The organism is Streptomyces sp. NPDC007875 (assembly GCF_042868035.1).
GTDB classification, from domain to species: domain Bacteria; phylum Actinomycetota; class Actinomycetes; order Streptomycetales; family Streptomycetaceae; genus Streptomyces; species Streptomyces antimycoticus.
Map to the genome: position 1 here is coordinate 449269 of NZ_JBIADZ010000003.1, position 57671 is coordinate 506939.

39 protein-coding genes and 1 pseudogene (2 of these 40 only partly in view) are annotated in these 57671 nt (G+C 71.3%); 29 read left to right on the top strand and 11 right to left on the bottom strand.

What is annotated here, in order from left to right:
• A protein-coding gene (locus tag ACFYOY_RS08820) for an aminotransferase class I/II-fold pyridoxal phosphate-dependent enzyme (RefSeq protein ID WP_388585697.1) crosses the window boundary here: on the top strand, positions 1 to 716 show its end. 2695 nt of this gene lie to the left of the window's left edge; 716 of the gene's 3411 nt are visible here — the last part of the coding sequence; its start codon lies off the left edge, out of view; it ends in the stop codon at positions 714 to 716.
• Positions 717 to 738: 22 nt separating this feature from the next.
• Here the strand turns inward: ACFYOY_RS08820 and ACFYOY_RS08825 are convergent, their stop codons facing one another.
• From ACFYOY_RS08825 to ACFYOY_RS08840, 4 genes are all read right to left on the bottom strand, one after another.
• Positions 739 to 1308 carry a toxin gene (locus tag ACFYOY_RS08825; RefSeq protein WP_351897286.1) on the bottom strand — a complete coding sequence of 190 codons (570 nt, stop codon included), beginning with the start codon at positions 1306 to 1308 and terminating at the stop codon, positions 739 to 741.
• A gap of 13 nt (positions 1309 to 1321) precedes the next feature.
• Positions 1322 to 1762 (bottom strand): helix-turn-helix domain-containing protein, encoded by a 441-nt coding sequence (locus ACFYOY_RS08830; RefSeq protein ID WP_014056442.1) that lies wholly within the window; start codon positions 1760 to 1762, stop codon positions 1322 to 1324.
• A 318-nt stretch (positions 1763 to 2080) separates the two neighbouring features.
• Positions 2081 to 3235 (bottom strand): MAB_1171c family putative transporter, encoded by a 1155-nt coding sequence (locus ACFYOY_RS08835; protein WP_351897293.1) that lies wholly within the window; start codon positions 3233 to 3235, stop codon positions 2081 to 2083.
• Between the two features lie 29 nt (positions 3236 to 3264).
• Positions 3265 to 3993: a TetR-like C-terminal domain-containing protein gene (locus ACFYOY_RS08840; protein WP_351897297.1), complete on the bottom strand. Its 729-nt coding sequence runs from the start codon at positions 3991 to 3993 to the stop codon at positions 3265 to 3267.
• Positions 3994 to 4139: 146 nt separating this feature from the next.
• On the opposite strand from ACFYOY_RS08840, the gene ACFYOY_RS08845 reads away from it, so the two are divergent.
• From ACFYOY_RS08845 to ACFYOY_RS08855, 3 genes are all read left to right on the top strand, one after another.
• Positions 4140 to 7358, top strand: coding sequence for an NACHT domain-containing protein (locus ACFYOY_RS08845; RefSeq protein WP_351897301.1), 3219 nt, complete (start codon positions 4140 to 4142; stop codon positions 7356 to 7358).
• A 195-nt stretch (positions 7359 to 7553) separates the two neighbouring features.
• On the top strand, positions 7554 to 9614 hold the full coding sequence (locus tag ACFYOY_RS08850; RefSeq protein ID WP_351897305.1) for an ATP-binding protein: 2061 nt from the start codon (positions 7554 to 7556) through the stop codon (positions 9612 to 9614).
• 6 nt (positions 9615 to 9620) lie between these two features.
• Positions 9621 to 11210 carry an ABC transporter substrate-binding protein gene (locus tag ACFYOY_RS08855; RefSeq protein ID WP_351897313.1) on the top strand — a complete coding sequence of 530 codons (1590 nt, stop codon included), beginning with the start codon at positions 9621 to 9623 and terminating at the stop codon, positions 11208 to 11210.
• Between the two features lie 15 nt (positions 11211 to 11225).
• On the opposite strand, the gene ACFYOY_RS08860 is transcribed toward ACFYOY_RS08855, so the two are convergent.
• Together ACFYOY_RS08860 and ACFYOY_RS08865 are read right to left on the bottom strand one after the other, a co-directional pair.
• Entirely contained in the window at positions 11226 to 12023 is a 798-nt protein-coding gene (locus ACFYOY_RS08860) for an SAM-dependent methyltransferase (RefSeq protein WP_351897318.1), read from the bottom strand.
• A 118-nt stretch (positions 12024 to 12141) separates the two neighbouring features.
• Positions 12142 to 13110, bottom strand: a complete 969-nt coding sequence (locus ACFYOY_RS08865) for a VC0807 family protein (protein WP_388585703.1) — start codon at positions 13108 to 13110, stop codon at positions 12142 to 12144.
• A gap of 419 nt (positions 13111 to 13529) precedes the next feature.
• On the opposite strand from ACFYOY_RS08865, the gene ACFYOY_RS08870 reads away from it, so the two are divergent.
• On the top strand, positions 13530 to 15770 hold the full coding sequence (locus ACFYOY_RS08870) for an MMPL family transporter (RefSeq protein ID WP_388585705.1): 2241 nt from the start codon (positions 13530 to 13532) through the stop codon (positions 15768 to 15770).
• Here the strand turns inward: ACFYOY_RS08870 and ACFYOY_RS08875 are convergent.
• A complete protein-coding gene (locus ACFYOY_RS08875) occupies positions 15747 to 16343 on the bottom strand; it encodes a hypothetical protein (protein ID WP_388585708.1) in 597 nt (198 codons plus the stop codon). The genes ACFYOY_RS08870 and ACFYOY_RS08875 overlap by 24 nt on opposite strands.
• Positions 16344 to 16593: 250 nt before the next feature.
• Between ACFYOY_RS08875 and ACFYOY_RS08880 the strand changes: the two genes are divergently transcribed.
• Positions 16594 to 17913, top strand: coding sequence for a WS/DGAT domain-containing protein (locus ACFYOY_RS08880; RefSeq protein WP_351897341.1), 1320 nt, complete (start codon positions 16594 to 16596; stop codon positions 17911 to 17913).
• Here ACFYOY_RS08880 and ACFYOY_RS08885 read toward each other — a convergent pair.
• Positions 17862 to 19019 carry an SDR family oxidoreductase gene (locus ACFYOY_RS08885; protein ID WP_388585711.1) on the bottom strand — a complete coding sequence of 386 codons (1158 nt, stop codon included), beginning with the start codon at positions 19017 to 19019 and terminating at the stop codon, positions 17862 to 17864. The genes ACFYOY_RS08880 and ACFYOY_RS08885 overlap by 52 nt on opposite strands.
• Before the next feature lie 427 nt (positions 19020 to 19446).
• Here ACFYOY_RS08885 and ACFYOY_RS08890 point away from each other — a divergent pair, with 427 nt between their 5' ends.
• From ACFYOY_RS08890 to ACFYOY_RS08915, 6 genes and pseudogenes are all read left to right on the top strand, one after another.
• Positions 19447 to 27255 (top strand): SDR family NAD(P)-dependent oxidoreductase, encoded by a 7809-nt coding sequence (locus ACFYOY_RS08890; RefSeq protein ID WP_388585714.1) that lies wholly within the window; start codon positions 19447 to 19449, stop codon positions 27253 to 27255.
• A 44-nt stretch (positions 27256 to 27299) separates the two neighbouring features.
• Positions 27300 to 28187: a diiron oxygenase gene (locus ACFYOY_RS08895; protein ID WP_351897363.1), complete on the top strand. Its 888-nt coding sequence runs from the start codon at positions 27300 to 27302 to the stop codon at positions 28185 to 28187.
• Between the two features lie 649 nt (positions 28188 to 28836).
• A pseudogene (gene istA / locus ACFYOY_RS08900) lies at positions 28837 to 30483 on the top strand (IS21 family transposase).
• The gene (gene istB, locus ACFYOY_RS08905; protein WP_351897375.1) at positions 30480 to 31277 is read left to right on the top strand and encodes an IS21-like element helper ATPase IstB; all 798 of its coding nucleotides are present in this window, start codon (positions 30480 to 30482) and stop codon (positions 31275 to 31277) included. The pseudogene istA and the gene istB overlap by 4 nt, the downstream one beginning before the upstream one ends.
• A gap of 79 nt (positions 31278 to 31356) precedes the next feature.
• Positions 31357 to 32076 carry a leucine-rich repeat domain-containing protein gene (locus ACFYOY_RS08910; protein WP_351897381.1) on the top strand — a complete coding sequence of 240 codons (720 nt, stop codon included), beginning with the start codon at positions 31357 to 31359 and terminating at the stop codon, positions 32074 to 32076.
• A 523-nt stretch (positions 32077 to 32599) separates the two neighbouring features.
• Complete coding sequence (locus ACFYOY_RS08915) at positions 32600 to 34849, top strand: hypothetical protein (protein ID WP_351897386.1); 2250 nt, start codon at positions 32600 to 32602, stop codon at positions 34847 to 34849.
• 44 nt (positions 34850 to 34893) lie between these two features.
• Here the strand turns inward: ACFYOY_RS08915 and ACFYOY_RS08920 are convergent, their stop codons facing one another.
• The gene (locus ACFYOY_RS08920; RefSeq protein ID WP_351897390.1) at positions 34894 to 35850 is read right to left on the bottom strand and encodes a hypothetical protein; all 957 of its coding nucleotides are present in this window, start codon (positions 35848 to 35850) and stop codon (positions 34894 to 34896) included.
• A 298-nt stretch (positions 35851 to 36148) separates the two neighbouring features.
• Here ACFYOY_RS08920 and ACFYOY_RS08925 point away from each other — a divergent pair, with 298 nt between their 5' ends.
• From ACFYOY_RS08925 to ACFYOY_RS08970, 10 genes are all read left to right on the top strand, one after another.
• Positions 36149 to 38320, top strand: a complete 2172-nt coding sequence (locus ACFYOY_RS08925; protein ID WP_388585804.1) for a HAMP domain-containing protein — start codon at positions 36149 to 36151, stop codon at positions 38318 to 38320.
• Between the two features lie 10 nt (positions 38321 to 38330).
• Complete coding sequence (gene pgsB / locus ACFYOY_RS08930) at positions 38331 to 39854, top strand: poly-gamma-glutamate synthase PgsB (protein ID WP_351897394.1); 1524 nt, start codon at positions 38331 to 38333, stop codon at positions 39852 to 39854.
• On the top strand, positions 39851 to 40333 hold the full coding sequence (locus tag ACFYOY_RS08935) for a poly-gamma-glutamate biosynthesis protein PgsC/CapC (RefSeq protein WP_014056460.1): 483 nt from the start codon (positions 39851 to 39853) through the stop codon (positions 40331 to 40333). The genes pgsB and ACFYOY_RS08935 overlap by 4 nt, the downstream gene beginning before the upstream one ends.
• 21 nt (positions 40334 to 40354) lie before the next feature.
• Entirely contained in the window at positions 40355 to 41416 is a 1062-nt protein-coding gene (locus tag ACFYOY_RS08940) for an NlpC/P60 family protein (RefSeq protein WP_351897402.1), read from the top strand.
• A 114-nt stretch (positions 41417 to 41530) separates the two neighbouring features.
• A complete protein-coding gene (locus ACFYOY_RS08945) occupies positions 41531 to 41968 on the top strand; it encodes a Fur family transcriptional regulator (protein ID WP_351897407.1) in 438 nt (145 codons plus the stop codon).
• Between the two features lie 33 nt (positions 41969 to 42001).
• Positions 42002 to 44230, top strand: a complete 2229-nt coding sequence (gene katG, locus ACFYOY_RS08950; RefSeq protein ID WP_351897413.1) for a catalase/peroxidase HPI — start codon at positions 42002 to 42004, stop codon at positions 44228 to 44230.
• Between the two features lie 221 nt (positions 44231 to 44451).
• Positions 44452 to 44862 (top strand): sortase-dependent protein, encoded by a 411-nt coding sequence (locus ACFYOY_RS08955; protein ID WP_351897418.1) that lies wholly within the window; start codon positions 44452 to 44454, stop codon positions 44860 to 44862.
• Positions 44859 to 45473, top strand: a complete 615-nt coding sequence (locus ACFYOY_RS08960) for a class F sortase (protein WP_388585724.1) — start codon at positions 44859 to 44861, stop codon at positions 45471 to 45473. Before ACFYOY_RS08955 ends, ACFYOY_RS08960 begins: the two co-directional genes overlap by 4 nt.
• An 85-nt stretch (positions 45474 to 45558) precedes the next feature.
• Positions 45559 to 46050 (top strand): RNA polymerase sigma factor, encoded by a 492-nt coding sequence (locus ACFYOY_RS08965; protein WP_014056466.1) that lies wholly within the window; start codon positions 45559 to 45561, stop codon positions 46048 to 46050.
• The gene (locus ACFYOY_RS08970) at positions 46034 to 46552 is read left to right on the top strand and encodes a hypothetical protein (protein WP_351897426.1); all 519 of its coding nucleotides are present in this window, start codon (positions 46034 to 46036) and stop codon (positions 46550 to 46552) included. Before ACFYOY_RS08965 ends, ACFYOY_RS08970 begins: the two co-directional genes overlap by 17 nt.
• A 39-nt stretch (positions 46553 to 46591) precedes the next feature.
• Here ACFYOY_RS08970 and ACFYOY_RS08975 read toward each other — a convergent pair whose 3' ends face one another.
• A complete protein-coding gene (locus ACFYOY_RS08975) occupies positions 46592 to 48187 on the bottom strand; it encodes a cation acetate symporter (RefSeq protein WP_351897431.1) in 1596 nt (531 codons plus the stop codon).
• The gene (locus ACFYOY_RS08980) at positions 48184 to 48579 is read right to left on the bottom strand and encodes a DUF485 domain-containing protein (protein ID WP_351897436.1); all 396 of its coding nucleotides are present in this window, start codon (positions 48577 to 48579) and stop codon (positions 48184 to 48186) included. Before ACFYOY_RS08980 ends, ACFYOY_RS08975 begins: the two co-directional genes overlap by 4 nt.
• A gap of 538 nt (positions 48580 to 49117) precedes the next feature.
• Here ACFYOY_RS08980 and ACFYOY_RS08985 point away from each other — a divergent pair.
• The 7 genes from ACFYOY_RS08985 to ACFYOY_RS09015 all read left to right on the top strand — a co-directional run.
• Positions 49118 to 50506 (top strand): OFA family MFS transporter, encoded by a 1389-nt coding sequence (locus tag ACFYOY_RS08985; RefSeq protein WP_388585728.1) that lies wholly within the window; start codon positions 49118 to 49120, stop codon positions 50504 to 50506.
• A gap of 292 nt (positions 50507 to 50798) precedes the next feature.
• Positions 50799 to 53639, top strand: coding sequence for a nitrate- and nitrite sensing domain-containing protein (locus ACFYOY_RS08990; RefSeq protein WP_351897442.1), 2841 nt, complete (start codon positions 50799 to 50801; stop codon positions 53637 to 53639).
• Between the two features lie 30 nt (positions 53640 to 53669).
• Complete coding sequence (locus ACFYOY_RS08995; RefSeq protein ID WP_059143295.1) at positions 53670 to 54119, top strand: roadblock/LC7 domain-containing protein; 450 nt, start codon at positions 53670 to 53672, stop codon at positions 54117 to 54119.
• A gap of 16 nt (positions 54120 to 54135) precedes the next feature.
• Positions 54136 to 54747 (top strand): DUF742 domain-containing protein, encoded by a 612-nt coding sequence (locus tag ACFYOY_RS09000; protein ID WP_351897452.1) that lies wholly within the window; start codon positions 54136 to 54138, stop codon positions 54745 to 54747.
• A gap of 305 nt (positions 54748 to 55052) precedes the next feature.
• Positions 55053 to 55892 (top strand): endo alpha-1,4 polygalactosaminidase, encoded by an 840-nt coding sequence (locus tag ACFYOY_RS09005; RefSeq protein ID WP_351897458.1) that lies wholly within the window; start codon positions 55053 to 55055, stop codon positions 55890 to 55892.
• Between the two features lie 71 nt (positions 55893 to 55963).
• Positions 55964 to 57292 (top strand): ABC transporter substrate-binding protein, encoded by a 1329-nt coding sequence (locus ACFYOY_RS09010; RefSeq protein WP_351897585.1) that lies wholly within the window; start codon positions 55964 to 55966, stop codon positions 57290 to 57292.
• 10 nt (positions 57293 to 57302) lie between these two features.
• On the top strand, positions 57303 to 57671 hold the 5' end (the start) of the coding sequence (locus ACFYOY_RS09015; RefSeq protein WP_351897462.1) for a sugar ABC transporter permease. It continues 582 nt past the right edge of the window; 369 of the gene's 951 nt are visible here — the first part of the coding sequence; it begins with the start codon at positions 57303 to 57305; the stop codon falls past the right edge of the window.

Sequence of the window (57671 nt, forward strand, 5' to 3'; positions counted from 1 at the left end):
ACGGGCTGGAGGACGCGCTGCGGCGCAACCGGTCCCGGTTCAGACGGGTGCTGATCGCCGTCGAGGGCGCCTACAGCATGGACGGCGACCTGGTCGACCTGCCCGCCGTGATCGAGCTGAAGCGGCGCTACGGCGCCCTGCTGATGGTCGATGAGGCGCACAGCATCGGCACGGTGGGCGAACGCGGCCGTGGCGTGGGCGAGTTCTTCGGCGTCGACCGGTCCGGTGTGGATCTGTGGATGGGCACCCTCTCCAAGACGTTCGCCAGCTGTGGCGGCTATCTCGGCGGCTCGGCCCGGATGGTGCGGTGGCTGCGGCATACGCTGCCCGGCTTCGTCTACAGCGTCGGCCTGACCCCCGCCAACGCGGCCGCGGCGCTCGCCGCCACCGAGCTGATCCTCGCGGAGCCGCACCGGGTGGCCGCCCTGCGGCGCAACGCGGAGCTCTTCCTGGGTCTGGCCGCCGCGGCCGGTCTGGCGACCGGCTCCAGCGCCCATACGCCGATCGTGCCGTGTGTGCTCGGCGACTCGGCGCGGACCCTGCGCGTCGCGGACCGGCTGTTCGACCGCGGTGTCATCGCCGATCCGATCTTCCATCCGGCCGTCGAGGAGGGGCTCGCCAGGCTGCGGTTCTTCGTCACCAGCGAGCACCGCGAGGACGATATCCGGCGCACCGTGGCGATCCTGGCCGAGGAGGTGGCAGCCGCCGGGGGATGAGGGGGACACGGTCGGATCCACGTCAGATCAGGGTGCGTTCGATCCGGCTGAGCATGGCGCCCTGCCCGGATTCCCCGGAGTCCTCGGCCGGGGCGGCGCCATGCCGCTCCTCGGTGCCGCCCACCCGCTGGGAGAGCAGATAGGCGATGATCTCCGCCTCCTGCTCCTGGACGTCGTCGTAGGTCGCGCGCAGGAGCATGTCACGCACGAGGTCGGGGTCGAGGTTGGGGAAGAGGAGGCGGGCGCTCGCCTCGTCCAGCCAACCCGCCCCGCGATGGCAGCAGATGATGTGGCCCAGCTCATGCAAGATGATGTGCTCCTGATGCGCGCTGGTCGTGTTGGCGTCGTAGAAGATGAGGTCCTCGTCGCGGGCGGCGACCCACATGCCGCACGGGTGCGTCGCAGGCATCTGCATCGGGACCAGCGTGATGGGGCGGCCGCGGACCTCGCCGAGGTAGTGGCAGAGCTCGGCCACATCGGCCATCTCCGGCAGGTCGAGGTCGGCGATCCGCCGCGCACCGGCCTTCCGGAGCTTCTTCAGCTGACTGCGCCGGTCGTGGTCGGCCGACCGTCCCTTGTTGGCGCCCCTCACCCAGCCGCACCCCTCATTCCTGGTCCGAGGTGTCGGTGACGGGCGGAAGGCCTTGCAGCTGGCGGTACTGGTCCATGATGGTCGTGATGGCCTCGAGGTTCTCCTTCTTCATCCCGGCCGCCCGCATCGCCACGGCGCGGACCCCGGCCTGCCGGAGCGCCTCAATGGCGGCGACCTCGCTGAGCACGGACTCGGCGACCTGGTCGTCGAAGAAGTAGGCCACCGACACGCCGAAGAAGCGCGCCAGGGCGGCCAGCAGGTCCGGTGAGGGATTGGAGCGCTTGCCCGTCCGCAACTGCGACAGATACACACCCCCGACCTTGAGTTCGGGGTTGGCCCGCTTCAGCTCCTCCGCCACCTCGGCGTTGGTCCAGTGCTTGCCCTTGGGACGAACCGTCTTGAAGAGGTTGTCCAGACGCACTGCCAGCGTGGGCCGGTCGTCAGTCTCGGACATGCGAATCTCCCTCCCTCACCTCCTCGGCTTTGCCCCCGGCTAATCGTCAGTTTCGCAGATTAGCGGTCAGTTGACAATCTGACGTAACTCCGCCAACGTGGACCTCGCCGATAGCTGCCAGCTAACTCCGCTCACGGGGGTGGCCGAGTAGGTTGTCAGTCCTATCGGCCCGGCTCGGCCCGGTCTTCCAGGGCTGCGCCGAGCTGGGCCGGGCGGGGGCCACCCGCTCGGCCCGGAAGAGGAAAACGGGGGAACCACGGGGGAAATCCCGCTCGGCCTGACGGGGGCAGACCGGGCGGGATCCCTCCCATCCCTCTCTCAGCGCGCTTTGGACAGCCGTCGGTAGGCGGATGCCACCTTGGTGAGCCAGACGACCTCGGCGGTGAAGTTGTCCGTGTCGCGGTCCTCGAAGTCGCCGGTGTCCGCGTTGTCATCGGGAATGGTGCCGGTGCGCTTGGCGTGCAGGGCCTGCCTGATCTGCGCCGCCTCGGCGAACGCCTGCCGGGACTCCTCGCTCCCCTTGGGACTTGCCTTCCCGTCGCCGCCCGTGGTGCGGTCGATGTAGGGGCGCAACTCCCGCCAGCCGTCCCGTATTTCGATGACCCGCCGGTGGAGCCGGTAGTTGAGGTCGGAGACCGCGGCCCCCGGCGGCTCGAGGACGATGTCCGGGGAGGACTCGTACAGATCCCGCCACAGCGGATACAGGGCCCGGTAGGACCGGTAACCGCGCGCCCACTCCAGCAGCTTGGTGGCCGAGGGCCCCCAGGAGGAGATCGTCAGGGCGAGCGAGAGGGTGACGATGCCCAGCGCGCTGAAGACGGAGGCGGCGAGGGTCCAGCCGCCGATGTCGAGCCCGCCCGCGGCCGTGAGGACGTTGACCACCCTGGCCAGGCAGTAGAGGAAGAGGATCACCGCGGCGACGGAGAGCATCCGCAGGGCCTGCCCCAGCGAGGTCTTGCCCGCCATCCGGGCGTAGGGCACGCACTGGCGCAGGATGGTGACGCAGGGAACCGCCTGGGAGACCATGAAGACCAGGAGGTAGGTGAGGATCAGCGGCTGGCCGCTGCCGGTGTTGAAGTCCTCGGCCGGCCGCCCGGGGCCGTCGGCGATGAAGAACAGCGCCGTCAGCAGCGCGTCGAGGGCGACGCCGATGACCAGCCAGTAGCGGGCCTTGCGCAACGACTCCTCGGTGGCGGACGCCCAGTGCAGCAGGATGATCTGCGCGCTGACGCAGAAGGCGACCGCCGACAGATGCATCACCAGGATCGCGAGGTTGCCGACGCCCAGGAAGCGCTCGCTCCCCATGGCGAAGGCACCCATCGTGAAGGTGAGGCACTGCAGCAGCAGGGTGATCACGAGCGTGCGGTAGGCGGTGTCCCGCCAGCTGCGCCTGATCTGGAACAGTCGGTAGATCAGCGCGGCATACGACGACAGTGCCGCGATGACGAAGCAGAGAGTCTTGATGGTGGTCACGGCCCTTTCCCCCACAGGTGCCGAACGGATCAGTCGGTGTGCTCGCCCAAGGGAACCACGAGTCCGATCCCCTCGGCCGCGACCGCGATGGCGTAGTCGAAGAACGCGGTCTCGTCCCGGACGCTGTCATGGGTACGGCTGAAGACCTGGAAGACCAGGAGCCCGACCAGACTGCTCCACAGCACGATGCCGCGCTCGATGATGTCCGAGAACGGAGCCTCGGGCACCCCGCCGAAGAGCGCCTCGGCCTCCGGCAGGAGCAGCGGCGGCCCCGGCACCTGACGCCGGGGCGCGGTGAGTTCACCGGCCTCCAGCGCCGAACGCACGATGCCGGCCAGCACCGCGGGGGTGCGTGAGGCGGGCGGGACCGTGTCCTGCGGGGCGTGGTAGTCCGGTACGGGCGAGCCGTAGACCAGCGTGAACTCGGCGGGGTTGGCGAAGGACCACCGGCGCAGTGCGCGGGTGGCCGCGAGGAGCCGCGCGCCCGCCGGCGCGCCGGCGTCCCTGGCGGCCTGATCGGCCTGCTCCATCGCGGCGCCGGAGTCGTTGTAGGCGTCGATGAGCAGCGCGGTCAGCAACTCGTCCCGATGCGGAAAGACGGCTTCCACATCGCTGAGGGCGAGTCCGCCCTCACGGGCAACGGCATCCAGGGTCAGCCCTCCGGCGCCCAGTTTCACCAGCAGTTGGCGCGCGGTGGTCTTGATAACCGCCTGCGGCCTGGTGTTTTCATCGGCGGAAGCTGTTCCGGAAACATCCATGGGCCAAACCGTACCGGTGCGACCGTGCTTCGCGCCCTGTGGACCCTCACCCTGGAGGGGTCTTCGCGGCTATGGTGAGCGGGAGGTGAGGGGTTGCACGGGGCTCGGCGGGGAACGCGCGCCGACGCCGCGAGGGAGGGGCTGCTGTGGACGGCGGCACGGTGGGGCTGCGGATCGCATCGGCAGTGGTCGTGCCGGTGGTCAAACGGCTGCTGCTGCCGCCCGCGAGCGCGCCGGGGGCGGAATACGGCGAGCGGCCCGTTCCGATCCGCCGGCTGGTGTCCTTCGCCCGGGAGCACCGCACCCTCACCGAGGACGATCTGCACAAGCTCGCCCGCGAGCTGGTCCGCCGCGCCGTGCGGGCCGCCGGGCCGCACGATCCGCCGATCGGCGCCGACGAGCACGACTCCGTCGGGCAGGCGCTGACCCGCACCCTGCACGCCCTCGGCGATCTCGACATGGACGACGTCCACGCCTTCGCGCTCGGCCCCGAGCGGCTGGCCGCGGAGCTGTCCCGGCGTGCGGGCCCCGACACGCGCAGGCTGCTGAGCGACGACGCCGCCCGCTTCCACGACCGGCTGCTGGAGACGGCCTGCCTCCATCTCATGCGCTTCTTCAGCCAGCGGCCCGGATTCGCGGCCCGAGCCCAGATCGAGCAGAGCCGCGAGATCCGGGAGCAGAGCGAGAAATTGGACGCAATCCTGCGGCGGCTGCCGGACATCAGCCACCAGGACATCCAGTTCGAGGAGGAGTACGCGCGCTACGTCGTCGAGTGCCACGGCAGGCTCACGATCTACGGCGTCGACCTCCGCGAACCGGACGGCCAGGACTGGCCGCTGGAGACCGCCTATCTGAGCCTGGAGGCCAGGCCGTACCGCGACGGCACCGACCGGGTGCCAGTGGTGAACGGCGAGCCAGGCGCCGACCGGGAAACCGAGGCCGAGCGGGCCGCGGGCCCGGCCGAGGCGGTCTTCGCCAGCCATGAGCGCGTCCTGCTGCGCGGCGTCGCCGGCACCGGCAAGACCACCCTCGTCCAGTGGCTGGCCCTCTCCACGGCGCAGCAGGATCGGGTGCCGGGCGGGCTCTCGCAGCTGTTCGGGCGCGTCCCCTTCGTCCTGCCGCTGCGCACCCTGGCGCGCAGGGACTCCGAGCTGCCCATGCCCGATGACTTCCTGCGCTGGATCGGCTGCCCGCTGGTGGGCACCGAGCCCGACGGCTGGGCCGCGCGGGTACTGCGGCACGGGCGCGGCGTGCTCCTGATCGACGGAGCCGACGAGATCCCGAAGGACGACCGGACCCGGGTGCGGGCCTGGCTGAAGAAGCTGCTGGCCGTCTTCCCCGGCAATCTGTGGCTGCTCACCTCCCGTCCCTCGGCCCTCGAACGGGGCTGGCTGGCCCGCGAGGGCTTCCAGGAGTTCGCGCTCGCCGCGATGCGGCCCGCCGACATGAAGCAGTTCATCCGGCGCTGGCACACCGCGGCGGGAGCCTCGCAGGAACTCGGCGAGTCGCTCTCGCTGTCGCTGCGCAGCAGCCCCGAGCTGAGCCGCCTGGCGACCAATCCGCTGATGTGCGGCCTGATCTGCGCCCTGCACCGGGAGCGGCGCGGCTTCCTGCCCCAGGGCCGCGCCTCCCTGTACGAGGCGGCGCTCTCCATGCTCCTGGAGCGGCGCGACCTGGAGCGCGAGGTCTACGGCCGCAGCCGTCCGGCACTGGACCAGAAGTCGGCCACCGAACCGCTCCAGAAGCTCGCGTACTGGCTGATCCGCAACGAGCGGACGCAACTGGACCGCCCCGACGCGGTGAACGTGGTGCGGCGGCTGCAGCCCTCCGTCCCCCGCCTCGCGGACGTCGGAACGGCGGAGGAGGCCCTGCAGCATCTGCTGGAGCGCTCCGGTCTGCTGCGCGAACCCGCCCCGGGCGCGGTCGACTTCATCCACCGCACCTTCCAGGACTTCCTGGGCGCCAGGGCCGTGCTGGAGGAGCGCGATATGGGCATGCTGGTGAACAACGCACACTTGGACCAGTGGGAGGACGTGGTGCAGATGGCCGTGGCACAGGCTCGTCACCAAGAGCGTGCCGACCTGCTGACCCGCCTGCGCGAGCGGGGCGACCGGGAGCAGGACGCCACGGTCCAGGCGCGGCTGCGGCTCCTCGCGCTCGCCTCCCTCGAACAGGCCACCCGCCTGGAGCCGACGGTGCGCGAGGCCATCGAGGACCGGGCCGCCCGGCTGCTGCCGCCGCGCAGCCTGCGGGAGGCCAGGTCACTGGCGCAGACGGGCCCGCTGCTCCTCGGCCTGCTGCCCGACGCCAAGGACCTGGAGGGCGACGAGGAGCTGGCCACCGTCCACGCGATCTGCCAGATCGGCGGGGACGCCGCCATCCCCAGGCTCCGGGAGTTCCTCGGTACCGGCCAGCCCGCGGTGCGCGCGCAACTCCTCGCCCACTGGGACCGGTTCGACACGAAGGTGTACGCGGAGGAGATCGTACGGCCGCTCCTCGACACCGCTCCCGAGGAGATCGTCACGGTGCGCTCACCCGCCGAGCTGGAGGCGCTGCGCACCATGTCCGGCTATCAGCGCGTGGGCCTGCACGGCGACTTCGCCCCGGAGGAGATCCGCGCCGCGCTCGACCCGCGCCACCTGCGCGAGCTGCGCCTGCGGGGCACCCTGCAGCTGGAGGACCTCGCCCTGCTCTCCGCCTACCCCGAGCTGGAGACGGTCGCCCTGCAGGGGTGCCGGAACGTCAAGGACCCCACACCGCTGACCCGGCTGCCCCGTCTGCGGAGGCTGGAGCTGCGGGATCTCCCCCAGTTCGAGCCCCTGCTGAAGCTGGCCGGCTGCCCCCGGCTGGAGGGGCTCCTCGTCGGGCCGGAGGTGCCCTGGCGCGGTCTGCCCGACCTCCCGCGCCCCGCCGAGCTGCGGCTGCTCTCCCTGCCGTCGTCGGCGGCGCAGCTCGCCGGGATCGTGGAGTGCCGGGAACTGGAGGAGCTGCGTCTGCAGGACGCCAGCGAGCGCCTGGCGCCGGACGAATGGGGCTCCCTCATCGCCGAGTTGCCTCAGCTGCGCAAGCTGACGCTCTCCCCGCAGCAGCTGAGCATGCTGCTGTTCGCCCCCCGCACCGAGATCCCCCAGGTCACCCACCTGGACGTGTGGGCCAGGGCCGGCTCCGCGGTGCCGCTGCGGCGGATCGCCCGGCGCCTTCCGGGGCTCGAGGAGATCCATCTGTCGCAGGTCGCGGAGCTCGATCTCGCCTCCCTGGCCGGACTGCCCCGGTTGCGCCGGGTGCGGCTGGTCTACCCGGGCGAGATACGCGGCGCGGACTCGCTCCCCGACAGCGTGGAACTCGACATCTACCCGCACCCCTGACCGGCACCACCTCACACCCGGCTCACACCCGGTGCCGCGATTACCTGGTGGGATGTTTACCCAACGGGTAAGTTCATGAATGTAGGCGTAGTTGGTACGGATGTCAGCGGCTGATGTCTCGGGGGAGCGGTGCCGCCCGTCTCCGAGGTCACGGCTGCCGGGCAGCACAGGACGACTGAGGCGGGACGCAGCAGGATGCGCGCATGGGAAGGGTCACCGCTCTATGGCCGGGACCCTCTGCTGCGCTCGCTCGTTCCCCGGCTGACGGGCCTGGCCTACGACGAGCGGTCCCGGGTGGGCCGGGAGCACCAGGGCGACCTGCCCGTGGTGCTGGTGACGGGATACCACGGCATGGGGCGCAGCGCGGTGCTCGAAGAGCTCGCCGCGCGCTACCGGGACCGGCTGCCGCTGGCCCACGTCCGCGCCGTGGCCACCGAATCCGAGACCTTCCCGCCCGCCCCGGCCGACGGCCGCGCCCCCACCGCCTCGACCCTCGTCGAGATCCTCGCGGAGCTGGTGTGCGGGCTCGCCCCCGATGTGCGCCGCCGCTTCCCCGTCCTGGTGCCCGGCCTGTTCGCCGTCTCCGGCTGGTACCGCGGCAACGGCGAGCAGCGGGACGTGGCGTGCCTGACGTTCGCCCGGCTGCTGCTCGCCTGCCGCCTCGCCGACGGGGACGAGAACGCGCTGAGGCACGCCTGGGCCACCGCCGTCGAAGGCCGTCTGGAGACGATCGGCGCGCAGGCCGACGCGGAGTGGGGCCGGGACGCGGTCACCGCCGCCGTGGTGGCGGAGTACACCGACCGGTATCAGCCGGCCGCCGCACAGGAGTGGTACCGGCGGCGCTTCCCACGGGGCGCGGACGGCCAGGATCCGCTGGTGCTGCTCGGCGAGTGGTTCCAGCGGGGCGGCGACTACCGGCACGCGGCCGAGCAGAGCCTGATGGCCGCCTTCCTCCACGATGTCGCCTCCTCCTACGGCAGGCTGCAGCGGTGGAACCGGGAGCCCTGGCCGCTCATCCTGCTCGACGACGCCCACTGCCCGCCGGGGCAGGACTTCCTCGATCTGCTCCTCGAACACCGCGCGATGCCCGAACGCCCCGACCACGAGGAGCTCGTCGTCGTGGCCACCCGCCTCGGCGGCTTACCGGAGAACGCGTCCGCCGCCATCCGCCGCGACCTGCCCGACCTGGTGAAGTCCTCCGGCTGGCAGCGCAAGGGGCTGGCCCCGTCCGCCGGGCTGCTCGCCGTTCCCCTCACCCCGCTGAGCCGGGACGACATCCTGCCCCTCCTGGTGCCGGACTGGCCCGCCCGGCCGCTCCACCCCTATCTGGCCTCCGCCGTGCACTCCCTGACCGGCGGGCATCCCGCGGTGACCACCGTCCTGTGCGCGGCGGTCCTGGACGCCACCAAGCGGGGTCGCGGCGTGGGCCCGCGCGACCTCCTCGAACTGCACGCGAAGGACGGCCGCGCCGTCACCGAAGCGCTTCTGGAGCGGCTGCTTCCCAACCGGCGCCAGCGCGACCGGCTGACCCTGCTCTCGCTCGCCCGCGACAGCACCGCGGCGGAGGCGCTGGCCGAGAATCTACGTCTCCAGGGCCCGGATCAGCTGCCCGCCAACTCCGCCACCGACTACCTCGAAGAGCAGCAGTGGCAGCAACTCACCCCACCCGACCAGCCGTTGGTCTCCGACGCGCTGCTGCGCACGCTGCTCGTACACGAGGCGCGCCGCACCTCGTCACGGGCCGAGGACGGCCGTAGCTGGCAGGACATCCACCGCTTCCTGCGGATGCACCACGCCCAGCGCGGGGAGAGCGGCGAGGCGGACGCCCTGCGGCACACCCTGGCGGCCGGAAACGCGGAGACGGTGGTGGCCATGCTGACGGAGGAGTTCCAGTCGGAGAAGGACGCCCACGCCGCCGCCCACTGGCTGCTGTGCCTGCGGTACGCCGCCACCGCGCCCACCCCACCGGCCGCGGAGTGGACCGACGAACGGATGCAGATCGCCCTCGGCGCGCACGACGGCCGGTACGCCGAACTGCATGAGATCGAGCGCTGTGTGAACCGGCTGCTGCACGCCCTGTGGCATGTGTCCGAGCCGCACGCCGAGCCGGACCCCGATATGTGCAAGGCGGTCGGCGAAGAGCTGGCCTACCTCTCCCCGCGCCACCCGTCCTGGCACGCCGTCCTGGGTCAGGCCGCCCGCAGCTGGCCTGCGGCGGCACGGAAGAAGCGCCCCTTCCCTATCTCCGGTCAGTGAGGAAGCATGCTGTTCCGTCTGTTCCGCCGCCACCCTCGCGAGTGGGGGCCGCTCGAATGGCTGGGCGTCTTCGGAGTCGGCGCCCTGGTCGCCGTCGCGATCACCGTCGTCGTCAACGTGGTGCAGGGCCCGGGCAGGTGCGGTGACGATCTGCGGGAGATCGACGGCGACTGCGTGGGCGTCACCGCGGAAGCCTTCGAGGCGGACCCGGGCATCGAAAGCCTCATCGGGGCGGTGGCGGACGAGAACGCGCGGGTGCGGCAGGACTGGGAGGATCCAGCGAGCGGGCCCAAGATCCCGTACGTGCGGATCGCGCTGATGATGCCCTTCACCGCGGACGACCACAGCGCCATGACGGTGGACATGATCCGGCGCGGACTCGCCGGTGCCCTGGCCGCCCAACGGGAGGCCAACCGCTTCGGCGGGCCGCACTACCAGCTGCTGCTCGCCCCCGACGGCCGGAACCTCGACCGCTGGCAGCCCGTCGTCGATCGCCTCGCCGAGCTGTCCAAGGACGCCCGGGCGCCGCTGGTCGGCGTGACCGGCATCCCGAGCAGCACCCCGGAGACCCGCAAGGCCATCGCCGCGCTCAGCAAGCACAGCATCCCCACCGTCGGCCCGGTCATCACCGCGGCCAACATGAACTCCCCGTACTTCTTCAAGACCTCGCCCAACAACGACCAGTTCGCCCGCGCCCTCAAGCTCTACCTGGACAGGAAGCCGGCGGGGCACCGGGGCTTCCTGGTCTGGGACAACCGCAGCGAGGACGTCTACTCCCAGAATCTGCGCAGCGTCTTCGACCGGCACTTCGGCACGGCGTACGACCTGACCAACCACAACTCGAACTTCACCGGCACCTCCGGAACCGACAAGGGCATCCCCCAGCGGTTCACCGACGCCGTGCAGAAGATCTGCAACGAGAAGTCCGACACCGTCTTCTTCGCCGGCCGCGACCAGGACCTGCCCGCGTTCATGGAGCGCATGGCGCAGGAGGGCAACTGCGGGCGCACCACGACGCTGCGCATTCTGAAGGTGGGCATCGGCCTGGAGCCCACTCTCACCGCGGACGCGCCCACACGGTGGCTGGACGAGGCACGGGCCACGATCGTCGACGCCTCCTCCGTCGACCCCGCCTGGTGGGCGGGGAAGAGCAACCCCAAGAAGGCGCTCGGCCGCTTCCTCGACCGCTTCGAGGAGATACGGAAGCAGCACAAGCTGGGCAACAAGCCGCTGGATGACGGCTACGCCGTGATGTACCACGACGCCTTCGCGCTGCTCGCGGGCGCCGTGGACCGCACCTTCGCCGAGATCAACGAGGGCGGCAAGAAGGCGCCGGAGGCGATGAGCATCCCGACCAAGGACGATGTGTACAACACCCTCATCATCCCGAGCATCGCCGGCAACTCGTGCACCTCCTGCCTGGTCGGCGCCGGAGGTACGTACGGTTTCGAGGGCCCGGGCAAGAACGACCAATGGGCCGTCTGCAAACCCGTACCCGTGGTCGAGTACCCGTCGAGCGCCCGCTCCGGCGCCCCGGGCGCGGCCGCCCTCTACCGCACCTACCGCAGCGGCTCCGAAAGCGCCTGCCCCTCCTGACGCGACAGCGGCGGCTCAGCCCGTCTTGCGCGCCACGCCCCCGTAGTAGCCGATATCGCCGGGCCTGGTCCGCGGCGGGGCGTCCGGGCGCCAGAACGGGACCTCGGCCAGACCGGGCTCGACCAGGGTGAAGCCGTCGAAGAGCCGCTCGACCTCGGCGCGGGACCGCAGATTCAGGGTGGCGGTGGCGCTGTCGTACACGGCCTGGGCCGCGCTGCGGTCGGCGAAGTCGCCCGTGGCGTGGGAGAGCACCAGGAAGCTCCCGGCCGGAAGCCCGTCGCGCAGGGTGGCGAGGACCCGCTCGGGCTCCTCCGCCCCGGTGAGGAAGTGGACGATGGCGACGAGAAGCAACGCCACCGGCTCGTCGAAGTCGATGACCTGGCGGACCTCGGGGTGGTCCAGGATGGCCCGCGGGTCGCGCAGGTCGGCCAGCGCGATGCTGGTCGCGGCGGAGCCGCGGAGAAGCACATTGGCGTAGGTGTTGACGATCGGGTCGTTGTCGACGTACGCGACGCGCACGTCCGGCTCCAACTCCCGGGCGATCTCATGCACGTTGGGGGAGCTGGGCAGCCCGGTGCCGATGTCGAGGATCTGCCGGATGCCGTTGCCGACCACGTAGCGCACGGCGCGCCGCAGGAAGTCGCGGTTGGCCCGTACGCCGCTCCACACCTCGGGCGCCGCGGCGGCGAGCCGGTCACCCGCCTCGCGGTCCACCTCGTAGTTGTTCTTGCCCCCCAGCAGGTAGTCGTAGATCCGGGCAGGGTGTGGCCTGCTGGTATCGATCTCCTCGGCGCGGAAGCCGTTCTCCGTCACGCTGTTGCTCCTCTCGACGGCCGTCACGGCCCCCGCATGCGTGTCCGGCTGTCGAACAGCTTCCCATATCGACGCCGCGCCCGGCCGCCGGACTTCACCCGCGGCCGGCTACGCGGTGTCAGGCGGGCTCGGCCGCCTTCGCCTCAGCGGCCCTCGCCTCAGCGGCCTTCGCCTCAGCGGCCTTCGCCTCAGCGGCCTTCGCCTCGGCGGGCGTTGCCTCGTCCGCTGCTGCCTCAGGCTCAGCCTCTGCCTCGGCCACCGCCTCTGCCTCGGCCTCCGTCCCAGCTTCAGCGTCGGCCACCTTCTCGGCCTTGGCCACCGCCTCAGGCTCAGCCTCTGCCTCGGCCGCGGCTGCCGCTGCCGCGGCGGCGCGCGCCTGGCCCTTGCGGCGCGACCGCTTGCCGTACACGCCCGTCCAGACGCCGAGGGAGGCGAGCACGGCGTAGATCAGGACCGGGCTCAGGACCACCATGGTGTCGGTTCTCAGCGTGTAGGACAGCACGATCCGGACCGCGGACTCCATGCAGTAGGCCACGCCCCACACGGTCGTCATCGTCAGCATGGCCTTGCGGAAGCCATCGACCTTCCACAGACCGTTCCACCAGGCGGTGCTCGCCTCGGTGCCGTCGGTGGCGAACTTGCGCCCCAAGTAGAACATCAACGGCCGCGGCGTCAGCAGCGTCGCCAGGCACAGCAGCCCGAACAGCCCGGTGACGGCCGAGTCCTTGATCAGTAGGGCGCGGGCCGAGTGCGCGCCGACGGTCGATACCACGGCGGTGATCACGATGAACACGAGGGTGACGATGGCGAGTTCATCGAGGCGGCGGCGCCAGACGATGTGAACGGCGCCGTCGACCACCGGCCAGGCGCTGCTGAGCAGCAGCGCGGCGAATTCGCTCCAGCCGTGGTCGCGCAGCACGTTGTAGGTGAGGATCGGGGCCGCGACGTTGAGGGTGAGAGTGACGACCCAGCCGAGAATGGCGGCGCGCCTGGACCGGGCGGGCGCGGCCGGTCGGTCGCTGATCGGTGGTGCTTGTGAATCCGGTGCGCTGGAAGCGCCTTGCGTGGTGGTGTCCTGAGTGAGCACGGTTCCCCTGTAAGTGTTCCTGGTAGTGCGGGAAAAGAGAAACGTAAAGCAGTCATGTCGTAAGAGGACAGTGCCGGGACATCAAATGTCGCCAAAATCTCGGCAGAAGGTTGTTTCAGGGGGCCGGTAACGGTCAAGTGGCTGCTCGGAGCGGTATTCCGTAGCCCTCTCCGGTGTTTTGGGGCGTCAAAGGCCATTGCGGTGAGAGGCCCTGAGAAAAGCCCTTTGCGAACCCGGTCCGGTAAACGACAGTTTCCGTTGTATACGGGTGCACCGGAAAATCCGGCCGCCACCCCTGATAGCGGGTCATTGCGGGGCTTCTCCGCACACCTGGGTGACCTGGAGGAGTGTCGTTCGTTGGGCGTCCTGTGCGGGCCGTCCCACCGTGGGCGCCGGCGCGGTGAGCCAGGGAGGGTGGCATGTTCGTCCGGCTGGGGCGTTTCGACGTCGCGCGCAGGGTCTGGGTGCTCGCGGGGGCGGTGCTGGTGCTGGTGGTCTCCTGCTGGGCGTGTTCCGGGCTGTCCGGGCGGCTCAGCTACGGCGGCTTCATGGCGCCGGCCGCCGAGGCGACCCGGGCGGCGGACGCGATCCGGACCGAGGTGGGGGAGGGTGGCGCGGACGTCCTGGTCACCTTCCGCAGCAAGGAGCTGACCGCCGTCCGCCCCGCCTTCCGGGAAGCGGTGGAGGACGCGCTGCGCCGGGCGCCCAAGGGCACGGTGGACCGGGTGACGACGGCCTGGTCCTCGGCCAATCCGCTCCTGGTCTCCCTCGACCAGCACGCGACCGTGGTGCCCATCCTGCTGCAGGGCGACGGGGAGACCGGCCGCACCCAGAGCTATCTGGCGCTGCGGGACACCCTGCGCGCACCGGGGTTCGAGGTCACCTGGACCGGGCCGAGCGCGATCATCTCGGAGATTGTCCAGCGCTCCCAACGCGACCTGGTGCGCACCGAGTTGATGGTGCTGCCGCTGATGATGCTGCTGATGGTGTTCGTCTTCCGGGGAGTCGTCGCGGCACTGCTGCCGGTGGTCACCGGAGTCCTGGCGACGGCCGCGGCCCTCGCCGCGCTGCGCGCCGTGGCCGATGTCATCGAGGTCCCGTATGTGACGGTCAACCTCGTGGTGGCCATCGGCCTTGCGGCGGGCGTCGACGCCGGTCTGCTCATCGTCAGCAGATTCCGGGAGGAGCTGCGGGCGGGACGCACTCCGGCGGAGGCCGTCGCCGTCACCGTCGACACCGCCGGGCGGACGGTGGCGCTGTCCGGCGTCGTCATGACCTTCATCGCCGTGGGCCTCGCCTTCTTCCCGCTCGGTTTCGTCCGTGCGCTGGGCATCGGCGCGGCGGCCGGGCTGCTGGTGGGGGCCCTGGTGACGGTGACGGTGCTGCCCGCGCTGCTGTTCTGCCTGGGCGAGCGCGTGGACGCGCTCTCACCGGCCTGGCTGCGACGCCAGGGCGGCCGCCGGGACGGGGCGCTGTGGGGTCGCGTGGCCCGTGCGGTGATGCAGAAGCCCATCGCCTACACCTGCGCCGTCTCCGCGCTGCTGCTCGCCCTCGCGGTGCCGTTCCTGCACACCGTCATCGGCTTCCCCGACCAGCGGATGCTGCCCGCCGGGGCGCCGGCCCGGGTGGCGGCCGAACGCATGGAACACGACTTCGCCGTCTCCGGCCTCGGCACCCTGCAGGCCATCGCCACCTTCGACCACCCCGTGGACCGCGGCCCGGGCCACGCCGACCTGCTGACCTGGACGCGGAACGTCTCCGAACTCCCCGGCGCCCGGGGAGTGCTGGTGGCCGGGACCACCGGGAACAAGGCCGTCATCTACGTCGGCCAGGACCAGCGGGTGGAGAGCGACTCGGCCAAGTCACTGGTGCGTGCCGTGCGCGCGCTGCCCGTACCCGGCGGCAGCGGTGTGCTGGTGGGCGGCGCGTCGGCCCTCGCCGTGGACACCATGGACACCTTCTACCGGCTGCTGCCCCGGGTGCTGGCCTTCATGGTGGTCACGAGCTTCGTGCTGCTCACCGTCGCCCTGCGCTCGCTGGTGCTTCCCCTCAAGGCGCTGGTGATGAACGGCTTGTCCATCGGCGCCTCCTTCGGCGCCCTCACCTGGATTTTCCAGGACGGACACGCCAGCAGGCTGCTCGGAGCCGAACCGACGGGTTACGTGGACGCGCTGGCACCCATCGTCATGCTGTTCCTCCTCATCGCGGTGTCCATGGACTACGAGCTGTTCCTGCTGCTGCGCATCCGTGAGCAGTACCGCCTGCTCGGGGACGACCGGGAGTCGGTGGCGGTGGGGATCGAGCGCTCGGGACGGGTGATCAGCGCCGCCGCGGCGGCCGTTCTGGTGGTGACGGCCTGCTTCGCGACCAGCAGCGTGGTCATGGTGAAGGAGATCTGCGTCGGTGTCTTCCTGGCGGTGCTGATCGACGCGGTGCTCGTACGAGCGGTCCTGGTGCCCGCCGTCATGCGGCTGCTCGGCGCGGCGAACTGGTGGTGGCCCCGCTTCTCCTGGAACTCCGGCATGGTCGGGAAGTCCCGCTCGGGCAAGGGCGGGCGGAAATGGCGTACCGGCAAGGGCGGGCGACCGGAGGCCGCCCCGGAACACGCGGCACGGCTTCCGGCCCCCGCCGAGGCGTCAGCCGAACGTCAGCCGCGCTGAGCCGCTGCCCGAGCCGCCGGCCAGCCTGCCCTGCGTCCAGCAGTCCCGGCCCACACCGCGGTCGTTCACCGTGATGTCGACGCCCACGGAGCCCGCGAAGAGGCCCCTGGCGATCTGCACGTTCTCGGCCCTGAAGGTGACGTTGCCGTCGGCGTCGTTGGTGAAGCGGAGCTTGCCGCCACCGGTGCTGGTGCCGACCAGCGCACCGCCCGGCCCGATCCACTCCGCCGTGCCCGTGCCGGTGCCGATGGCCGCGGCGCAGGTGCCCTCGGCCATGCCCTCCAGGGTGACCCGCACCTTGGAGACCACGGCGGAGCCGAAGCAGTTTCCGGTGATGGTGGCCCGGTAGCCCGCGACGCCGCTTTGGTCGCGCACGAGCACCAGGTCGGGGTTGGTGGGCTCCACTGTGGCCGTGCCCTTGCAGGTCAACGGCAGGGGAACGGCCGGAGCTTCGGCGGCCGCGCGGGCCGGGGGCTGCTGCCCCAGTAAGGCCACGGCGGTCGCCGAGGCCGCCAGCAGCCCCAGGGCCGCCGTATGGACGAGGGCGCGCCTGCGCCCGTTCGCTGAAGTCACGCACTTCTCCCAGGTCGGGCCACACGAAGAGGTGGCCGCTTCCGATGATTGATCCGTCCGATGATGGCGGCCGGAGGAGCCGTGGCCGTTGGTCCGTGCGGGTGATTCACCCGCACGGTCACCAAGGTGTACCCGTTGTCGTGAAGGCGCCCGCCGATCGCTGACGCGGCAGCCCCGGGCGGTGACTTGGGCGCCGCCCGGGCGTTGTTCCGGCTGCCGGTCGGTGGCACCGGCGGAGGGGTGGTGGAGGATGACGAGGAAGCCCGGGAAGCCGATCGCGAAACCGACCGGGAGACTGCCGTTTCCGGACGCCGCTCTCGTGGCGTACGGGAAGGCGCACCCCGGCACCGGACTGACCATCGGCGTGGTGCTGGAACTGGAGGGCCCGCCTCCCGACCGGCGCCAACTCGCCGCCTCGCTGGGGCCGGTGACGGAGCTGCTGGGCACCGCGCCCTCGGACGGTGGCCCGTGGAGTGGCGCGGACGAGTACACCGAGGCCGCTCCGGAGCGGGGCCTGTCCGACGTGGCGCACGAGGTGCTGGCCAGGCCGCTGGAGCCGCACCGCTGGTCCTGCTCCACGGTGGCGGGGCTGCCGGGGAGCACGTCCGCCCTGGTGTGGCGGGCGGATCACCGGCTGCTCGACGGGGCGGGAGTGGTCGGCGTACTGGCCGCCTGGACGGGCGCCCAAGACCCTGATGCCCATGGCCCGGGCGCCGCCACGGCGTCCCCCGCGCGGGCCGAACCATGGCGGGCGCGCGGCGCCCTGCACCGTGCCGTCACCGATCCGCTGCGCGCGGCCTGGCTGTGCGGGACGCCCCTGCTGGAGCGGCGCCGGGGGAGCGCGGCGGAAGCCGACGGTGGCCCGCCCGCCACCCTCTCCTACGCCCGCGCGGAGACGGACCTCGGCCTGCTGCGTGGCATCGCCCGCCGCCACGGCACGACCGTCAACGATGTGTACCTGGCCGCGCTGAGCGGGGCGCTGCGCACCCGGCCCGAACTCCACGGCCCCGACGGGCAGATGCGCGCCCTGGTCCCGGTGAACGTCCGGGGGCCGGGGGACGCGGCCGTGCTGCGCAACCGCCATATCCCGCTCCGTATCCCGCTCCCCGTGGCGGAGCCCGACGCCGGACGCCGCCTCGCCCTCGTCGCCGCAAGCACGGCGGGCCGGGCCCGCGCCCTGCGCCATCCGCTGGTGCGCGCGGTGTTCCGGTCGGTCCCCGCCGCGGTCGGGGGATGGTGTTTCGAGCGGTACTTCGACCCGGGCCGCGCCACCCTGCTCGCCAGCAATGTGCGGGGCCCCTCGTCCCCGCTGGTGGTGGCCGGGCGGCGGGTCCTGCGCGTACTGCCGCTGAACTTCCTCCCGGCCGGACACCGCCTGTCCGCCGTCCTGGCCACCGCCCAGGGCCGGGCCGTGGCCGGCTTCACCACCACCGAGCCGCGCCGGAGCGCCGAGTCGTTCGCGGCCGCCTGGCTCGGGGAGTTGCGGGTGCTGGCCACGGCGGGGCCGTGGGGGAGGGTTCAGGCGGCCGGGGCGGGTGCGACCGCCTCTCCGGCCGCGTCGGCGAGGTAGGTGGCGTCCAGGGGCTTGGGGTCGGGCAGGCCCGCCGTGTCCTGGAGCAGGTTGCTCCGGTCGTACGTCCTGCGTTGCGCGGTGAAGACCAGCAGCGAGGCCAGGTGGTGCGCGAACAGCGACTCGTACGGATCCGGGTCGTCCAGGTCGTCCACGAGGTCCAGGGACAGCCCCGGGTACAGCCGCTCCAGGACCTTCACGGCCGTGGCGAAGGGCGTGTTGTGCGGATGGGTCAGGTGCACCGTGCGCACCCCCGCGGGGGCGCCCGGACGGGCCGCCGCCGCTCGCGCGGCGCATACCGCCGCGCGCGCCGCGTACTCCACCGGGACCAGGTTGAGCGCCCCGCCGCTCCCCGCGCGGACCCGTACCCGCAGACCGCTGCCGTGGGCGTCGCCACCGTCGAGGAGGGAGGCGAGCGCCGGGTCGTCCTCGGCCCTGCGGCGCAGCGCCTCGTGGATGAGGAACGCCAGCACCGCCAGCGGCTGGCGCTGCCCGCTGCCGGGGACGGGCCGGTCGGAGACGAGCAGCGACGGCCGCAGGATCGTGGCGCCCCGGCCGGTGCGGGCGCTCCAGGCGTGCACCGCGCGTTCGGCGGTGTACTTGCTCTCCTCGTACGGCGTCAGGAAGCCGTGGCCGCCGTCCAGGTCGTCCTCGAGGATGTGCCCCTCGGTGCGTCCGCCGGCGACGTACGCGGTGCTCAGGTGGACGACCCGCGCCCCGGCCGCCTCGATGGCCAGGTCGAGGACGCGCCGGGTGCCGAGGACGTTCGCCTTGAACAGCGGCACCGGGTCGTCGTGCAGCGCGAGGTGCGCGGCACAGTGCCAGACCACCGAGCACGCGTCGGTGAGGGCGCGGCGCTCGCCGTCGGTCAGACCGAGGCCGGGCAGGGTGAGGTCGGCGGACACGTACCGCAGGCGCCCGCGCGGCGTCGTGGCGCCCGCCAGGCCGTCGAGCCCGTCGAGGGCCGTCTCGACCCGCGCCCGCAGATTCCCTTCCCCGCCCCGGCCGAGGACGGTGACGGGCCGGTCGTCGCCGTCGTCGGCGAGCAGGTGGCGCAGGATGCGGCTGCCGAGGAAACCGGTCGCGCCGGTGAAGAGTACGGCCATGGCGGGCTCCAGAGGTCGAAGGGCGGGCGAGGGGCTTTTGCGATCCGGCGGCGCGATCCGGCAGCGGATCCGAGGGGGCCACGCGATCCGGTGGCGGATCCCACCGCGCCGGGACCGCGCCGGTGACCGCGCCGGGGGCGCGTGCCGAGGACACCACACCGACCGCACCCCGCCGCGCCGCCCGGTCCGCCGTATGCGCGCTCTGTACGCGCGCTCTGTATGGGCCCCGTCCGCAGACATCACCCGAATGGGCTAAGCGGTCCGGGCCGGCTCCGTTCACCTCACCGAGTGCACTTCGCCGCCGTTCCCTCCAACGGGTGTACAGGCGGCCTCGGCGGTGGCCCGTCTGGCCTAGTGTGCGTCGCTGCCGAGAGCGTGACGCGGGCTTCCCGCCGGTGTCGCGAAGTGACTGGAGAAAGGCCCCGGTATGTGTCAGGACGAGGCCGAACCGATCGCGGTGGTGGGGGCGGCCTGCCGGCTTCCCGGTGGCATCCGGGACCTGGACGGGCTCTGGGAGGCCCTGGAGCAGGGCAGGGACCTGGTGGGAGAGGTGCCCGCGGACCGGTTCGACGCCCGCCTGTTCACCGACCCCGCCGTGCCGCGCCGGGGCAAGTCGTACACCGCGGCCGGGGGTTTCCTCGACGACGTGGCCGGATTCGACGCCGCCTACTTCGGGATCTCCCCCAAGGAAGCGGCCCACATGGACCCCCAGCACCGGCTGCTGCTGGAGATGACCGCTGAGGCGCTGGACGACGCCGCCGTGGATCCCGCCACGCTGGCCGGTTCGGACACCGCGGTGTTCGTCGGCATCTCGGACGCCTCCTACGGCGCGCTCCAGATGTCCGCGCTGCGCACGGTGGGCGCCTACACCATGTCGGGTGCCGCCTCGTCGATCGCCGCCAACCGGGTCTCGCACGCCTTCGATCTGCGCGGCCCCAGCATGGCGATCGACACCGCGTGCTCCTCCTCCCTCGTGGCCCTGGACCGCGCCTGCCGCACCCTGTGGGAGGGCGGCGGCCGGGCCGCCGTCTGCGGCGGGGTCAATGTGCTGCTCAGCCCGTTCCACTACGTGGGGTTCTCCCAGGCGTCGATGCTCTCCCAGCGGGGCCGGTGCGCCTCCTTCTCGGCGCAGGCGGACGGGTTCGTCCGGGCCGAGGGCGGCGGCGTGGTGCTGCTGAAGCGGCTGTCGGACGCGCTGGCCGACGGCGACCGGATCCACGGGCTCGTCCTGGGCACCGGCAGCAACAGCGACGGCAGGACCATGGGTCTTGCGCTGCCCAGCCCCGAGGCGCAGGAGCGGCTGCTGCGCGAGGTCTACGACCGCGCCCGGGTGCACCCCGACGAGCTGGTGTACTTCGAGGCGCACGGCACCGGCACCCCGGTCGGCGACCCGCTGGAGGCCCTCGCCATCGGCCGGGCCCTCGGCGTACGCCGGATCTCCGGCGCCCTCCCGCTCGGCTCGGTGAAGACCAACCTCGGCCATCTGGAGCCCGCGTCCGGCATGGCCGGTCTGCTCAAGGCCCTCCTGGTGCTGCGACACCGCACCGCGCCGGCCTCCCTCCACGCCGAGCCGCCGCACCCTGACATCGACTTCGAGGGCCTCGGACTGCGGCTCACCACCCGGCCCACGGCCCTCGCCCCCGCCACGACCGGCGCGCGCGCCGTCGCCGGGGTCAACTCCTTCGGCTTCGGCGGCGCCAACGCCCACGCCATCGTGGCCGAGCCCCCGCCCCTGCCGGACCGCCCGCAGCCCCCGCGCTCACCGGTGCCCCTGCTCGTCTCGGCCCGCACCGCCAAGGCACTGTCGGAGGCGGCCGAGGCCACGGCCACGCACCTGGACGAAACGACCCCCGCCGACTTCTACGACCTGGCCCACACCTCCTGCCTCCGCCGCGGCCGCCACGAACACCGCGCCGTCGTCTGGGCCGCCACGCCGGGGGAGGCGGCGTGCGCACTGCGCGCCTTGACCGCGCCGGAGCCCGATCCGGGGCGGCCGGGTGTCGATGGGTCTGGTGGGGCCTCGACCGCCCCCGCCCGGGAGCGAGCCGCCCCGGGCGCGGTGAGTGCCGCCGCCGATAGCGGGCGCGTCGCCTTCGTGTTCTGCGGGAACGGCTCGCAGTGGGCGGGCATGGGTGCGGACCTCTTCTCCGCCGACGCCGTCTTTCGTCGCGCGGTGCGCGAGGCCGACGCCGAGCTCGCGCCGCGTCTGGGCTGGTCGGTGGCCGATCGTCTCACCGCGCCCGCCGGGGAGGCGGACCTGGCCGCGACGGAGGTGGCCCAGCCCCTCCTGTTCGTCGTGCAGTTGGGCATCGCAGCGGTGCTGCGCGCCCGGGGTATCGAGCCCGCCATGGCCGTCGGCCATAGCGTCGGGGAGGTGGCCGCCGCCCACATCTGCGGAGCGCTGTCCCTGCCGGACGCGGCGCGGGTGATCGCCGAACGTGGCCGGGTGCAGGGGACCACGGTCGGCAGTGGCCGGATGGCCGCCGTCGGGCTGTCCGCCGACCGGGCCGCGAAGGCCCTCGCCGGGTACGGGGAGAAGCTGGAGATCGCCGGGGTCAACAGCGCCGAGGACGTCACGGTGGCCGGTGACGCCGAGGCTCTGGCACTGCTCGGCGCGGAACTCGCCGCCGAGGGCGTCTTCTTCCGCGATCTGGGCCTCGACTACGCCTTCCACAGCCGCCACATGGACCCCACCGAGGACGAACTCCGCGCCCGGCTGGCCGACGTGACGCCGTCGCCGGTCCGGGTGCCGCTCTACTCGACCGTCACCGGCTTCCGCGCCCGCGGCACCGATCTCGACGCCGCGTACTGGTGGCAGAACGTGCGCCGCCCCGTCCTCTTCGCGGACGCGGTGCGGCGCGCCCTCGCGGACGGGGCCGGCATCCTGCTGGAGATCGGCCCCCACCCCGTCCTGCGCGCCTACCTCCGGCGCGTGGCGTCCCGGCGCGGAAAGTCCGGCATCGGGACCGGCATTGGGATCCGCACCGGCACTGGCCCCGGCAGCACTGTCGTCCTGCCGACCCTGCGCCGTGGGGCGGACGGCCCCGCCGCCCTCGGGGCGGCGGCGGCCGGAGCGCTCGCGGCCGGGGCCTCGGCCGACCTCACCCGGTACTTCCCGGTGCCGGGCCGGGTCACCCGGCTCCCCGCCTACCCGTGGCAGTACGAGCGCCACTGGTCCGGCACCCCCCGCTCCTGGGCCAACTCCAGCGGGGACGGCGTCATCGTCCACCCCCTGCTCGGCGAGCGCATGCCCACCGCCGTCCCCAGTTGGGAAGGCGCGATCGAGCCCGTCCTCGTGCCCTGGCTCGCCGACCACCGGCTCGGCGGATCGGTCGTCATGCCGGCCACCGGATACGCCGAAGCGCTCCTCGCCGCGGGGCGCGCCGTGCACGGACGGCCGGTCGAGGTGGCACACCTCGACGTCAGCGCCAGCCTCGTGGTGCCCTGGGCCGACGCCTCCGCCGTACGGCTGCGGGTCGGCCTCGACCCCGACACCAGCCTCGCCACGGTCACCAGCACCGACGAGCGCGGCCCGGAGCCACGGGCGCACGCGCGGGCCCGGGTGCGCCCGCTGCTGAGCCCCCGGCCCGAGCCGGTGGACCCGGAGCGTCTGCGCGCCCTGTGTACGACGCGCGTCAGCGGCGAGGAACACTACGCCGCCTGCGCCGAGGTGGGGCTCGTCTACGGGCCCGCGTTCCGGACGCTGGACGAGGTGCGCCTGGGGGCGCGGACCTCGGTCGCCACCTACCGGCATGAGGCCCCGGGCACCCCGTACACCGCGCACCCGGCGCTGCTCGACGGGGCCCTCCAGACCGGTGTCGCCCTCCTCTACGACCGGCTGCGGGAGCGGGGTGCCTATCTGCCCGCGTCCATCGGCGCGGTGCGGGTGTGGTCGGCGCCGTCGCCCACCGGGATCATGTGGGTCACCGAACGCGACGCCACCGACAGCGAGGTCTGCTGGGACATCACGGTCGCGGACGCCGACGGCACCGTCACGGCACGCCTGGAGGAGTGCCGGCTGCGTCTCTTCCCGATCGCCCGCACCACCCCCGTCACCCTCCACCACACCGTTCCGCGGGCCGCTCCCCGCGCCCACCTCCCGGCCGCGCCCTCACCCCTGCCGTCACCCGAGGTCATCCTCCGGGACGCCGCCCCGCGCCTGGACGCCGTACGGGAGCGGTGGCGCGAGGCCCGCTACGACCTGACCTCGCGTCACGACGAGGAGCTGACCGCGCGCTCCGCCGCCGCCGCGCTGGCCCGGCTGCTGCCCGACCCCGCGGCGCCGTTCACCGCCGACGACCTCGTGGCGGCCGGTATGGAGGAGCGGCACCGCCCCCTGATCGCACTGCTCGAACCCCTGCTGCTGCGCCGCGGCCTGCTCACCGAGACCCCCGGCGGCCGGTGCCTGACCCCCGACGCCCGCCACACCCCGCCGCCGGTGCGCGAGGCCCTCGTCCGGGCCCCCGGGGATGTGCACCGGATCGCCCTGGCCACACATCTGACCCGGCACCTGGCGGACGTCCTCACCGGCCGCGCGAGCGCCCTGGCACTGCTCAGCGCCGAATCGGCCGCGCACCTCCTGGAGCAGTACTACGACACCGCGCCGATCTCCCGCTTCCACAACCGCCTCGCCCAGGCCCTGCTCCGCGCCCTGCTGGCCCACTGGCCCGCCGACCGCGCGCTGCGCGTCCTGGAGATCGGCGCCGGCACCGGTGGCATGACCGCGGCGCTGCTGCCCCTGCTGCCCGGCGACCGCACCCGCTACCGCTTCACCGATGTCTCACCGGCCTATCTGACCCGCGCCCGCAACCGCTTCGGCGACTACGACTTCGTCGAGTACGGCACCTTCGACCTGGACCGGGACCTCGCCGAACAGGGCTACCACCCACAGGGCTTCGACCTCGTCGTCGCCGCCAACGCGCTGCACACGGCCAAGGACCTGGAGCCCGCCCTCGGCCGCGTGGCCTCGCTCCTCGCACCCGGCGGACACCTGCTGGCCTTCGAATGCCACGAGCCGGAGATCCTGCTCCCCGTCTTCGGCGCCCTCGACAGCTTCCACCACCGCACCGACACCGGCCTGCGGCCCGGCTCCCCGCTGCTGACCCGCGAGCTGTGGCCCGCGCTCCTGCGCCGGTGCGGCTTCACCTCCTGTGCCCGTACCGGCGACACCGAGCCGCCCGGACGCGACCACGCCTCCGTCCTCCTCGCCGCGGCCGGTGGCGCCCCCATCCCCGCCGCCGCACCGCCACCCCCCGCCCCGTCCGCCGCGTACATCGTCTGCGGCGACACGGCCGACGACCCGCTGCCCCACGCCGTCACCGAGGCGCTGACCGCACACGGCGCCGGGCACAGCGTCCTCACCGACGCCCACACCGACGCCGCCGCGTGGACCCGGGCGCTGACCGAGGCCGGCACCGGCGGGACGACCGTCGTCCTGGTCCTGGGCGGCGCCGAACCCGACGACGCCGAGGAGGCCGTCGCCCGCGCCACCCACGCCGGCCAGACGCTGCGGGCCGTCGCGGAGGCGCACCGGTCCCTCGGTTCGCCGGCCGGGGTCCGCCTGTGGCTCGTCACCCGGCCGCACGGCGCCGAGGCCACCCCGGGACCGATCACCCATCCCACCGACGCCGCCGCCTGGGGCGTGGCACGCTGCCTGGCCAACGAGGAACCCGACCTGCGCGGACGCCGCCTGAGCCTGTGCCGGGGCGGCGACCCGGCCGCGGACGCCGCCCGGCTGGTCCGTGAACTGCTCGAGACCGATACCGCCCAAACCGCCGAGGACGAGGACGACGACGAGGACGAGATCGTGCTCACCGCGCACGACCGCTTCGTCCCGCGCGAGCGCGCCCTGCCGCCCGCCGTCCCTGCCGCGGACGGCGCGGCCCCGCCGCCGTTCGCCCTGCGGGTGCGTCGGCCCGGCCTCTCCTACCGCCTCGCTTGGCAGGAGATCGCCCCGCCGGTCGCGGGTCCCGGAGAAGTGGTCGTCGAGGTGCGCGCCGCTTCCCTGAACTACCGGGACATCATGCAGACGGTCGGGCTGCTGCCCACGGAGGCGCTGGCCGGCAGCCCACGCGAGGAGAACCTCGGACTCGAATGCGCGGGCGTGGTCACCGCCTGCGGGCCGGGCGTGGACCGCTTCGCGCCCGGGGACCGGGTCGTCGGGCTGCTGACCGGGGCGCTCTCGTCCCACGTGGTCAGCCCGGCCCGCAACCTGTGGCCGATCCCCGCGGGAGTCACCTTCGCGGAGGCCGCCAGCGTGCCCGTCGCCCTGTGCACCGTCCACTACAGCCTGCTGTACACCGCCCGGATGCGGGCGGGGGAGACCGTGCTCGTGCACGGCGCGGCCGGTGGCGTCGGCCTCGCGGCCCTCCACTACGCACGAGCACACGGCGCCACCGTCATTGCCACGGCGGGCAGCGAGCCCAAACGCGACCTGCTGCGCGCGCTCGGCGTGGAACACGTCCTCGACTCGCGCTCGCTGGACTTCACCGTCCAGGTCATGGACCTCACCGGTGGCGGGGGAGTGGACATCGTCCTCAACTCCCTCTCCGGACAGGCCCTGGCGCGGGGCCTGGAGGTGCTCCGCCCCGGCGGCCGCTTCATCGAACTCGGCAAGCGCGATTTCTACGAGGACCGGACCCTGCCGCTGCGCCCCTTCGGCTCCCACATCTCCTTCCACGGCGTGGACCTGACCACCGTGCTGCGCGACCCCCGGCTGCTGGGGGACCTCCTGGAGGACGTGGGGCGGACCCTGGGGGACGGCCGGGCGCCGGAGAAGGGCCCCGAGTTCCAGCCGCTGCCGCACACCGTCTTCCCCGCCGCCCGTGTGGCGGACGCCTTCCTGCTGATGCGCCACTCACGCCATATCGGCAAGGTCGTCGTCACGTTCGACCCGCTGGACGAGCCCTGTGCCGTCGAACCCGCCTCCTCGCTCGCCTCTCCGCCCGGACGTGCGACGCCCACCGTGCTCCGCGCGCCCCGACTCGACCCGGACGCCTCCTATCTGGTCACGGGCGGCACCAGCGGCTTCGGCGCGGCCACCGCGCGGTGGCTCGCCGGGCTCGGCGCCCGGCATCTCGCCCTGGTGAGCCGCAGCGGGGCCCGCGGTCCGGAGGCCGCCGCCGTGCGCGACGCACTCGCTCCGGACGGGGTGCGGGTCACCGCGTACGCGGCGGACGCCGCCGACGCGGAGGCGATGCGCCGGGTGCTGAAGGACGTCGAGGAGAACGGTCATCCGCTGCGCGGTGTGGTCCACGCGGCCATGACCCTGGACGACGCGCCCCTCGCCGAGCTGACCGCCGAGCGGATGAGCGCCGTCCTGCGGCCCAAGATCGCCGGGGCCCATGTTCTGGACACCCTGACCCGCGGGCGTCCGCTGGACTTCTTCCTGTGCTATTCCTCCACGACCGCCATGGCGGGCAACTTCAAGCAGTCGGCCTACACAGCGGGCAACCTCTACCTGGAGGGCCTGGCCCGGCTGCGCCGCCGGCAGGGAGAGGCGGCGCTCACCCTCGCCTGGGGCGCCATCGGCGAGATCGGTTACGCGGCCCGCAACGACCTGCTCGACTCCCTCCACGGCCTGGGCATCGAGCCCCTCGCCCCGGGCACCGCCCTCGACCACGGCCGGCGGCTGCTCGGCGACGACCGGCCGGACGCGGCCGCGGTGGTGGGCGTCTCCCGGACGGACTGGTCGCGCGCCGCCGTTCTGCTGCCCCTGCTGCGCGCCCCGCGCCTCGGAGACCTCGTACCGCCCCAGGTGGGGGACGGGGAGGCCACCCGCGAGGAACTCCTGCGCCGGCTCTCCCTCATGGACGAGGAGGCCGCCCTCGCCCACCTCGTGGACCAGCTCACCCGCCTGCTCGCGGAGGTCCTGCACATGGACCACGAGGCGCTCGACCCGCACCGGCGCCTGGACTCCTACGGCATGGACTCGCTGATGGCCGCTCAGGTGCTCGTCTCGCTCAACCAGCGCTACGAACTCGACATCCCGCCCATGGAACTGCTGCGCAGCAACGGCACCATCGCCGAGTTCGCCAGGATCGTGCAGCTCCGGCTGGGACTGCAGGTCACGGCTCCCCCCGGCGCCCCACCGGGCCCCGGCATCCCCGGCCCCGGCATCCCCGCCCCCGCGACGGAATCCCCCGCCGCCACGGAAGTCCAGGCCCCGGCAGGACCGCTGCCCGTCCCGGCCCAGGCCGGGCCGGACCGCTCGGTCACGGCAGGCGGTGCGCGGTGAGGGAACCACAGCCGCGGGGCCGGTCCGCGCCCACCCCGGCCGGCATGCCACGCCAGGGGCCGGCCGAGGTGGCCGGACGGCTGCTGCGCACCGCGGCCAAGCACACCTACGACCCGGCCCTCGCCATCGACTGGGACGCCCCGCCCGAGCCCGGTCACTGGTATCTCCAGCCGGAGCGGATGTCGCTGTACGCCACCCCCACCTGGCACCGGCTGAGCGAGGAGCGGCGCCTCGCGCTCTCCCGCAGCGAGTGGGCCAACATGATCAGCATGGCCACCTGGTTCGAGCTGACCTTGATGCAGATGCTCACCGGCCATCTGACCGCCCGCGATCCGGCGTCGCCACGCACCCACTACGCGCTGAGCGAGGTGGCCGACGAGACCCGGCACGTCGCCATGTTCGGCCGGGCCCTCGGCACCCTCGGCTGCCCGGTCTACCGGCCGCCCGCCCTCGTCCGGCACCTGGGCCGGGCGGTGCTCCCGCAGCTGCGCGGTGCGAGCCTGTTCGCGGCCGCCCTGCTGATCGAGGAGGTCTACGACCGCTTCCAGCGGGAGGCCATGGGCGACGAGCGGGTGCAGCCCCTCGTACGGCAGGTGTCGCGCCTGCATGTGATGGAGGAGTCACGGCACATCCGCTTCGCCCACTCCGAACTCCAGGACGCCACGCGCGGCAGGTCGGGTGCCGTCCTGGAGTTCCACCGGCAGCTGACCGCCTGGTGCGCGATGCTGGCCATGAGTACGTACACCAACGCCCCGATCTACCGCGCCGTGGGCCTCGACCCGCGCCGCGCCGCCCGCGAGGCCCGCGCCAATCCGCACTTCCGGCGGACCATGCGCTGGGCGGGCGAGCGCCTCGTCGCCTTCCTCACCGACGCCGGACTGATCACCGCGCTCCAGCGCCCGCTGTGGCGCCGGAGCCTGCTGCTCGGCTGAACGCGCCCCGGGGAAAGGGCACTTCAGCCGAAGATCGCGACGGCCTCGATGGTCAGCTCACCGGTCCCCGGGTTCCAGTCGCGCACCTTGCCCAGGCAGCGCGCCGGGAACGTGCCCGCGTGGCTGTCGTCGTTGCGCAGCCCGTCCGTGGTGCACAGGACACGGACCTGCGAGCCCTCGGCCGGGTCTTCCGTCCGCCGGTCGTACGCGCCGCCCGGGTCAGCTCCGCGGTGTCCGCCTCGCCGAACCGGAGCGGGAAGGTGGGGACGTCACGGACCGCCTCCGGCTGTGCCGCGTACGGCACTGGAACTCCTTCAGACCGATGCCGGAGGTGTTTTCGCCATCGGTCATGAGGACGATGGAAAGGGGCTGTCCGTGGTGGTCGCGGGCGATGCCGGACGCCTTCCGGTAGGCGTGGTCGAGCGCGGACCAGATGGCGGTGGAGTTGTCCGAAGTCGTCCGCCGCGACTCGGTCACCAGCGAACGGAGGGTGCGGACCCGCAGTGGCTTTATTCACCAGTAGTGCCGTCGGTTGTTCACGGATTTGGGAGGCACCCAGATCCACGGTCGGGTGATGTTCACGAGTTTCGACAGCACCGAGGTACTTGCCAAGGCAGCATCGGGATGCTCCTGGTGAAAGGTCCTGGTCATGCCGCAGATGTCCAAGGTCGAGCTGTACGCGGCGATCCGGCGTGATCACCGTGCCGGCATGAAAATGCGCGAGCTTGAGCGCAAGTACAACGTCTCGTGGCGGACCGTGAAGAAGGCCGTGGACTCGGTCTGGCCGGAGCCGCGGAAGAAGCTTCCGCCACGGCCGACTGCGCTGGATCCGTACAAGCCGGTGATCGACGAGATACTGCGGACGGACCTCGACGCACCGCGCAAGCAGCGCCACACGATCACCCGGATCTTCCACCGCTCGTCGAGGAACATTGCGCCGACGTCTCCTACCAGATGGTCCGGCGCTACGTCTCCGACCGGAAGCCGGAGATCCTCGCGGCCTCGGGCAAGGCCCCGGTGGAAGCGTTCGTGCTACAGACCCACCTGCCCGGCCACGAGGCGGAGGTCGACTTCGGTGACGTGACCGTGCGCCTGGCCGGCGAGCTGGTGACCTGCTACTTGTTCTCGCTTCGCATGTCCTACTCGGGCAAGGCCATCCACCGGGTCTTCGCCTCCTGCGGCCAGGAAGCCTTCTTCGAAGGACACGTGCACGCGCTCCGCACGCTGGGCGGTGTCCCGCGAAGCAAGATCCGCTACGACAACCTGAAGTCGGCCGTCTCCCAGGTGCTGGGGCTGAACCGGGCCCGGGTGGAGACCGACCGGTGGATCGCCTTCCGCTCGCACTTCAACATCGAGAGCTTCTATTGCCGCCCCGGAATTGAAGGCGCCCACGAGAAGGGTGGGGTCGAAGGGATGATCGGCTACTTCCGCCGCAACCACTTCACACCGGTCCCGGAAGTCGACTCTCTCGCCGAGCTGAACGAGATGGTTAACCAGTGGGACCTGCACGACGGGCGCCGGAGGATCGGCTCGCGGCCGCGGACCGTCGACGAGTACTTCGCCGTCGAGCAGCCGCTGCTGATGCCGTTGCCAAAGGAGCCCTTCGAGACGGGCCGGCTGTTCACGCCGCGGGTCGACCGCTACAGCCAGATCAATGTCCGAACCAACCGTACTCGGTCCCGACCCGTCTGATTGGCAAGCGGGTGCGTGTTGTGCTGCATGCCTCTCACCTGGTGGTTTACGACAGGAATCCCGAGGTTGCCCGGCACGAGAGGCTGATCGCGAAGGGCGGCTGCCGCCTGGACCTGGACCACTATCTCGAAGCCCTTATCCGCAAGCCCGGCGCGTTCCCCGGCGCCACGGCCCTGGAACAGGCCCGATCCGCGGGCAATTCACGCCGGTCCACGACGCCTGGTGGGCCCAGGCCCGCAAGATCCACGGCGAGCGGGACGGCACCCGGGCGCTGATTGAAGTCCTGCTGCTGAACCGTCACCTCGCCCACGAACACGTCGTCGCGGGCTTGGCCACCGCCCTGCGGGCCGGCGCCCTGACCGCCGATGCTGTCGCCCTAGAGGCCCGCAAAGCCGCCCAGGCGGAGGACGAGCCGACCGTCGGCGCATCCACCATCCCGGGGCTGCCCGGCCAGACTCCGGCGACCGTCACGTCGCTGCACGAGTGGCGCCTCGCGCACCTCCCGCCGGACACCCGACCGCTGCCGTCGGTGACCCCCTATGACCAACTGCTCCGATGCCGCCGCACCAGCGGCGGCGACCGCCATGAGGGAGAAGCACCGTGACCACCCTGCCCCGCCAGCGAGGCTTGACCGAGCAGGCCGCCGACGCCGCAATCGACACCGCCTGCCGCCTGCTGCGGCTCCCGTCGATCCGCAACGAGTTCAACGAGATCGCCGACCGGGCGATCAAGGACCAGATGACCTACCGCGGCTTCCTCGCCGAACTGCTGATGACCGAGTGCGACGACCGGGCCCGACGCCGTTCGGAACGACGGATCAAGGCAGCGGGCTTCCCACGGGAGAAGTCCCTTCGGGCCTTTGACTTCGACGCCAACCCGAACGTCGACGCCGCCACGATCCACACGCTGGCCAGCTGCGAATGGATCAAGAAGAGCCAGCCCCTCTGCCTGATTGGCGACTTTGGAACGGGCAAGTCCCACATGCTCATTGCCCTGGGCACCGAGGCGGCCATGAAGGGCTACCGCGTCCGCTACACCCTGGCCACGAAGCTGGTGAACGAGCTGGTCGAGGCCGCCGACGAGAAGCAGCTCAACAAGACCATCGCCCGCTACGGCCGCGTCGACCTCCTCTGCATCGACGAACTCGGCTACATGGAACTCGACCGGCATGGCGCCGAACTCCTCTTCCAAGTGCTGACCGAGCGCGAGGAGAAGAACAGCGTCGCGATCGCCTCCAACGAGTCGTTCGGCGGCTGGACCAAGACCTTCACCGATCCACGCCTCTGCGCGGCCATCGTCGACCGCCTCACCTTCAACGGCACCATCATCGAGACCGGCACCGACTCCTACCGACTCGCCAGCACGCGCGCACGCACTGAACATGCCGAGGCTGGCTGATCTCATTCCGAACTGGCTGCCTGTCCCGAAGCCCCCGGCGAGAATCGAGGCCCAAGACCACTGACGAAGGTGAGAGGCCGTGAGGCACGCACTGAACCTTTGGCGTCAGGAACTCGGAGAAGTGCCCGACTCGGTCTGGCAACAGACCGAACTCCGCGTGCTGATCCTTGCCGACAACCGACTTACGGCCCTCCCACCAGGGATCGAACGACTGCACCGGTTGATGACCCTGGACCTGGGCCACAACGCGCTCACGTCGATTCCCGACGAGCTGGGCATGCTGACGGAGCTCAGCGACTGCCTCTACCTGCACGACAACCAGCTGTCACGGATTCCGGACGCCGTGGGAAATCTGACCAGGCTGCGATACCTCAACATCGGCGAGAACTCCCTCACGACCCTTCCCGAGGCCATCGGGAGGATGACCAGCCTCATCGAGTTCAGGGCACAGCACAACCAGCTGACCACGTTGCCCGATTCCATCGGCCGGCTCCGCAACTTGCGTGAGCTCTGGCTCCGAGGAAACACGATCGAGCACTTGCCGCCGTCGACCGCTGAACTGCACGAACTTCGTCACCTGGACCTGCGCGAGAACTCCGTGGCGGAGCTGCCGTCGTCACTGGCCGGCCTGCCACGGCTGCGTCAGATCGACCTGCGGAGCAACCGCCTCAGCCGGTTGCCGGGCTGGCTCACTCTGCTTTCATCGCTGGAGAAGCTGGATCTGCGATGGAACGACATCGATCCCTCACTGCCACTGCTGACCGAACTCGAGCGACGGGGATGCGTCGTGTTGACATGAGCGAGACGACACGCGATCTCTCACAGCGGTGTCGTCATTTCTCGTGAACATCCATGAGCGAGTTGATCATTAAATGCTGCTCAAACTCGTCAACAAACGCTGCTGCTGAAGATGAACGAAGCCACCCGCAGGGAGAGGCGTCGCGAGGGGCCACGGATGGCTAAGCGTGGCTCCTCCGCATGGGGTCTTTCGGCGGTCACCGGCTCCTCCTGCCGGGGAAGGGGAAAGATCATTTCCCCTGGCCTTGGCGGATCGGTGAATTCCATAGGGATGTGGGCCGAATTCACTGTGGCCGCGCGAGCGCCGGGCGCGGCCCGGCCCTCGCGCCGAACTTCGCGCGCTCGGTTAACGCCTCAAAGCGGCGCTTTTCGGCCACCTTTGGTCCGTACCTGGCAGTGATCTCTTTCGGTGGCGAACCTGTGGGGCGTAAAAGTGCCACCTGATCGCCCGTCACGTCGACCCTGCTGTGCCCTTCATGTTGTCCCCCGTCACATTGATCCACCGTCAAGGAAGGATCCGCCTCATGTGGTACCGACGGATCAGACAGAACGCAGCGCACCGCGCCGGAGCGCGCGGCGGCGCCCGCGCCCTGGCGTCCGGCTGTGTCCTGGCCGCCCTCGGGCTGGCGGCGAGCCCCGCGCCCGGCGCCCTGGCCGCCCCCGTTCCGGTGCGAGGGGCCGCCACGGCCGCGTCCGCCGTGCCGGTCGCACCCGAGACGACGGCCCACACCGTCACGCTGGTCACCGGCGAGCGGGTCACGCTCCGCGCGGACGGGAGCGTCGTCGTGGCGCCGCGGCCGGGTGCCGAAGCGGACTATGTCACCCGGCGGTTGGACAACGATGTCTTCGTCATTCCGCTGACCGCGCTGCCGTACCTGGGCCGCACCCTGGACCCCGCGCTGTTCAACGTCTCCGCCCTCGCCGAGGCCGGTGCGACCACCACCCCGGTGCGGGTCGAGGCCGCCGCGGGCGCCACGGCACCGCCCTCGGGCCCCGCCTTCGGCGCGGCGCTGGCGCAGCAGATCGGCGCCGAGGCGGCGAAGGGATCCGTGGGTGAGGGCCCGCTGTTCGGCGGCGTCACCTCCGTCGCACCGGCGGTCGCCGCCGACGGCGTACGGGACACCCCGCGTCCATCGGCGCGGGCGGACCACCCGGTGAAGGTCACCGTGCTCGGTACGGACGGCAAACCCCTCCCGGGCACCACGTCGTTCGCCCTGGCCAACGCCGACGACGCCGCCCTCTACCAGGAGCCGTTCCTCGATGCCGTGGACGGCGAGACGCGGGTCGAGGTCCCCGCGGGCCACTACACCGCCATGGTCTCCGCCCCGGCCTTCGACAGCGCCGGCGAGCCGGCCGGTGTGCGCATGGCCACCGCCGAGTTCACCGTCCCCGACGGCGGCACCGGCACCGAGGCCGTGCTCGACCTGCGCAAGGCGACCGAGCGGGTCACCTTCTCGACCCCGAGGCCGGCCGAGGAACACCAGCTGATCCTCCACTACCTGCGCCAGGACGCGAAGGGCGCGGTGGCGGTCAACGGCGGCGTCGGCGTCTCCGGCGGCTCGCCCGTCCAGGTGCAGCCCTCCAGCCGCCCGGTCACCACCGGCGACCTGCGCTTCAACGTGTACACCCACCGGAAGGCGCCCGCTGACGCGGCCACGCCCTATTCCTACGACCTCAAGCTGGCCAACCCCGCCGGCACGATCGCGAAGAACCAGCACTACAAGGTCACCGGACGCCAACTGGCCACGCTGCGCACCAACTACCACAGCGATACACCGGGCCGCGCCCAAGAGGTCGCGCGCCTGATGTACCTGCCGTACGAGACCAGCGGCGAGGCGCTGTCCGAGCCGTTCAAGACACCGGCGCGGCGGACCGAGTACGTCGGTGGCTCCGCCGGTGCCTCCTACGCGGACTGGCTCAAGGCCGGGGAGCGGCGCTTCGTGTCCCAGGAGCAGCCCCTTGTGCCCGGCCGGACCACTACGGTCGACTGGCTGCGCGGCCCGCTGGTCCCGGGCTTCACCGAGCCCGCGCGGGGCGCCGCCGCGGACGAGACGTGGTACTGCGCGGCGTGCCGCAAGGGCGACGCCCTCACCTTCTCCCTGGCCACGGCCACGGTCACGGACTCCGCCGGACACCACGTCCTCGCGGTCCCGTCCGACATCACCTCCTCGCACTTCGCGGTGGTCTCCGGCGACACGACCCTGTACGAGGGCGACGGCGTCCCCGGCGGTGTGCTGACCGTGCCGCCCGAGCAGGCCCCGTACACGGTGGTGTACGACCAGACCAGGACGAACGGCGACTTCCGCCAGTCGCTGACCACGCACACCGAGTGGACCTTCGCCTCGGGGCACTCGGGCGGCCGGACCGTGCCGGACAACTGGACGTGTGTGTCGGAGGCGGGCGAGTACGACGGGCCCGCCGAGTGCTCGGCGCTGCCGGTCGTCGTTCCGCACTACCGGCTGGACGCCGGGCTGGACGGTACGAGCCCGGCCGGTGACGGCCATCTCGTCGTCGGCTTCGGGCATGTGCCGGGCGTGGTGGCCCCGCCCGCGGTCACCAAGGCGAGGGTCGAGGTGTCCTTCGACGACGGTGAGCGGTGGACCGCGGCGTCCATCACCGCGATCGGCAAGGGCCGGTTCCGCGCGGACTGGACCACTCCGGACTCGGCGGCGGGCCGGGACGCGTCCCTGCGGGTCACCGGGACCGACGCGGACGGCAACGCGGTGACGCAGACGGTGAAGAGCGCGTTCACCGTGGCCGCGGGCGAGAGCTGAGGCCGCGGACCGGAGCCGGGCCGCGGGCGAGAACCAGCCCGCGCTCAGCTGTCCTTCGCCCACCGGGCGGTCACCGTGCCGATGGCCGCCGCCGCATGCCGGATCCCCGTGTCGCTCGCGCGCACCGACCGCGCGAACTCGATGTGCAGGAACGGCACATGGTCGGCGGCGGCCCGGCGGCCCTGGACGTTGTCGCGGCCCTCCAGGGGGCAGCCGCTGGCCCAGGCGCGGCAGACGGTGAAGTGCCGTGCCGTCAGGGCGGCCGCGAGGCGGCGGGCGTCCACGCGGCCCGCCGAGCCCGTGCCGGTGGAGGCGACGGCGTCCCGGCCCGGCGCCGAGTCGTCGGCGAAACCGTGGACCTGGACGCCGGGCAGACCGCGCCGGGCGAGCTCGTCGCAGACCGCGTCGAAGACGGAGTCCGTACGGTGGGCGGCGTCCGCGGCATCGTCCTCCCCGGCTCTGCGGTGGGCGCCCGCGAGCACCAGGACGCCGCCGGGGGAGTCCAGGAGTACGCGCGCGCCGAGTCGTTCGGTGTCCGCGTCGGAGACCGGGTGCGGCACCTGGACCGACCAGCGGGCGGGCGCGGAGAGGTCCACGTAGACCCGGCCCCAGCCGCGCGGGGCGGGTCCGTCCTCGGTGCGGTCGGACAGTTCGGCGTAGCGGCGGCCGGTGCCGGTGTCGGTGAGCGTACGGAGCCGGAAGCCGGCGTCGGCGAGCGGCGGGCGGGCGCGGTCCGGGTGTCCGTCGAGGATCAGGCCCACCGCGTCGGCGACGGCCCGGCGTTTCGCGCGGTGTGGCTGCCGGTAGCCGGAGCCGGGGCCGAACCCGGCCGTGAAGTCGGTGATCCTGCGCTCCAGCGGGACCTCGGGGGCATCGGCGCCGTCCGAGGCGGGACCTCCGCCCGACCGGCCGATCGTATGCGCGCTCAAGGCCGCCAGGAGCAGTCCGAACGCGACCGTGACAGCCGCCACGGTGATCGATTTCGCTCGTATCTCCGCCATGACCGTCTCATCGTAACGACCCCTCTTACGAGGGCATACCGGGATGAAGCGGGCGAAGAATGGCCTACAGGTGAACGACTGGCAAAGAAGGGAAGACCGTCGTTTGCCCAGCCTTGGTCGTAACCAAACTGGTTTTCTCGTTATTTCTCTAAGATGTGCAACCCTTTGATCGGTTTGGCTGTCTGACGGTCCGGATCGCACTCGAGTGCGCTCTGTGTGGTGTGAGTTGCATGAGAGGAGCCCATCCGTGGCCGCTTCGCGCTCGAAGCGGCGGCACAAGGTCCGCCGAAGGGCCGACATGTCGCTTGTGGGGGGTATTCGGCCGCCCATAGCGGTGCTGTCGGTTCTGCTCCTCTCCCTCGCGGGAATCACCGCCCTCACCCTGGGCAAACCGGACAACGCCCTGGTCCCCAAGGCGGTCCTGACCTCACAGCAGTACGTCGCCGAGGACGGCGCCATCGCGCTGCGGGCGTCCCTGGATGAGTCGGTCACCGATCTCACCGGCACCGCGACCCTCTTCAACGAGGGCCGGCCGGTCTCCGCCGACACCGTCCTCGACAAGGTCGGCAACGTCTACCAGAAGTGGCGCGGTACCGCCGTCATCGAGATCAAATCGGGCAAGATGCTCGCCGCCCGCGGCGAGAACGTCCCGCTGACCGCGCTCGATCTCACCAAGCTCTCCGGCAGCGACGGGCTGGACCCGCGCATGGTGCGCCTGGAGAACGGCCAGACCCGGCTGATCATCGTCGCCCTGCTGTCCTGGAAGGGCCGGCCACAGCAACTGCTCGTCGCCTCCAGCACCCTCAGCTTCCCCGGCGTCGACCTCGGCCCGGGCCGCGCCATCGGCGTCGTCGACTCCACCGGCCATCTGCTCTCCAGCCACGGAGCCCTGGACAGCGAGCGGGCGAGGAAGCAGCTCACCTCGTTCGCCAAGGCCGCCGCGCGCAAGGGCCGGCAGCACCCCGTCAAGGCCAAGGAGCCCGGCGCGGGCGGCTACACCGGCGTCAGCGGCCACCTCACCGGGGGCGCCGCCAAGGACGTCCGTACCGTCGGCGGCTACGCCACGCTCGCCGCCCCCCAGGCCGGTGGCGCCACCACCGCCAGCAGCCTCGGCCTGACCGTCGTCACCGAGGTCGACGTCTCCGCCAAGGTCTCCCAGATCACCCGCCCCGCCTTCGGCGTGGCCGCCGCCGGCGCCCTGCTGGTCATCGGCGGGCTCGCGGTGATCGTGCTGCTGGGCACCGTGCAGCGCCCGCTGATCCGGCTGTTCCTGGAGAGCCGCCGCCTCACCCGCGGCGACCTGGCCCGCCCGGTGAGTGTGCCGAGGGCCGGCGAGGCCGCCCGGGTGGGCGCCGCCCTGGAGCGGCTGCGCCGGCAACTCCAGGGCGAGCCCGCGGACGTCGAGGGACCGGCCGTGCGCAAGGGCCTGGGCGCCCGCGCCCTGCTCGCCGTCTGCGCCGTCCTGCTGCTCGTCTGGTCGGTCCCGCTGATGCTGCTGCTCAACCGCGCCGACTCCGCCGTCAAGGTCCCGGTCCAGATCGTCCACGACCAGAACTCCCGCACCATCACCCTCAGCGACCGGGTCCGCCGTGCGCTCAACGAGGGCCACGCGGATCTGTCCGCGGTCGCCGCCCTGATCGGGGACCGCACCACGCCCGAGGGCATGAAGAAGGTGCTGGAGCGCACCATGCAGGACCACGACCGCTATGAGTCGGTGTACGTCCTCGGCGCCGACGGCGAGATCCTGGCGCGAGCCGGCCACTCCCCGCACCACGCGGACGGCAAGGCCCCTTCCAAGCAGGCCCTGGAGGTGACCGGCGAGGGCGGCAAGAAGCCCGTCGTCACCGCCACCGCCCAGGCACCCGGCCGGGGCGGCGCCGCCGTCGTCGGCGAGTTCCGCATCGAGTTCGTCAACGCGCTGCTGGGCCGCCAGGGCATGGGCGAGGTCCGCGTCGTGGACGCCAAGGGCCGGGTCATCGGCGGCGACTCCGGTTACATCGCCTTCGAGAAGGCGCCCTCGCACCTCAACTCGCTGCTCGCCACCAAGCAGGCGCACGCCACCGTCCAGCGCGGCGGCACGGTGCGGGTCGCGGCCGTCGCGCCGTTCAGCGGCGGCGGCGCGGCCAAGTCGCTCCAGTGGTCCCTGGCCAGCTGGCAGCCCGCATCCAGCCTGGCGATCCCGGAGTACAGCCTGCAGAACCGGACCGTACTGGCCGGACTGCTGGGGCTGACCGCCGCGGCCGCCTGCCTGGGCTGGCTGCACATCGTCGTCGTACGGCCCCTGCGCGCCCTGGCGGGGCTGGCCGAGGCGCTCGCCGCCGGCGACCGCAAGACCGTGCTGTTCCCGCGCCACCACGACGAGGTCGGCGCCGTCGTCCGCAGCCTGGAGCTGATCCGGCAGCAGCTCCAGGGGCAGCCCCGTAAACGGGACGGCGGCAGCCGGACCCCCGCCGGAGTCGGAAGGAACTGAGGCTCTCACCGTGCTCTTCCTCTACACCGTGCTCGTGGTGTGCGAGGCCGTCCTGCTGATCGCCGGCATCGTCGAACAGCGGCGGCACCAGACCAACCTCGACATGATTCCCACCCGGGTCCTGGTCAACGGCATCCGCGGCAAGTCCTCCATCACCCGGCTGTGCGCGGGCGCCCTGCGCGGCGGTGGTCTGACCACCGTCGCCAAGACCACCGGTACGGCGGCCCGCTTCATCCACCCGGACGCCACCGAGGAACCCGTCTACCGGAAGTTCGGCATCGCCAACGTCGTCGAGCAGATCGGCATCGTGCGCCGCGCCGCCGCCTACAGCCCGGACGCGCTCGTCATCGAGTGCATGGCGGTCATGCCGGCGCTCCAGGAGATCAACCAGTCCAAGCTGATCCGCTCCACGATCGGCGTGCTGTGCAACGTCCGCGAGGACCACCTGGCCGAAATGGGCCCGACGCTCGATGACGTGGCGCGCTCGCTGTGCCGGTCCATGCCCGAGAACGGCATCTGCGTCACCGCCGAGCAGGACCGCTTCGACATCCTCCAGGAGGAGGCGGACGCCCGGAACTGCCAGTTGATCTACGCCGACCCCAAAACGGTCAGCGACGAGGAGCTCCGCGGCTTCAGCTGGTTCACCTTCAAGGAAAACGTGGCCATCGCGCTCACCGTCGCCGAGCTGGTGGGCGTCGACCGCGAGACCGCCCTGCAGGGCATGTACGACGCCCCGCCGGACCCCGGTGTCCTCTCCGTCGAGCGGTACGCCACCGAGGACGGCAAGAAGCTGCGCTTCGCCAACGTCTTCGCGGCCAACGACCCCGAGTCGACGCTGATGAACATCAACCAGCTGCTCGACCTCGGCGCCATCCACCGCCCGCTCAACGTCGTCATCAACTGCCGTCCCGACCGCGTCGAGCGCAATGGCCAGATGGGCGAGATCATCCCCGACCTCGACCCGGAGCAGGTCTTCGTCATCGGGCATCCGGCCAAGTCCGCCATCGACGCCATCCCGGCCGAGTACCGGGACCGGGCGGTGGACCTCGGCGGCGACCGCCGGGACCCCGAGGAGTTCATGGCCGAGCTGCTTGGCCATCTCGGCCCCGACTCCTCCCTGGTCGCCATCGGCAACATCCACGGCCAGGGCGAGCTCCTCCTGGAGCACCTCGCCGAGCTGCCGGCCGACGACAGCGCCGAGGACGCACCGGCGGCCCCGGCGGCCACGGAGGCCGACGAGCGCCCTGTCGAGTACGTGGACACGATCCAGCTGTACGCGCCCCGCCTGGACCCCTACCAGCGGTACCCGGAGGCGTACGAGAGCCGGTACGCGTCCCAGGCGCACGTACCGCATCAGCGCACCTCCGAGCAGCCGCACCCGCGGCAGACCCAGGGCTCCCGGGAGCCCTGGCCCGCGGTGGCACCCGCCCCCCGGTCCCCGCAGCCCCGCGGCCTGTTCGAGCCGCGTGTCCCGCCCGCCCCGCCCGCCGACGACTCCCAGCAGGGGCAGAACCCAGGAGAGCAGCACCGTTGATCCCCGCCGTCCTCACCCCTGAGATCGCCGCCATCGGCATCGCGATCGGGCTGCTCTTCTCGCTGGTCTGCTATCTGACCACCAATCTCTCGCCCGGCGGCATGATCACCCCGGGCTGGCTGGCGCTGACCCTCGTCGAGGATCTGCAGCGGGCCGCGATGGTGGTCGGCGTGACCGTGCTCACGTACGTGGGCACGCTGCTGATGCAGAAGTTCGTGATCCTCTACGGCAAGCGGCTGTTCGCCGCGGTCGTGCTGCTCGGTGTGACGCTCCAGGCGACCGTGATGATCATCCTGTCGCTGGAGTTCCCGCTGATGTACGCGAACCAGACCCTCGGCTTCATCGTCCCGGGACTCATCGCCTACCAGCTGGTCCGCCAGCCCAGGGGGGCCACGCTGCTGTCCACCGGGTCGGTGACGCTGATGGCCTATGTCGTCCTCACCGCCGGAATCCTCCTCGGCGTCATGCCGTCCGCCTGACCCACGACCGGAGCCGATCCCATGCCACCCAAGAAGAAACGCCCCGTCCTGCACGCCGCCACCGTGCTCGCGCTGCTCGGTGCCAGCGGCTATCTGACCGTGGAGCTCAGAAAGGACGAGCAGGCCAAGACGCCCGCCACGCAGGCGGTCATCGACGAGCTGAATCTGGAAGGCGGCACCGGCCGGCCGGGCGGCAAGCAGACCTGGGAGCGGCTGAAGAACCCCGCGCGCACCATCCTGCGCGGTGAGAACGGCCAGATCCTCGCCACCTTCACCGACCGCGCCCGCACTGCCACCCTGCGTGGCCCCTCGCGCACCTTCAGCGAGCCCGCGAACACCAAGTCCAAGGTGATCACCGAGGACTGGGTGCGGCTGATGCCGGAGCCGTGGACCCAGGGCGCCGAGAAGGAGCAGTGGTTCAAGAGCTGGTTCAAGGAGAACTACGGCAGCAAGAAGGAAGACCTCTTCGCGATCGCCTTCCAGTATGTGCAGGGCGCGCCGGTCAAGAAGGACGCCCAGGGCATCCCGTACGCGGGCGACGCGGTCTTCGGGCCGTTCAAGGCGGACGGTGTGGACCGTCTGGAGCAGAACGACTTCTACGACTACCTCGGCATCTCCTACACCTTCCGCAACGGCACCACGCTGGCCCCGCGCCAGGACCGCTACCGGGCGCTGGACTGCTCCGGCTTCATCCGCATGGTGATGGGCTACCGTGGCCGCTACCCCCTGATGGCGACCAACGCCCTCGGCGACGGTCTGCCGCGCACCGCCGACGGCATGGCCCGCTCCAAGACCGGCGTCGATGTCATCAAGATGCAGGGCCCTGCCCCCTGGTACACCCGGCCCACGAACATCGACGTTCTGCAACCCGGTGACCTGCTGTTCTTCAAGATGGATCACCGCACTGGCAACCATATGGACCATGTCGCGCTCTACCTGGGGCTGGACACCGACGGCCACCGGGTCTTCGTCTCCAGCCGCAAGGAGCAGAACGGCCCCACCATCGGCGACAACGGCGGTGTCTCCCGTATCGACGGCAACGGCTTCTACGCCGGGCTCTTCCGCAGCGCCAAGCGCCTCTGAGAGCCCGCGAGGAGAAAACACTCGAAAATCGGGCAAAACTTTTCCGCGTTGCGGCAGACTTTAACGCCTCGTTTCCTTGTAGCGTTCGCGTTTATGCGGGTAGGTTCTAGCGCCATGACCGCATCCCAGACTCCGACCACTGCCGAGGAGCTGCGCGGTGCCGGCCTGAGGGTGACGGCCGCCCGTGTCGCGCTGCTCGAAACCGTCCGGGAAGGTGACCACCTCGGCGTCGAGGCGATCGCCTCCGGGGTACGCGATCGCGTCGGCCACATCTCCCTTCAGGCCGTGTACGAGGCCCTCCACGCGATGACCGCGGCGGGCCTCGTACGCCGCATCGAACCGGCCGGCAACCCCGTCCGGTTCGAAGGACGCGTCGGGGACAACCACCACCACGTCGTGTGCCGGTCGTGTGGTGCCGTCGCCGATGTCGACTGTGCCGCCGGTGAGGCGCCCTGCCTGACCGCGTCCGACGACCACGGCTTCTCGATCGACGAGGCCGAGGTCATCTACTGGGGCCTGTGCTCCGACTGTTCCACCGCCACGAGTTCCTGAGCACCATGATCCGCCCAGCTTGGAAGGATTCCCATGTCCGAGAACCATGAGGCAATCGTCACAGACGCGAAGACGGAGGAGGCGGGAGGCTGCCCGGTCGCGCACGAGCGCGCTCCGCATCCGACTCAGGGGGGCGGCAACCGTCAGTGGTGGCCGGAGCGGCTCAATCTGAAGATCCTTGCCAAGAACCCGGCCGTGGCGAACCCCCTGGACGAGGGGTTCGACTACGCGGAGGCGTTCCAGGGGCTCGACCTCGCGGCGGTGAAGCAGGACATCGCCGAGGTGCTGACGACCTCGCAGGACTGGTGGCCGGCGGACTTCGGCCACTACGGCCCGTTCATGATCCGTATGGCGTGGCACAGCGCGGGCACCTACCGGATCAGCGACGGCCGTGGTGGCGCGGGCGCCGGTCAGCAGCGCTTCGCCCCGCTGAACAGCTGGCCGGACAACGGCAACCTGGACAAGGCGCGCCGTCTGCTGTGGCCGGTGAAGAAGAAGTACGGGCAGGCCCTGTCCTGGGCCGACCTGATGATCCTCACCGGCAACGTCGCCCTGGAGTCCATGGGCTTCACCACCTTCGGCTTCGGCGGCGGGCGCGAGGACGTCTGGGAGTCCGAGGAGGACGTGTACTGGGGCCCGGAGAGCACCTGGCTCGGGGACGAGCGCTACACCGGTGACCGTGAGCTGGAGAACCCGCTCGGCGCCGTGCAGATGGGGCTGATCTACGTCAACCCGGAGGGCCCGAACGGAAACCCGGACCCGATCGCGGCGGCCCGCGACATCCGTGAGACCTTCCGCCGGATGGCGATGAACGACGAGGAGACGGTCGCGCTGATCGCGGGCGGCCACACCTTCGGCAAGACCCACGGCGCGGGCCCGGCCGACCACGTCGGCGCGGACCCCGAGGCCGCCACCATCGAGGAGCAGGGCCTGGGCTGGCGGAACACCTATGGCACCGGCAAGGGCGCGGACGCCATCACCTCGGGCCTGGAGGTCACCTGGACCACCACGCCCACCCAGTGGAGCAACAACTTCTTCGAGAACCTCTTCGGCTACGAGTGGGAGCTGACCAAGAGCCCGGCCGGCGCCCACCAGTGGCGGCCGAAGGACGGCGCGGGCGAGGGCACGGTGCCGCACGCCCACGACTCCTCGAAGAAGATCGCCCCGAACATGCTCACCACCGACCTGGCGCTGCGCTTCGACCCGGTCTACGAGCCGATCTCCCGCCGGTTCTACGAGCACCCCGACCAGTTCGCGGACGCCTTCGCCCGCGCCTGGTTCAAGCTGACCCACCGTGACATGGGCCCCAAGTCGCTGTACCTGGGCCCGGAGGTCCCGGCGGAGACCCTGCTGTGGCAGGACCCGCTGCCGGAGGCCGAGGGCGAGGTCATCGACGCCGCGGACATCACGGCCCTCAAGGCCAAGCTCCTCGACGCGGGCCTGAGCGTCGCCCAGCTGGTCTCCACGGCGTGGGCGTCGGCCTCGACCTACCGCGGCAGCGACAAGCGCGGCGGCGCCAACGGCGCCCGCATCCGCCTCGAGCCGCAGCGCGACTGGGAGGTCAACGAGCCCGGTGAGCTCGCCACCGTGCTGCGCGCCCTCGAGGGCGTTCAGCAGGAGTTCAACTCCGGTGCCGGTGCGAAGAAGGTGTCGCTGGCCGACCTGATCGTGCTCGGCGGTGCCGCCGCCGTGGAGAAGGCCGCCAAGGACGCCGGATACGACATCGAGGTGCCCTTCACCCCGGGCCGTGTCGACGCGACCGAGGAGCAGACCGACGCGGAGTCCTTCGTCGCGCTGGAGCCGACCTCCGACGGGTTCCGCAACTACGTCGGCAAGGGCAACCGGCTGCCGGCCGAGTACCTGCTGCTCGACCGGGCCAACCTGCTGACCCTGAGCGCTCCGGAGATGACCGCCCTCGTCGGCGGCCTGCGGGTGCTGGGCGCCAACTACCAGCAGTCGGCGGACGGTGTCCTCACCGAGACGCCCGGAGTGCTGACCAACGACTTCTTCGTCAACCTGCTCGACATGGGCACGACGTGGAAGGCCACCTCGGAGGACCAGAGCACCTTCGAGGGCCGTGACAGCGCCACCGGTGCGGTCAAGTGGACCGGCACCCGGGCCGACCTGGTCTTCGGCTCCAACTCCGAGCTGCGGGCGCTCGCCGAGGTCTACGCGAGCGATGACGCGAAGGAGAAGTTCGTGAAGGACTTCGTCGCCGCCTGGGTCAAGGTCTCCAACCTCGACCGGTTCGACCTCGTCTGACACACCTGAGCACGACGTCCAGGCCGGCCCGCACGGGCCGGCCTGGACTTATTTCTGTCCGCAGTTCCGCCCGAATGCCAGCCCGTCCTTCATCCCGGACAGGGCCGACCGACACACTTTGCCAGCTCTTTACAACGCGCCGTGCCGCTGCCTCGTCTCTCCGCTCGATCCGTAACCCAGCCCGCGAAGTGGCGGGCGGACCGACGAAAGAGAGCGATTCCATGCGCCGAACCGTCCTGAGCGCGATGACACTCGCGTGCACCGCCGTCCTGGTGAGCACCGCGCCCGCGTTCGCCGACGAGAAGACCCCGGCCCCCCGCGACCCCTCGTCCGCCGCGGCCCCCGCCCAGAGCGCGGAACCCACCCGCGGCCCGGCCGCCAGCCCGGTCCCGAGCCAGAAGCGGACCCGGCCGGGCGCCGCCACCCCGGCCCCGAAGGAGGAGCCGACCAAGACGCGGGACCGCGGCCAGGTCGGCGTCATCCCGAGGGGCGCGCCGAACACCGGGGTGACGGCCAAGTCCTCCGGCTCCGGGACCGAGGGCCAGCTGATCGGCGGGGGCGCCGCCGCGGCGCTCGTCGCGGGCGGCGCGGCGGTCTTCGTCGTCCGTCGCCGGCGGGCGACCGGGGCATGACCCCGTTCTCCAGGCGCGCGTTCGCCACGGCGGCGATGGCCTCGCTGCTCGTGGGCTGCGGCGGCCACCCGGCCCGGCAGACCACGGCCGCACCAGGTTCCGGGAGGACGTCACCGCCTTCCCCGACCCCCGTGAAGGCGGCGCGTCCCCTGGGGCGTTCGGTCCCGGTCCGGCTGCTGATCCCGGCCATCGACGTCGACACCCCGGTCATGCGGCTGGGGCTGGCGCCGGACGGAAGTGTGCGGGTGCCGCCGGTCACGGAGCACGACCAGGCGGGCTGGTACCGGCACTCGCCGACACCGGGGCAGGTCGGCCCGTCGGTCATCCTCGGCCATGTCACGGTCGGCGCCTACGGTGACGGGGTCTTCCGCCACCTCGCGCGACTGCGCCGGGGCGACCGGGTCGTGGCGCGCCTGGAGAACGGCACGGCGGCGGAGTTCGCCATCAGCGCCGTGCGGACGGTGGCCAAGGCGGACTTCCCGGCGGACGACGTCTACGGGGACGTGGACCGCCCGGAGTTGCGGCTGATCACCTGTGGCGGCCCCCGCTCCGGCGACGGCTACCTCGATAACGTGATCGTCTTCGCCGAGCTGACCTCCGCCGGCTCCTGACCCACCCCTGGATCCCGGGCCCACGGAACCCACACCGGCGGCCCGGGGTCTTCCCCTCCGAGTGCCATCACGACCATGGAGCGCGTTGAAACGGTCCCGTGACAGGGCGGCGTCCGAGCTGTTCGCCGCCCTCTACCCACGCCTCGCCGGCTGGTGCCGCCGGCTCGTCGACGACGACGAGACGGCCCATGAGATCGCCTCCGAGGCGTTCACCCGGCTCTGGGCCCGCTGGACGTCCGTGGAGGAGCCCCGTGGCTTCCTCTACGTCACTGCGGCCAATCTCGTCCGGGACCACTGGCGCAAGATGGAGCGCGAGCGCAAGGCCATGCGCCGGGCCACCTCCGAAGCCGCCCTCCGCCCCCACGCCGAACAGTCCGACCCGTCGGTACGCCTGCTCGTACAGTCGCTGCCGGAACGACTGCGCGTTCCGATCCTGCTGCACTACTACGCTGACATGCCGATCCGGGAGGTGTCCGTACTGACCGGGCGCAAGGAAGGAACCGTCAAGGCCGACCTCCACGCGGCCAGAGAACTGCTCCGCGTCCACCTGAGGAGAAGCCTTGACCCCACACTTTGACGACGGCCCGGAGCTGGAACCCGACGACCCCCTCGCGGTGATCCTGCGGCCCACCTCCGACTACCTCGGCCCGCCCCCCGGCCGGTACGAGGCGATCCGCCGCGCCGCGGCCCGCCGCCGGCTGCTGCGCACCGCGGCCGGGGTCGGTGTGTCCTGCGCCGTCGCCGCCCTCATCGCGCTGCCGCTGCGTCTGACGGCGCCCGAGACACCCGCCCGCCCGACGGTGCCGCTCGCCCCGCCGCCCGCGACGGGCCGTACGGCGCCCCCGCTCCCGTCGGCGCCCGCCGGTCGTCCCTCGGCGTCGCCCACCCCGTCGGCGCCGTCCAAGGCCCCGGAGCAGCGCGCCACCCGCGGGCCCCGAGGCGAGACGGCAGGTCCCCGGGACAGCGAGGACGTCCCCCTCCGCCGGCGGTCGACGGCACCGAGCCTCTCGGCGCGGGCCGAGCCGTCGGAACGCCGGAGGGGCGCCCTCACCACCCCCGGCACCATCCGTCGGCCGTAGGCGGCCCCGAGCGGGGCCGCCCGGAGCGGTTCGTCCGGCTTACGCCTTCGAACCGATGCCGGTCAGCGACCGGACCTCCATCTCCGCCTGCTTCTTGGAGTCGGAGGAATCCTTGCTGAAGACCGTGCCGAGGAATCCGCAGAGGAAGGAGAGCGGAATCGACACCAGGCCGGGGTTGGTGAGGGGGAACCAGTGGAAGTCCACGCCCTTGATGATCGACGTGGAGCTGCCCGAGATCGCAGGCGAGAAGAGGATGAGCACCAGGCCGGACCCCAGGCCGCCGTAGATGCTCCACAGCGTCCCGGTCGTGTTGAACCGCTTCCAGAACAGCGTGTAGAGGATCGTCGGCAGATTGGCGGACGCGGCGAGCGCCAGGGCCAACGACACCAGGAAGGCCACGTTCTGGCCGTTGGTGACGATGCCGCCGAGGATGGCCATGAAACCGATCACGAGCGCCGTCAGCCGCGCGACCCGGATCTCCGAGCGCGGGTCGGCCTTGCCGTTGCGGATCACGTTGGCGTACACGTCATGGGCGAACGAGGCCGAGGCCGCCAAGGTCAGCCCGGCCACGACCGCGAGGATCGTCGCGAAGGCCACCGCGGAGACGACGCCCAGCAGCATCGCGCCGCCGATCTCGAAGGCGAGCAGGGGAGCGGCGGAGTTCTCGCCGCCCGGGGCGTTGACGATCCGGTCCGAGCCGACCAGCGCGGTGGCGCCGTACCCGACGATCAGGATCGACAGGTAGAAGATGAACATCGACCAGGAGCACCAGACCACCGAACGCCGGGCCTCCTTGGCGTCGGGCACGGTGTAGAAGCGCATCAGCACATGCGGCAGGCTGGAGATGCCGAGGACCAGCGACAGGGACAGCGAGACGAAGTCGAGCTTGGTCATCGCGTTCTCGCCGTACCAGCCACCGGGGTTGAGCAGATCCGCGCCCAGCGAGCTGTTCTGCGCCGCCTGATCGAGGATCGCCGAGAAGCTGAACCCGAACTTGCCGAGCAGGAACACGCTCATGAAGGTCACGCAGATCAGCAGCAGGCCCGCCTTGATGATCTGCACCCAGGTCGTGCCCTTCATGCCGCCCACCAGGACGTAGAAGACCATGACGAGGCCGACACCGGTGATGATGAGGGCCTGCCCGCCCTTGCTGTGCACATTGAGCAGCAGGGCGATCAGACCACCCGCACCGGCCATCTGGGCGAGCATGTAGAAGAACGTGATCACCAGGGTGGAGTTGGCCGCCGCCGCGCGCACCGGGCGCTGCCTCATGCGGTAGGCCATCACATCGCCGACCGTGAACCGCCCGGTGTTGCGCAGCCGCTCCCCGACGAGCAGGAGGGCGACCAGCCACGCCACGAGCCACCCCACGGAGTAGAGGAACCCGTCGTAGCCGTGGACGGCGATCGCCCCCGAGATGCCGAGGAACGAGGCCGCGGAGAGGAAGTCGCCGGACAGGGCGATGCCGTTCTGGACGCCGGTGAAGGCGCTGCCCGCGGCGTAGTAGTCGGAGGTCGTCGAGTTTCTGTTGGTGGCCTTGTAGACGACGAACAGCGTGATGATGACGAAAGCGAAGAAGACGCTCAGGTTGATTATCGGGCTGCCGGTCGTGCGGGCTGCGATCTGCAATGTCATTCCTTGCCGACTCCCGCCAGCTCGTGGATCGTGTCCACCTGCGGGTCAAGTTTCTTGCGCGCGAAGCGCCGGTACGTCAGGACGATCGCCATCGTCGATACGAACTGCAGCAGGCCGAAGACGGTGCCGGTGTTGACCGCGCCGAACAGCTTGCGGCTCATGAAGTCGTGGTCGTAGGCCGAGAAGAGCACGAAGGTCATGTACCAGCACAAGAAGAAGGCGCTCATCGGGAAGATGAACCAGAGCAGTCTCCTGCGGAGAAGTTTGAACTCCGGGCTCTGCTGAATCGCCTCGAAATCGGGCTCCCCGATGTCGTCACCGCGATCGGCGAACCCCGTTCCGGTGGCCCGCTCGAAAGGCAAGGAAGCGGGCGGTCGCACCGATTTATTCATGGTTTTCTCCGGGGTGTTTCTGACGAGGCGTCGGTTCGGAGCGCCCGCGCTAGAGCGATAGATGGTGAGGGCGACCGGCGGGCCCTTGACGCCGCAAGTGTAGTGAGGCGCCGGACACAGTCAACGCCGCCCCCTGCTCTCAGTGGTGCAGGTGGGCGGGTGTCATGGTATGCATCGGGCTTCGGCGCCATCTCGAATATGGCGGGAGTGGTCGCTGAACCAATACTTTGTCTCTCCTTCCCGTGTTGTCCATTTTGACTTGGTGTCAGGTTGACGGTGGACGCTCAGGGTTGCGTCTTGAGGACATTTCGGGACCCGGCGTTGTGTCCCAAGTGTCGCCACTGGTAGAACCTCACCTCGGGTAGGACGTCCCATCGTGCGTGAGCATGAGTGCTGTGAGCGTGCCGCTGTGCAGTGAGTCTGCCACTGGCATATGACGGCAGCCCCGTGCTCGCCACTGCCTCCCCCGAGGTGTTTGGATAGGTTCAGGAATGCAGTCTGCGGGGGTGCTCTCAAGAAGCCGGAGGTAGGTTGATCTGTGGGTTTCCTCGATCGCTCTCGCATCATCGCAGGGGCGGGGTGGAATCGTTGGCTGATTCCACCGGCGGCGCTTGCGATCCACTTCTCCATCGGCCAGGCGTACGCCTGGAGCGTCTTTAAGATACCTCTGGAAGATTCCCTAGACATCTCGGGGACGGCTAGCGCCCTCCCGTTCCAGATCGGCATTCTGGTGCTCGGGCTCTCTGCCGCGTTCGGGGGAACGCTGGTCGAGAGAAAAGGCCCGCGCTGGGCCATGTTCGTCTCGCTCGTGGCCTTCTCCACCGGCTTCCTGGTCGCCGCCCTCGGCGTCGCCACGCGCAATTACTGGCTGGTCGTTCTCGGCTACGGCGGTATCGGCGGGGTCGGGCTCGGCATCGGGTACATCGCGCCGGTGTCCACCTTGATGAAGTGGTTTCCGGACCGGCCGGGCATGGCCACCGGTACGGCGATCATGGGGTTCGGCGGCGGCGCGCTGATCGCCTCCCCCTGGTCGACGGAGATGCTCAAGGCGTTCGGCAGCGACACCAGCGGCATCGCGAAGACGTTCCTGGTACACGGCCTGGCCTACGCCGCCTTCATGTCGCTGGGCGTGGTGCTGGTGCGGGTGCCGCCCGAGGGCTGGCGGCCGGCCGGCTGGACGCCGCGCGACGACGCGGGGAAGCGGCTGGTCACCACCGCGAACGTATCGGCGAAGAACGCGGTGCGGACGCCCCAGTTCTGGCTGCTCTGGATCGTGCTGTGCATGAACGTTACTGCTGGTATCGGGATCCTGGAGAAGGCCGCCCCGATGATCCAGGACTTCTTCCAGGAGACGGCCAGCCCGGTGAGCGCGAGCGCCGCCACCGGCTTCGTCGCGCTGCTGTCCCTGGCCAACATGGCCGGTCGCTTCGTGTGGTCCTCGGTCTCCGACGTGGTCGGCCGGAAGAACATCTACCGCCTGTACCTGGGCGCCGGTGCCCTGCTCTACCTCACGATCATGCTCGAAAAGGACAGCAGCACCGCGCTGTTCGTCGCCTCGACCATGGTGATCCTGTCGTTCTACGGCGGTGGATTCGCCACCGTTCCGGCCTACCTCAAGGATCTCTTCGGCACCTACCAGGTCGGCGCGATCCACGGCCGGCTGCTGACCGCGTGGTCGGTCGCCGGAGTCGCCGGACCGCTCATCGTGGACTCCATCGCGGATTCCGCGCATGAGTCCGGGGACACCGGCCCGGCCCTCTACACCTTTTCGTTCACTCTCATGATGGGGCTGCTTGTCATCGGCTTCATCGCGAACGAACTGGTGCGTCCGGTGAATCCGAAGTTCCACGAACCTGAGCCGGCGGCCCGGGCGGAGTCGGCGTCCCCGGAGGAAACCCCCGACCCCCTTCCGGCAGAGAGGCGGTAAGCCGGTGACTGACGCAGACAGCCCTTCGCCGGACGTGGCCAAGACGGGTTCTCCCGTGGTCATGGTCGTGGCATGGCTGTGGGTAGCTGTGCCGTTTCTGTACGGTCTTTACCAACTGGCCGAGAAGAGCAGCAAGTTGTTCGAGTAGAGGCAGGCGCGCCGGCGCATCGCCGAAAGCGATGTGCCGGCGCGCTGCCGGGCGTTCGACTTTCCCCAGCCGGGGAAATCCCAGGAGAAACGGCATCGTGATACATCCCTGTGGGCAAGCCGGTCCGAGCGCGGAGCGCGCCTCATGACCCCGGGCAGGCATGCGGCCGCGCGCGATCGCTCACCGTCGTGGTGGGCCGGCGTCGTGGAATGGCGCAACTGGCGGCTGCCCGTGAAGCTGGGTGCCGTTCTGGTGGTGCCCGCTCTGCTCGCCGTCGCCTTGGGCGTCGTGCAGATCCAACGCGACGTCGAGCGCGCGAACACCTACGCGGACGTGCAGCGGCTGGTCAGACTGCGCGATGGGCTGATGCCGTTGATCAGCGACCTGCAGATGGAACGGACCATGTCGGCCGAGCGGCTGAGAGACCGTGCGTCCGCCGATCCGGCCATGCTCCGGCAGCAGAACCAGCGCGTCGACCGCGCGCGGGCCGCCGTCACGCGCACCACCAAGCGGGCACAGGGCCTCAAAGGGGTTTCGGCGAACCGCTATCGCGACGCGTTCAAGCTGCTGGACGGACTGCCCGCGCTGCGCAAGCAGGTGACGTCCACGGACATCGGCTCGTGGACCGCGGTGACCGAGTACAGCAAGATCATCAACGGTCTGCTCGACCTGGACCAGGCGCTGGGCAGCCGGTTCGGTGAACCCCAGCTGTCCGGACCGGCCACCGCGCTGTACGACCTGGAGCTGGTCCAGGAACAGGTCCACCTCCAGCACATGATCGTCATGGAGGCGCCCGACCCCGGCACGCTGGCGGACCCCAAGCTCATCAGGGCGCTCCAGGAGTCCGACATCCGCATGCGGGACAAGCTGAGCGACTTCCGCGCCGTGGCCACCAAGGGGGACCAGCGCGCCTACCAGCGGATGGTCACCGGTCCGGAGGTACAGCGGCGTACCCGGCTGCTGGATGCCGTGCTGTCCCAGCCGGGTTCGCAGAACACCGGGCAGAACGCCGCCGACGCCGCGCCGTTCTCCGTCCGCGACTGGAACCGCAGTTCGGAGGCGACCGGAACCCTCATCAACACGGTGGAGAAGCGGCTTGCCGACCGGCTCCGCGTGACCTCCGCCAAGCTGCAGGACGAGACGAGCGACCGGGCCGGTGCGGAGTCCGTGCTGCTCTTCGCGGTGCTCCTGCTCGCCTTCGCCATCGGTATCGCCATCGCCCGCCATCTGCTGCGGTCGCTGACCGTGCTGCGCTCCACCGCGCTCGACGTGGCCGAACGCCGACTGCCCGAAGCGGTGTCGAGCATCCGCGAGGGCGAGATGGCGACCACGTCGATCAGCGCCGTGCCCGTCCACACCACCGAGGAGTTCGGACAGCTCGCGAGGGCGTTCGACGCGGTGCACGGCCAGGCCGTACGCCTGGCCGCCGAACAGGCCGCGCTCCGCGGCGACCTGCGGGACACCCTGGTCAACCTCTCGCGGCGCAGCCAGAGCCTGGTGGACCGGCTGCTGCGGCTGATGGAACAGCTCGAACTGCACGAAGAGGACCCGGACCAGCTGGCCAGCTTCTTCAAGCTGGACCACCTGGCGACCCGGATGCGCCGCAACAACGAGAACCTGATGGTCCTGTGCGGCAGCACCCCGGTCCGCCCCTCCGAGCAGCGCGTGCCGCTCGACAATGTGCTGCGGGCCTCGGTCTCCGAGATCGAACACTACCGGCGGGTGGTGGTGGAGCCCGTTCCCGCCGCCGAAGTGATCGGGTACGCTGCCGGTGACCTGGCGCGAATGATCGCTGAGCTGCTGGACAACGCCACCGCGTTCTCCCCGCCGGAGACCCAAGTGGTCGTCAGCAATACACTGCGCCTGGACGGTTCCGCACTGATCGAGGTCCGCGACGAGGGATTCGGGATGAGCGGGGCCGAATTGGCCAAGGCTCATCGGCGCGTAGCGGGGGACGTATCCGTGGAGGTACCTACGTCCCGGCAGATGGGCTTGACCGTCGTCGGCCGTCTGGCCCGTCGCCACGGCGTCACCGTGGAATTGATCTCGGAGCGCGACACCGGCGGTGGGCTGCGCGCGGGTGTGCTGGTCCCGGCCAAGCTGATGCTCGCGGACAAGCCCGCTCTCGCGGGCCGGGAGAGCTCCCTGCCCGTCCGGCGGACCTCCAAGACGGCCGAGCCGGTGGGCACACGCCGGGAGACCGGCGCGGCCCCGGCAGCGCCTCTGCCGCGCCGCGCGACCGACGGCGCCCGCTCGCTGCGCGCCGGGGATTCCCCGGCCGGCTCCGGGGACACGGGCCGTTCCCTGCCGACCCGCTCCAGCGGCTCGCGGGCGTTCGTGGATTCCTCGCAGCCCGGCGGACTGCCGCGCCGGATACCTCCCGCCAAGGCCGGCCGGCCCGCCCCGGTCGGCGAGAACGCACCGGGGAAGGCGGCCGCCCTCTCCGGCAATGGCAACGGGAACGGCAACGCCCCCGCCGACCGCCGCGCCGTACAGCCGCCGGGACAGCCCCCGCTGCCACCGCGGCGTCCGCGCCCGGCCGCTCAAGACGACGCCCCCTCGCCGTGGTTCGCGTCGACCGGGGCGAAGACGGCTCCGGCGGGCCCCCCGGGCCAGGAGACGGCCGAGAGCCGGAGGCCGGCGGGCCTCCCGGCGTCCGAGCTCCCCCGGCGGCCCGTCCCCGCCGCGCCCGCGTCCCCCGGCGAGAGCCGCGATGCCGCCGGTGACCCCGGCCAGATCGTCCACGAGCGGCCCGGCGCCGCGGACGCGGGCGGAACCACGCAGGCCGGGCTGCCCCGCCGGGTGCCGCGCCAGGGCTCGGGCACGGAACGGGCCAAGCCGCGCGCCACCGAAGAGCGCCCCAAGCCGCGTGGAGCCGGCGACGAGGAATCCGCGCGGCGGAACGCCGGCCGCACCCTTACGTTCCTCAGCAATTACCAGTCGGGCATCCGCCGGGGTCAGCCCGACGGACGCGACGAGACATAAGGTCTCAGCGAAGATGGACAGGAAGAACCAATGACCTCACCCCAGCTGCGGGAGGTGAGCCAGTTCGGATGGCTGGTCACCAATTTCACCGAGCGTGTGCCCAATGTGGCGCACGCCGTGGTGGTCTCGGCCGACGGACTGTTGCTCACCGCGTCGGACGGGCTGGCGGCTGAGCGGGCCGAGCAGGTCGCCACCATTGCCGCCGGGGCCATCAGCCTGATCCAGGGCGCCGCCCAGTGCCTGATGACCGGAGATGTGCGGTCCTCGGTCATCCAGATGGAGCTCGGGAACATGCTCCTGATGTCGATCAAGGACGGCTCATGCCTCGTGGTGCTGGCGGCGCCGGACTGCGAGATCGGTCAGGTGGCCTACGAGATGACCGTACTGGTCGACCAGGTCGGCGAGATGCTGACCCCCGAGCTCCGCGCTGAGCTGCAGGAGCTCAACCTGCAGGGCGTGAAGCGGACATCAGCCCAATAGGCCGGACGGGGAGATGATGAGCACCGGTGAAGGCCCTTCCGGGCAGGGACCTGGGAGAGAACAGGGGGCGGAGGACGAGCAGACCTTCGCCGACGTGCTCAACGCCTTCAGCTTCGGCAAAGGGCGACGCGGGCGGAAGGCACCTCGGTCCGACGGCACGCCGGAGGCCCCGTCCCGCCGTGAGGGCGGGGACGGCCGGCCCGAGGAGCCCGGGGAATCCTTCCCGAGGGCGTCGTCGGAGGCTGAGGGGCCGGCCGCCTGGGAGTCCGAGCACGACGAGAGCCAGGGCCCGGCCGCGCTTGTGCGCGCCTACTCATGGACGGGCGGCCGGACCAGGTCCCACCATCACTTCGAGGTCGAGACCCTGGTGACCACCACCGAGCTGGGTCACCGCTCCACCGACGTCCTGCAGGCCGACCACCGCCCGGTGATCGCGCTGTGTCAGGAGCCGAGGTCGGTGGCCGAGGTGGCGGCCATGCTCCTGGTGCCGCTGGGGGTGGCCAAGGTCCTGCTCGGCGACATGGCCGAACGCGGGCTGATCGTCGTTCACCGGACGGCCTCGGAGGAGGGCGCCGCGCCGGACCGCGCCCTGATGGAGAGAGTGCTGGTGGGACTCCGGCGGATCTAGTGTGTTCGGTGCGCGGCGACCGACGGGTTCCCGCGCGCCGACATGCCCGCATCTGTGCGTAATATCCGCCGTGGAGCCCCTCCGAGCTGATCGCTTGTGCGTGTTCCGAGCCAACACTGAGCAGTTTCACGCTCTTGACGTGGCTCGGTCTGATCGGTTTACTCCCTGGCACGCCGATGTCGAATGCTCGGCGACAGAGGTACGCCCAGCCGGTATGCGGCCCCGCCGTGAGTCCGGCCCGAGTCGCCAGGTCGCTGTCTGCGACCGAGGCGGGGCCGTGCCCACGGATCATGGAGCTCTCAGCGATGAGCCTGAACCGTTCGCGCATCCGTACCACTGTGGGCGCCGCCGTGGCATGCGCCGCGGCCGCCGCGGCCGGCGTTCTCGCCCCCGCCCCCGCCTCGGCCACCTCGGCCGCCCTTCCGCCGGTCCACGCCGACTTCGACTACCAGATCGGCGGGGCGTACGCCCCGCCGTCCGGAGTGCAGGTCGTCAGCCGCGACCACAGCGCCTCCCCGGCACCCGGTCTGTACAACATCTGTTACGTCAACGCCTTCCAGACGCAGAAGATCGGCCAGCCCGGCGGCCCGGCGGACTGGCCGTCCGACCTGCTGCTCAAGAACGACGACGGTGACGTCATCATCGACACGGACTGGGACGAGGCGATCCTCGACATCACCACCGAGAAGAAGCGGGAGGGCATCGCGGAGAAGATCGAGGCCCAGATCGACGAGTGCGCCGCCAAGGGCTTCAACGCGCTCGAGCTGGACAACTTCGACACCTTCACCCGTGATGTCGTCGAGGGCAGGATCACCGAGGAGCACGCCCAGACCTACATCCGGATGCTGTCCGCCTACGGCCATGGCAAGGGCCTGGCGGTCGGTCAGAAGAACACCGTGGAGCTGGCCAGGAATCACGCGGCCAACGGCCTCGACTTCGCCATCGCCGAGGAATGCGGCAACCCCGAGTACAACGAGTGCGCCGACTACCTCGCGGAGTTCGGGAACAACGCCATCTTCATCGAGTACACGAACGCCGGGATGAAGAACGCCTGCGAGTACGGCGACCGGGTGAGCGTCGTCCAGCGCGACCGCGATGTCCTGCCCCGGGGCGAGGACGGTTACGTCCGCAAGACCTGCCCGTAGTCCTAGCCGGAGACGGTGTGGCCGCCGCGGACCGCGGCGGCCACATATCCACCGAACATCTGGAGGCAGACATGGAGGCGGTCGGCAGTGGCCGCGGCGGGCCCTCGCGCCGTGGCATCCTGCGCGGCGGCGGTGCGCTGGCCCTCACCGCGGCAGCGGGTACGGCGGTGGCGGGATGCGGGACCGGCCTGGGCGTGGACTCCGACGGAACCGTCCACATCGAGGTGTGGCACGGGCAGAACGGCCCCTCGCTGAAGGCGTTCAAACGGCTCGTGGCCAACTTTCACCGAAGCCACCCCGCCATACGGGTCGACATCGGCGGCGGGGTGCTGGCGGACGACATGCTGCAGAAGGTGATGGCCGGTCTCGTCGCCCAGTCGCCACCCGACGTCGCCTACATCTTCGGCTCCGACCTGGCGAGTGTCGCCAGAAGTCCCCAGCTCGCGGACATGACATCGGTCGTGGAATCCCAGCCGGTGCCCTGGAACCAGTACTGGCCGGCCGCCCGGGAGGGCGTCATGGTCGACGGTGTGGTCCGTGCGGTGCCCGCGGTGCTGGACTCGCTCGCCGTGGTGTGCAACAAGAAGCTCTTCCGCGAGGCCCGACTGGATCTGCCCGCACCGGGCTGGACCTGGCAGGACTTCATCGACATGGCCCGGAAGCTGACCGACCGCGGCAAGGGCACGTTCGGCACCGGCTGGCCCGGCGCGGGCGACGAGGACACGGTGTGGCGGATGTGGCCGATGATCTGGGATCTGGGCGGTGAGGTCATCGCCAAGGGCAAGCGGGAGATCGGATTCACGGGCGAACCCGGTGTCCGCTCCCTCGATGTGCTCGCCGCGCTCGCCAGGGACCGAAGCGTCTACGTCGACCCCAAGCCCGGTGGCGAGCAGATGTACCAGGCGTTCTCCACCGGCCGGCTGGGCATGGTCGGGACCGGTCCCTGGCAGCTGCCCGACATCCGCCAGGCGAAGATCGACTACCACGTCGTCCCACTGCCCGGCTTCCACGGCCGGTCGGTGACGATCTCCGGCCCCGACACCTGGAGCGTGTTCGACAACGGCTCCGCGCGGCTGAAGGCCGCCCGTACCTTCATCGGCTGGCTCATGGAGCCCGAACAGGCATACCTGTGGGACTCCGAGGCGGGCAGCCTGCCGCAGAGCCGGCCCGCCGAGCGCCGTCCGAAGTGGCGGAAGCACGCGGCCGAGGTGCCCGGTCTCTCGGTGTTCACCGAGGTGCTGGAGACCGCGCGGGTACGGCCGGTCGACCGGGCCTACCCCAAGATCTCCATGCCGTTCGGCGAGGCCATCACCGCCGTCCTGCTCGGCAAGAGCACACCGGCGAAGGCGCTGCGGCGGTGCGCGGACGAAGCCAACGCCGCCATGGCCAAGGTGCGTTGAGGAGCCCCACATGTCCCGTCTGCCCACCCCCATCACCCGTCCGGCGCCGCGAACACCGGCCGGCTCCGCACGCCGCAGAGGCCGCCGGGAGGCCGCGACGGCCTGGGCGTTCGTCCTCCCCTCCGTCCTGGTCATCCTGGGCCTGAGCGTCGTCCCCGTCCTGTGGTCGCTGCTGCTGTCGTTCCAGTACAGCGACCTCCTCACCCCGAGCGTCTGGGTGGGCTGGGACAACTACCGCCAGCTCGCCGACGATCCGCAGTTCGCCCAGGCCGTGCGCAACACCCTGGTGTACACGGCGCTGTATGTGCCGCTGAGCATCGGCCTGGGGCTGGCGCTCGCGCTGGTCCTCAACCGCCGCATCCGGTTCGCCGGTCTGTAC

Bases quoted from the DNA above. Each gene is read 5' to 3' on its own strand.
- ACFYOY_RS08830 (WP_014056442.1), bottom strand. From the start codon at position 1,762: ATGTCCGAGACTGACGACCGGCCCACGCTGGCAGTGCGTCTGGACAAC.
- ACFYOY_RS08840 (WP_351897297.1), bottom strand. From the start codon at position 3,993: ATGGATGTTTCCGGAACAGCTTCCGCCGATGAAAACACCAGGCCGCAG.
- ACFYOY_RS08850 (WP_351897305.1), top strand. From the start codon at position 7,554: ATGCGCGCATGGGAAGGGTCACCGCTCTATGGCCGGGACCCTCTGCTG.
- ACFYOY_RS08855 (WP_351897313.1), top strand. From the start codon at position 9,621: ATGCTGTTCCGTCTGTTCCGCCGCCACCCTCGCGAGTGGGGGCCGCTC.
- ACFYOY_RS08870 (WP_388585705.1), top strand. From the start codon at position 13,530: ATGTTCGTCCGGCTGGGGCGTTTCGACGTCGCGCGCAGGGTCTGGGTG.
- ACFYOY_RS08880 (WP_351897341.1), top strand. From the start codon at position 16,594: ATGACGAGGAAGCCCGGGAAGCCGATCGCGAAACCGACCGGGAGACTG.
- ACFYOY_RS08885 (WP_388585711.1), bottom strand. From the start codon at position 19,019: ATGGCCGTACTCTTCACCGGCGCGACCGGTTTCCTCGGCAGCCGCATC.
- ACFYOY_RS08890 (WP_388585714.1), top strand. From the start codon at position 19,447: ATGTGTCAGGACGAGGCCGAACCGATCGCGGTGGTGGGGGCGGCCTGC.
- ACFYOY_RS08895 (WP_351897363.1), top strand. From the start codon at position 27,300: ATGCCACGCCAGGGGCCGGCCGAGGTGGCCGGACGGCTGCTGCGCACC.
- ACFYOY_RS08915 (WP_351897386.1), top strand. From the start codon at position 32,600: ATGTGGTACCGACGGATCAGACAGAACGCAGCGCACCGCGCCGGAGCG.
- ACFYOY_RS08920 (WP_351897390.1), bottom strand. From the start codon at position 35,850: ATGGCGGAGATACGAGCGAAATCGATCACCGTGGCGGCTGTCACGGTC.
- ACFYOY_RS08925 (WP_388585804.1), top strand. From the start codon at position 36,149: ATGTCGCTTGTGGGGGGTATTCGGCCGCCCATAGCGGTGCTGTCGGTT.
- ACFYOY_RS08940 (WP_351897402.1), top strand. From the start codon at position 40,355: ATGCCACCCAAGAAGAAACGCCCCGTCCTGCACGCCGCCACCGTGCTC.
- ACFYOY_RS08945 (WP_351897407.1), top strand. From the start codon at position 41,531: ATGACCGCATCCCAGACTCCGACCACTGCCGAGGAGCTGCGCGGTGCC.
- katG (WP_351897413.1), top strand. From the start codon at position 42,002: ATGTCCGAGAACCATGAGGCAATCGTCACAGACGCGAAGACGGAGGAG.
- ACFYOY_RS08955 (WP_351897418.1), top strand. From the start codon at position 44,452: ATGCGCCGAACCGTCCTGAGCGCGATGACACTCGCGTGCACCGCCGTC.
- ACFYOY_RS08960 (WP_388585724.1), top strand. From the start codon at position 44,859: ATGACCCCGTTCTCCAGGCGCGCGTTCGCCACGGCGGCGATGGCCTCG.
- ACFYOY_RS08975 (WP_351897431.1), bottom strand. From the start codon at position 48,187: ATGACATTGCAGATCGCAGCCCGCACGACCGGCAGCCCGATAATCAAC.
- ACFYOY_RS08980 (WP_351897436.1), bottom strand. From the start codon at position 48,579: ATGAATAAATCGGTGCGACCGCCCGCTTCCTTGCCTTTCGAGCGGGCC.
- ACFYOY_RS08990 (WP_351897442.1), top strand. From the start codon at position 50,799: ATGACCCCGGGCAGGCATGCGGCCGCGCGCGATCGCTCACCGTCGTGG.
- ACFYOY_RS08995 (WP_059143295.1), top strand. From the start codon at position 53,670: ATGACCTCACCCCAGCTGCGGGAGGTGAGCCAGTTCGGATGGCTGGTC.
- ACFYOY_RS09000 (WP_351897452.1), top strand. From the start codon at position 54,136: ATGAGCACCGGTGAAGGCCCTTCCGGGCAGGGACCTGGGAGAGAACAG.
- ACFYOY_RS09005 (WP_351897458.1), top strand. From the start codon at position 55,053: ATGAGCCTGAACCGTTCGCGCATCCGTACCACTGTGGGCGCCGCCGTG.
- ACFYOY_RS09010 (WP_351897585.1), top strand. From the start codon at position 55,964: ATGGAGGCGGTCGGCAGTGGCCGCGGCGGGCCCTCGCGCCGTGGCATC.